50 protein-coding genes, 1 tRNA gene and 1 riboswitch are annotated in these 55,029 nt (G+C 69.5%); of the genes, 12 read left to right on the forward strand and 39 right to left on the reverse strand.

What is annotated here, in order from left to right:
* Positions 1-63: 63 nt before the first annotated feature.
* Positions 64-984 carry a PorA family protein gene (locus VIR15_RS04435; RefSeq protein ID WP_331926265.1) on the reverse strand — a complete coding sequence of 307 codons (921 nt, stop codon included), beginning with the start codon at positions 982-984 and terminating at the stop codon, positions 64-66.
* A 175-nt stretch (positions 985-1,159) separates the two neighbouring features.
* Here VIR15_RS04435 and VIR15_RS04440 point away from each other — a divergent pair, with 175 nt between their 5' ends.
* On the forward strand, positions 1,160-2,371 hold the full coding sequence (locus VIR15_RS04440; RefSeq protein WP_331926266.1) for an acyltransferase family protein: 1,212 nt from the start codon (positions 1,160-1,162) through the stop codon (positions 2,369-2,371).
* Between the two features lie 62 nt (positions 2,372-2,433).
* On the opposite strand, the gene VIR15_RS04445 is transcribed toward VIR15_RS04440, so the two are convergent.
* A complete protein-coding gene (locus VIR15_RS04445) occupies positions 2,434-3,279 on the reverse strand; it encodes a 2OG-Fe(II) oxygenase (protein WP_331926267.1) in 846 nt (281 codons plus the stop codon).
* Between the two features lie 114 nt (positions 3,280-3,393).
* Between VIR15_RS04445 and VIR15_RS04450 the strand changes: the two genes are divergently transcribed.
* The 3 genes from VIR15_RS04450 to VIR15_RS04460 are packed head-to-tail and all read left to right on the forward strand — an operon-like array spanning position 3,394 to position 8,013.
* The gene (locus VIR15_RS04450) at positions 3,394-4,857 is read left to right on the forward strand and encodes a glycosyltransferase (protein WP_331926268.1); all 1,464 of its coding nucleotides are present in this window, start codon (positions 3,394-3,396) and stop codon (positions 4,855-4,857) included.
* Positions 4,854-6,881: a hypothetical protein gene (locus tag VIR15_RS04455; protein ID WP_331926269.1), complete on the forward strand. Its 2,028-nt coding sequence runs from the start codon at positions 4,854-4,856 to the stop codon at positions 6,879-6,881. Before VIR15_RS04450 ends, VIR15_RS04455 begins: the two co-directional genes overlap by 4 nt.
* A 1-nt stretch (position 6,882) precedes the next feature.
* Positions 6,883-8,013, forward strand: a complete 1,131-nt coding sequence (locus tag VIR15_RS04460; RefSeq protein ID WP_331926270.1) for a glycosyltransferase family 4 protein — start codon at positions 6,883-6,885, stop codon at positions 8,011-8,013.
* On the opposite strand, the gene VIR15_RS04465 is transcribed toward VIR15_RS04460, so the two are convergent.
* Complete coding sequence (locus tag VIR15_RS04465; protein ID WP_331926271.1) at positions 7,981-8,121, reverse strand: hypothetical protein; 141 nt, start codon at positions 8,119-8,121, stop codon at positions 7,981-7,983. The two genes, VIR15_RS04460 and VIR15_RS04465, sit on opposite strands and share 33 nt — an antisense overlap.
* Before the next feature lie 2 nt (positions 8,122-8,123).
* Positions 8,124-9,902, reverse strand: a complete 1,779-nt coding sequence (locus VIR15_RS04470) for an MmpA family trehalose lipid delivery protein (protein WP_331926272.1) — start codon at positions 9,900-9,902, stop codon at positions 8,124-8,126.
* A 50-nt stretch (positions 9,903-9,952) separates the two neighbouring features.
* Between VIR15_RS04470 and VIR15_RS04475 the strand changes: the two genes are divergently transcribed.
* Positions 9,953-10,726 (forward strand): class I SAM-dependent methyltransferase, encoded by a 774-nt coding sequence (locus tag VIR15_RS04475; protein WP_331926273.1) that lies wholly within the window; start codon positions 9,953-9,955, stop codon positions 10,724-10,726.
* A gap of 86 nt (positions 10,727-10,812) precedes the next feature.
* A complete protein-coding gene (locus tag VIR15_RS04480; protein ID WP_331926274.1) occupies positions 10,813-12,087 on the forward strand; it encodes a lipopolysaccharide biosynthesis protein in 1,275 nt (424 codons plus the stop codon).
* Positions 12,088-12,114: 27 nt separating this feature from the next.
* Here VIR15_RS04480 and polA read toward each other — a convergent pair whose 3' ends face one another.
* The gene (gene polA / locus VIR15_RS04485; RefSeq protein ID WP_331926275.1) at positions 12,115-14,790 is read right to left on the reverse strand and encodes a DNA polymerase I; all 2,676 of its coding nucleotides are present in this window, start codon (positions 14,788-14,790) and stop codon (positions 12,115-12,117) included.
* 78 nt (positions 14,791-14,868) lie between these two features.
* Here polA and VIR15_RS04490 point away from each other — a divergent pair, with 78 nt between their 5' ends.
* On the forward strand, positions 14,869-15,288 hold the full coding sequence (locus VIR15_RS04490; RefSeq protein ID WP_331926276.1) for a PaaI family thioesterase: 420 nt from the start codon (positions 14,869-14,871) through the stop codon (positions 15,286-15,288).
* 17 nt (positions 15,289-15,305) lie between these two features.
* Here VIR15_RS04490 and VIR15_RS04495 read toward each other — a convergent pair whose 3' ends face one another.
* The 23 genes from VIR15_RS04495 to VIR15_RS04605 all read right to left on the reverse strand — a co-directional run bounded on the left by VIR15_RS04495 (position 15,306) and on the right by VIR15_RS04605 (position 42,765).
* On the reverse strand, positions 15,306-15,893 hold the full coding sequence (locus tag VIR15_RS04495) for a GNAT family N-acetyltransferase (protein ID WP_331926277.1): 588 nt from the start codon (positions 15,891-15,893) through the stop codon (positions 15,306-15,308).
* Positions 15,894-16,068: 175 nt separating this feature from the next.
* Positions 16,069-17,175 (reverse strand): hypothetical protein, encoded by a 1,107-nt coding sequence (locus VIR15_RS04500; protein WP_331926278.1) that lies wholly within the window; start codon positions 17,173-17,175, stop codon positions 16,069-16,071.
* Between the two features lie 124 nt (positions 17,176-17,299).
* Positions 17,300-18,004, reverse strand: a complete 705-nt coding sequence (locus VIR15_RS04505) for an ABC transporter ATP-binding protein (RefSeq protein WP_524538089.1) — start codon at positions 18,002-18,004, stop codon at positions 17,300-17,302.
* Between the two features lie 5 nt (positions 18,005-18,009).
* On the reverse strand, positions 18,010-18,837 hold the full coding sequence (locus VIR15_RS04510; RefSeq protein ID WP_331926280.1) for an ABC transporter ATP-binding protein: 828 nt from the start codon (positions 18,835-18,837) through the stop codon (positions 18,010-18,012).
* On the reverse strand, positions 18,834-20,576 hold the full coding sequence (locus VIR15_RS04515; RefSeq protein WP_331926281.1) for a branched-chain amino acid ABC transporter permease: 1,743 nt from the start codon (positions 20,574-20,576) through the stop codon (positions 18,834-18,836). The genes VIR15_RS04510 and VIR15_RS04515 overlap by 4 nt, the downstream gene beginning before the upstream one ends.
* On the reverse strand, positions 20,573-21,496 hold the full coding sequence (locus VIR15_RS04520; protein ID WP_331926282.1) for a branched-chain amino acid ABC transporter permease: 924 nt from the start codon (positions 21,494-21,496) through the stop codon (positions 20,573-20,575). Before VIR15_RS04520 ends, VIR15_RS04515 begins: the two co-directional genes overlap by 4 nt.
* 90 nt (positions 21,497-21,586) lie before the next feature.
* The gene (locus tag VIR15_RS04525) at positions 21,587-22,780 is read right to left on the reverse strand and encodes a branched-chain amino acid ABC transporter substrate-binding protein (protein WP_331926283.1); all 1,194 of its coding nucleotides are present in this window, start codon (positions 22,778-22,780) and stop codon (positions 21,587-21,589) included.
* Between the two features lie 171 nt (positions 22,781-22,951).
* On the reverse strand, positions 22,952-23,575 hold the full coding sequence (locus VIR15_RS04530) for an ANTAR domain-containing response regulator (protein WP_331926284.1): 624 nt from the start codon (positions 23,573-23,575) through the stop codon (positions 22,952-22,954).
* Between the two features lie 19 nt (positions 23,576-23,594).
* Positions 23,595-23,677: transfer RNA gene (locus tag VIR15_RS04535), tRNA-Leu, on the reverse strand.
* Positions 23,678-23,840: 163 nt separating this feature from the next.
* Entirely contained in the window at positions 23,841-25,298 is a 1,458-nt protein-coding gene (gene pyk / locus VIR15_RS04540) for a pyruvate kinase (protein ID WP_331926285.1), read from the reverse strand.
* Positions 25,299-25,449: 151 nt separating this feature from the next.
* On the reverse strand, positions 25,450-26,907 hold the full coding sequence (gltD, locus tag VIR15_RS04545) for a glutamate synthase subunit beta (protein ID WP_331926286.1): 1,458 nt from the start codon (positions 26,905-26,907) through the stop codon (positions 25,450-25,452).
* On the reverse strand, positions 26,900-31,465 hold the full coding sequence (gene gltB / locus VIR15_RS04550) for a glutamate synthase large subunit (RefSeq protein ID WP_331926287.1): 4,566 nt from the start codon (positions 31,463-31,465) through the stop codon (positions 26,900-26,902). The genes gltD and gltB overlap by 8 nt, the downstream gene beginning before the upstream one ends.
* 104 nt (positions 31,466-31,569) lie before the next feature.
* A complete protein-coding gene (gene lgt, locus VIR15_RS04555) occupies positions 31,570-32,577 on the reverse strand; it encodes a prolipoprotein diacylglyceryl transferase (protein WP_331926288.1) in 1,008 nt (335 codons plus the stop codon).
* Positions 32,574-33,374, reverse strand: a complete 801-nt coding sequence (gene trpA, locus VIR15_RS04560) for a tryptophan synthase subunit alpha (RefSeq protein ID WP_331926289.1) — start codon at positions 33,372-33,374, stop codon at positions 32,574-32,576. Before trpA ends, lgt begins: the two co-directional genes overlap by 4 nt.
* Positions 33,371-34,618, reverse strand: a complete 1,248-nt coding sequence (trpB, locus tag VIR15_RS04565; protein WP_331926290.1) for a tryptophan synthase subunit beta — start codon at positions 34,616-34,618, stop codon at positions 33,371-33,373. Before trpB ends, trpA begins: the two co-directional genes overlap by 4 nt.
* A 2-nt stretch (positions 34,619-34,620) precedes the next feature.
* The gene (gene trpC / locus VIR15_RS04570) at positions 34,621-35,427 is read right to left on the reverse strand and encodes an indole-3-glycerol phosphate synthase TrpC (RefSeq protein ID WP_331926291.1); all 807 of its coding nucleotides are present in this window, start codon (positions 35,425-35,427) and stop codon (positions 34,621-34,623) included.
* 5 nt (positions 35,428-35,432) lie between these two features.
* Positions 35,433-35,705, reverse strand: a complete 273-nt coding sequence (locus VIR15_RS04575; protein WP_331926292.1) for an HGxxPAAW family protein — start codon at positions 35,703-35,705, stop codon at positions 35,433-35,435.
* A gap of 85 nt (positions 35,706-35,790) precedes the next feature.
* A complete protein-coding gene (locus VIR15_RS04580) occupies positions 35,791-36,372 on the reverse strand; it encodes a Trp biosynthesis-associated membrane protein (protein ID WP_331926293.1) in 582 nt (193 codons plus the stop codon).
* Complete coding sequence (locus VIR15_RS04585; RefSeq protein WP_331926313.1) at positions 36,369-37,931, reverse strand: anthranilate synthase component I; 1,563 nt, start codon at positions 37,929-37,931, stop codon at positions 36,369-36,371. Before VIR15_RS04585 ends, VIR15_RS04580 begins: the two co-directional genes overlap by 4 nt.
* A 110-nt stretch (positions 37,932-38,041) precedes the next feature.
* Positions 38,042-38,449 (reverse strand): phosphoribosyl-AMP cyclohydrolase, encoded by a 408-nt coding sequence (gene hisI / locus VIR15_RS04590; RefSeq protein ID WP_331926314.1) that lies wholly within the window; start codon positions 38,447-38,449, stop codon positions 38,042-38,044.
* Positions 38,450-38,552: 103 nt separating this feature from the next.
* Entirely contained in the window at positions 38,553-40,361 is a 1,809-nt protein-coding gene (locus tag VIR15_RS04595) for an ABC transporter ATP-binding protein (RefSeq protein WP_331926294.1), read from the reverse strand.
* Positions 40,358-42,205, reverse strand: a complete 1,848-nt coding sequence (locus VIR15_RS04600) for an ABC transporter ATP-binding protein (protein WP_331926295.1) — start codon at positions 42,203-42,205, stop codon at positions 40,358-40,360. The genes VIR15_RS04595 and VIR15_RS04600 overlap by 4 nt, the downstream gene beginning before the upstream one ends.
* Positions 42,202-42,765, reverse strand: coding sequence for a GNAT family N-acetyltransferase (locus VIR15_RS04605; RefSeq protein WP_331926296.1), 564 nt, complete (start codon positions 42,763-42,765; stop codon positions 42,202-42,204). The genes VIR15_RS04600 and VIR15_RS04605 overlap by 4 nt, the downstream gene beginning before the upstream one ends.
* A gap of 80 nt (positions 42,766-42,845) precedes the next feature.
* Between VIR15_RS04605 and VIR15_RS04610 the strand changes: the two genes are divergently transcribed.
* Entirely contained in the window at positions 42,846-43,487 is a 642-nt protein-coding gene (locus VIR15_RS04610; RefSeq protein WP_331926297.1) for a TIGR03085 family metal-binding protein, read from the forward strand.
* A 176-nt stretch (positions 43,488-43,663) separates the two neighbouring features.
* On the opposite strand, the gene hisF is transcribed toward VIR15_RS04610, so the two are convergent.
* Entirely contained in the window at positions 43,664-44,449 is a 786-nt protein-coding gene (gene hisF, locus VIR15_RS04615; protein WP_331926298.1) for an imidazole glycerol phosphate synthase subunit HisF, read from the reverse strand.
* 34 nt (positions 44,450-44,483) lie between these two features.
* Here hisF and VIR15_RS04620 point away from each other — a divergent pair, with 34 nt between their 5' ends.
* Both VIR15_RS04620 and VIR15_RS04625 read left to right on the forward strand, forming a co-directional pair.
* Positions 44,484-45,104, forward strand: a complete 621-nt coding sequence (locus VIR15_RS04620; RefSeq protein WP_331926299.1) for a nucleoside/nucleotide kinase family protein — start codon at positions 44,484-44,486, stop codon at positions 45,102-45,104.
* The gene (locus VIR15_RS04625; protein ID WP_331926300.1) at positions 45,086-46,306 is read left to right on the forward strand and encodes an MFS transporter; all 1,221 of its coding nucleotides are present in this window, start codon (positions 45,086-45,088) and stop codon (positions 46,304-46,306) included. Before VIR15_RS04620 ends, VIR15_RS04625 begins: the two co-directional genes overlap by 19 nt.
* A gap of 30 nt (positions 46,307-46,336) precedes the next feature.
* Here the strand turns inward: VIR15_RS04625 and VIR15_RS04630 are convergent, their stop codons facing one another.
* From VIR15_RS04630 to rpe, 10 genes are all read right to left on the reverse strand, one after another.
* Positions 46,337-46,873 carry a flavin reductase family protein gene (locus tag VIR15_RS04630; RefSeq protein WP_331926301.1) on the reverse strand — a complete coding sequence of 179 codons (537 nt, stop codon included), beginning with the start codon at positions 46,871-46,873 and terminating at the stop codon, positions 46,337-46,339.
* Positions 46,870-47,346 (reverse strand): PH domain-containing protein, encoded by a 477-nt coding sequence (locus VIR15_RS04635; RefSeq protein WP_331926302.1) that lies wholly within the window; start codon positions 47,344-47,346, stop codon positions 46,870-46,872. Before VIR15_RS04635 ends, VIR15_RS04630 begins: the two co-directional genes overlap by 4 nt.
* Positions 47,343-48,188: an ATP phosphoribosyltransferase gene (gene hisG / locus VIR15_RS04640; RefSeq protein WP_331926303.1), complete on the reverse strand. Its 846-nt coding sequence runs from the start codon at positions 48,186-48,188 to the stop codon at positions 47,343-47,345. The genes VIR15_RS04635 and hisG overlap by 4 nt, the downstream gene beginning before the upstream one ends.
* Before the next feature lie 10 nt (positions 48,189-48,198).
* A complete protein-coding gene (locus tag VIR15_RS04645; protein WP_331926304.1) occupies positions 48,199-48,462 on the reverse strand; it encodes a phosphoribosyl-ATP diphosphatase in 264 nt (87 codons plus the stop codon).
* Positions 48,463-48,613: 151 nt separating this feature from the next.
* Positions 48,614-49,072, reverse strand: coding sequence for a 6,7-dimethyl-8-ribityllumazine synthase (gene ribH / locus VIR15_RS04650; protein ID WP_331926305.1), 459 nt, complete (start codon positions 49,070-49,072; stop codon positions 48,614-48,616).
* 10 nt (positions 49,073-49,082) lie between these two features.
* Complete coding sequence (gene ribB, locus VIR15_RS04655; protein ID WP_414654914.1) at positions 49,083-50,321, reverse strand: 3,4-dihydroxy-2-butanone-4-phosphate synthase; 1,239 nt, start codon at positions 50,319-50,321, stop codon at positions 49,083-49,085.
* Positions 50,322-50,326: 5 nt separating this feature from the next.
* The gene (locus VIR15_RS04660; protein WP_331926307.1) at positions 50,327-50,956 is read right to left on the reverse strand and encodes a riboflavin synthase; all 630 of its coding nucleotides are present in this window, start codon (positions 50,954-50,956) and stop codon (positions 50,327-50,329) included.
* Positions 50,957-50,962: 6 nt separating this feature from the next.
* The gene (gene ribD / locus VIR15_RS04665; protein ID WP_331926308.1) at positions 50,963-52,087 is read right to left on the reverse strand and encodes a bifunctional diaminohydroxyphosphoribosylaminopyrimidine deaminase/5-amino-6-(5-phosphoribosylamino)uracil reductase RibD; all 1,125 of its coding nucleotides are present in this window, start codon (positions 52,085-52,087) and stop codon (positions 50,963-50,965) included.
* Between the two features lie 3 nt (positions 52,088-52,090).
* Positions 52,091-52,852 carry a nicotinamide riboside transporter PnuC gene (pnuC, locus tag VIR15_RS04670; protein ID WP_331926309.1) on the reverse strand — a complete coding sequence of 254 codons (762 nt, stop codon included), beginning with the start codon at positions 52,850-52,852 and terminating at the stop codon, positions 52,091-52,093.
* A gap of 121 nt (positions 52,853-52,973) precedes the next feature.
* A riboswitch (FMN riboswitch) is annotated at positions 52,974-53,115 on the reverse strand.
* A gap of 140 nt (positions 53,116-53,255) precedes the next feature.
* Positions 53,256-53,912: a ribulose-phosphate 3-epimerase gene (gene rpe, locus VIR15_RS04675; protein WP_331926310.1), complete on the reverse strand. Its 657-nt coding sequence runs from the start codon at positions 53,910-53,912 to the stop codon at positions 53,256-53,258.
* Between the two features lie 40 nt (positions 53,913-53,952).
* Between rpe and VIR15_RS04680 the strand changes: the two genes are divergently transcribed.
* Together VIR15_RS04680 and VIR15_RS04685 are read left to right on the forward strand one after the other, a co-directional pair.
* Complete coding sequence (locus VIR15_RS04680; RefSeq protein ID WP_331926311.1) at positions 53,953-54,699, forward strand: dienelactone hydrolase family protein; 747 nt, start codon at positions 53,953-53,955, stop codon at positions 54,697-54,699.
* Between the two features lie 24 nt (positions 54,700-54,723).
* Positions 54,724-55,029 (forward strand): enoyl-CoA hydratase-related protein (locus VIR15_RS04685; RefSeq protein ID WP_331926312.1); only part of this gene is annotated, 306 nt, incomplete at its 3' end.

Here is a 55,029-nt window from a genome sequence, read left to right on the forward strand (position 1 = left end):
GCGAGCCGGCGCGCCGGCGCGCCGGTATCGACTGGGAGGACCGCGAGCGCTCGCGCCTCCCGGTCAGGCGGAGGTGCCGACCCGTCGCCGCTCCCCCACTGGCCTTTCGGGAATGTCGCGCGGGAACAGGAGGAAGCCGACGACGAGCAGGAGTACGCCGCCGATGATGCCGACGAGCGGAACCGTCTGCGTCAAGAGGGTGAGGCGTGACCCGTTGTCCTTGGCGTCCGCGACGTTGTTCGCCACGGTCTCCGGCGTGAAGCCGAAGTCGAGGTCGAGGACCGTCTGGCCGGTCGCGGCCATCTTGCGGATCTGGTGCTCCGTCTGCTTGAGGATCGACCCGGTCGTGGCATCGACCCACATCGTCTTCTCGGTCGTGTACTTCCCGGGATCGGAACCGATGGTGATGTCGCCATCGACGACGTTGACCACGAACCGGTAGACGTGGACGCCGTCCAGATCCTCCTCGCCCGAGAACACCGCAGGCACGGCCTGCCCCGTCAGACCGTCCCAGAACGGGTAGTCCTTCTGCTCGACGTCGAACGGGAACTTGTTCACCAGGCCCTCAACGGCCGTGGCGTCGGCGGGCAGGTACCGCGCGTCGTTGACGGCCAGGGCGGTGACACGATCCGTCGCGAAGTGAGTCGTGCTGGCGCTGATCAGCCGTTCCTGGGGGTCGTCCGCGGAGACACAGTCGGGCGCGTTGCCGTCCGGGTTCTTGACGAGGCAGCTGGAGTTCTGGAACACGACGACGTCGTCGTCGGACTTGGCAGAGTCGGCATGCGTGACGCTCGAGGCACGGACCGGGGTGCTGACGAGGGCGGTGCCGTCGAAGAGCAGCGCCTCGCCGGTGAGGCGCATGACCGAGTTGACGTCGAGCGGTGTCTTCTTCACCTCGCCGGGAGCCCAGAACCTCGCGAGCAGACCAACGACGAGCAGGAAGGACCCGAGAAAGAGCAGGACCATGCTCAACGCTTTGCGCACCGTGACCCCTTTGTCGAAGGCCGGCGCCCCAGAGGGGCCTTCCCGGCATGAATTGCGCGAACTGTACCAGTCAGTAGGGGCTCCGGCAGCGATGTCACGACCGGGGAATCGTCGGTTGAATCCGACTTGTTACCAGCGTTCAGCTGGCCCGCGCCGTCAACTACAGTTCGCCGTTATGACGACCGACGTGGCTGCTGGCCGACGCCGCCTCCTCGCGCTGGACGGCCTGCGCGGCGTCGCGATCGCGCTCGTCGTGTTGTCCCACGGTTGGGCTCTCTGGCCGCTCGATTCGATCAAGGGCATGCCCTTCATCGGGCTCTTCCGCGCCGGCAATATCGCTGTCACCGTGTTCTTCGTCATCGGCGGCTACCTGCTCACCCGAAGCCTGCTGGCCGAGGTCGAGCGGACCGGGAGACTCACTGCCGGCCAGGCCGCGCTGCGCCGCCTCCTGCGGATCAGCGCCCACGTCTACGCCCTGCTCATCGCCCTCGCCATCGTGCATGCGGTCGACGAGACCGATGTCTACCCCGGCACCAGCCTGCGGCAGTCGATCGTCCGGGTGGCGAGCTACACCTGGAACTGGTTCCTGCTCGACAACGCCCTCGTCGCACGCCCGGACCTCGGTCACCTCTGGTACATCAGCGTGTACGTCCACGTGACGCTCCTGCTCATCCTGGTCGTGTGGGTGCTGCGCAAGTACCGCCTCGCCCTCGTGGCGGTCCTCGCCGTGCTGTCCGTCTCCCTCTTCGCCTGGCGCCTGTGGGTCGTGGAGAACGAGGACCTATTCAGCGCCCTGCTCCGAACGACGACCCGGATGGACGCCATGGTCCTGGGTGCGCTGGTCGCCGCGGCGCTGCCGTGGATCCGGCGATGGTCCGTCGCCGCAGCACCCGTTCTCCTGCCAGTCTCAATGGCTGCCCTCGCCGTCCTCATCATGACAACTGGTCATGACGAGTCCTACTTCCGCTGGCCAGGACTCGTGATCAACCTCGCCGCCGTGGCGTTCGTCGTCGGGGTGCTGCACGCGCGGGGCAATCCGGCTTTCCTGAGACCGCTCGAGTGGCGTCCACTGGTCGCCCTCGGCAGTGCCTCGATGGCCATCTACATCTGGCACTTTCCCGTCTTCTGGGCCGTCGCCCGCCACTCGAGCGACTGGTCGTGGCAGCTTCGGACCGGGGTGGGCTTCGCCATCACCGCCGTCGCCGTCCTGGTGGCCCAGCGTGTCGTCGAGACACCCCTCCAGAAGTGGCTGATGGGCCGCTTCGCACAGTCCGCTCCAGCCGAGCGGCAACCACGGCGGGAACCCCACGAGGTGCCCGGGGCCGAGGCATCGGAGGAACCTGCCGACGCAGCCACGTCCTCAACTCCCCGTCTCGCCCAGGACTGAGCCCAGCGGCATACGGCCGTATGCCACTCGGCTCGGTCCAGACGTCAGCCGACCAGCAGGCGTCACTTCCTGCGACGGACTCCGTCGATGCGGGCCAGGATCCGTTGCGCGGTGTCGTCGTCGAGGCCCAGCCGCCGCTTGGCGCGGTCGTAGAGATCGACGACGTTCTTGTCGGCCCAGATGGCAACCCGCTTGACTCCGTCCTGGGGACGTGCGCGATAGTCCGTCGACCGTCGGACGGCCCGCTCCTCCTCGGTGAAGTAGTACAGCGCCATCGATCGGCGGGCGACGTCCTCGGGGCAGACGAGTGGGTCCGGGTGCCCGTGGTAGCTGTCCTCTGACGTCGTGAAGACGAGCATCCGGTTGCCCTTGGGAGAGACCCGTCCCTGGACAGAGCTCATGTCCTTGTCCCAGAGCTCCAGGTGCCCGCCCCATTCGTCCCGCCACTCGTCGTTGAGGTAGAGCAGGATGTTCACGCGTCGAGCCCAGTTCTCGTGCACATGGTGGGTGGAGAAGTCGGCATGGATGTTGAGGTGCCCGCCTCGCAGGGTCTGGTGGAGGCCACCCCCGTCCATCGTCCAGTCCGGTAGCAGCGCCGGGATGCCGGTGAGCTGCTCGAGCCAGGCGACGAACCTCGGTGACACGAATTCCTTTGCCACGGCTGTGAGCGAGTCACCCCAGGTGTCCGGCTGGGTGTTGGCGTACTTCGTCTCGTTGACGTGCAGGTACCCCTTCCAGAACGGATCCCGCGTCGGGGGAAACTCGCGCACGCATCCCGCGAAGGCGTCCCCTGTCAGGACGTCGTCGATGACGATGTGCGGGAACGGCGCCGCCGTCGCGTACTGCGCCGCCTTGGACTCGATCTCCGCAGTGAGGCGATCGAAGTCCACGAGGGGTTCGGAGGTCATGCGCGGAACTATCCCATAGTTGGTTTCCCGCGGGTAACTTGGTGGCCTACACTCTCCCGAGTCGCACGGCGGAAGCCCGGCGGGACGTGGCCGCCGACGTCAGGGAGGTCAACGGTGCTCACCCCTCAGCACGGTCAGCGGTCCCCGTCCCCCAAGCGGGTCGGTGTCCTCGTCGTCGCGTACAACGCCGCGACGACCCTCGCCCAGACGCTCGATCGGCTGCCCGAGTCGTTCATCGCCGGAGTCGACCACATCCTCATCGGCGACGACGCGAGTGAGGACGACACGCACGCCGTCGCGACCGCCTACCAGCGCGGCTCCGAGCTGCCCCTCACGGTCGTGCGCCATCCGGAGAACCTTGGCTACGGCGGGAACCAGAAGGCCGGCTACGAATGGGCGATCTCCCATGGCCTCGACGTCATCGTGCTCCTTCACGGCGACGGCCAGTACGCGCCGGAGGTCATTGAGTCGGTGGTCGACCCGTTGCTCGGTGGAGACGCTGATGCGGTCTTCGGCTCGCGAATGATGACGAAGGGCGCGGCGCGTGCGGGCGGGATGCCCGCGTACAAGTACGTCGGCAACCGCATCCTCACGACGATGCAGAACTCCCTCACCGGGCTGGCCCTCAGCGAGTGGCACTCGGGATACCGGGCCTACCGAGTCGACGCGCTGCACGACATCGACTTCACCTCGTACTCCGACGACTTCGACTTCGACACCGAGATCATCCTCGGCCTGCATGCAGCGGGGAAGCGAATCGTCGAGGTGCCCATCCCGACGTACTACGGTGACGAGATCTGCTACGTCAACGGCATGAAGTACGCCAAGGACGTCACCAAGGACGTCGTCAGCCACCGCCTGCGCCGCATGGGCTTCGGCAGCACGGCGAGCTCCGGAGCGACGGTGGACGCCTACGAGCTCAAGCCGTCGCCCCACTCATCCCACGGACGGCTCCTGGCGTGGCTCGCAGCTCGCGAACCCTCGCGAGTCCTCGACGTCGGGTGCTCCGACGGCAGCTTCGGCGCGCTCGCTCGCGCACGGGGGCACACCGTGGTCGGGGTGGACATCGTCAAACACGATGGCGTCGCGGAACGCCTCGACGGATTCGTCGAGGCAGACCTCAATGCTCCGATGCCGGACACGGGCGAGCGCTTCGACGTCGTCGTGGCGGCCGACGTCCTGGAGCACGTCATCGACCCTGCCCGACTGCTGGGCGAGATCACCGAGAGGCTCCGGCCCGGCGGCACGATCCTGGTGTCCGTCCCGAACTTCGGTCATTGGTACCCGCGCGGCCGGGTGGCAATCGGTCGGTTCGACTATGACCAGCGCGGCCCGCTGGACGAAGGGCACGTGCGCTTCTTCACGCGACGAAGCTTCGAGAAGGTCGTCGCTTCCTGTTCGCTGCGCATCGTGGCCCGTGACACGGTCGGGTCGCCCGTGGACGTGCTCCAACGGGGCCGCGAGGGCACCGCGATAGGGTCGATGGCCAACACCCTCGGCGCGGTTGACCGGGCGGCCACGATGGCGTGGCCGACCCTGTTCGGCTATCAGTTCCTGTACCAGCTGGAGCCCATTTGAGATCAGTCGCACGACAGCGGCGCGAGCTGGTGGCGACCGCCGTCGGGCTGGTCGTGGGCGGCGTCGCGTACTTCCTCGCGCTCTTCGACTACCGCTTCGACCCGACTCGCACCGCCGTGCGGCTCGGGTACGGCTCCAACTTCTTCGACCTCCAGGCCGAGGCCTTCCTCAACGGGAGGATTGACGTCCCCACGGACAGCCTCGGTATCGAGGGCTTCGTCGTCGACGGGAAGACGTACATGTACTTCCCGCCGTTCCCCGCCCTGATCCGGATCCCGGTCCTGCTCGTCACCCGCGCGTTCGACGGGCGGCTGTCCCTCCTCTCGATGGCGGTGGCCTGGGTTCTTTTCGCGGTCATGACCGCCAAGCTGCTGTGGCTGGTGCGCCGCGTCGTGACCCACGGCCGGCCCGTGACCCGCTTCGAGGCGCTCGCTGCGGCGGTGTTCCTCGTCGCCGCAACGGGTGGCACGGTGGTCATCTTCGATGCGAGCCTCCCGTGGGTCTACCACGAGGTCTACGTGTGGGCTGTAGCGCTGGTCGTGGGAGCCCTCTACTGGCTCCTGCGCACCGCAATCGAGCCGAGCCGCGCCAACGCGCTGTGGCTGGCGGGTTTCGCGCTCGCGGCCGGCCTGACCCGGACGCCGGGTGGCTGGGCCATCGCGATCGGTGCCATGACCGTGGGCTTGGCGCTGCGACTGGGGAGGCTCGGCCCCGAGGGACGACGACGCTGGCGCCTCCCGTTCGTCGCCGGGCTCGCACCCCTGGCGGTGGCCATGGGCTACAACCTGGTCAAGTTCGGCCACCCCTACCTCTTCCCGCTCGAGAGGCAGGTCTGGACCAGCGTCAACGCACACCGCCGTGAAGCCCTTGAGGCCAACGGGGGGACGATCACCGGGCTGCAGTTCTTCCCCACGTCGTTCGTCAACTACTTCCGGCCCGACGGCATCCGGTTCGTCGACTACTTCCCGTTCATCACCTTGCCCGGGCAACCGGCCCAAGCGCACGCGGGCGCCTTCCTGGACCAGTCGTACCGGACCGGCAGCGTCACGGCTTTCATGCCGTTGCTCCTGATCCTCAGCCTCGTCGCCCTGCCGTACCTGGCCCGCCGGACCAGGGATCGGCAGCGACGGGCCCTGCGTCCGGTCGTCTTCGCCGGCGTGCTCGTGAGTGGGGGCGTCATGGCCTACGGCTATCTCGCCTACCGCTACACGAGCGAGTTCGTGCCGGGCCTGCTGGTCGCGGGCGCCGTCGGGCTGTGGGCCGCCTGCGAGTTCCTGCTGCGAAGGGGTGGACGGCTGCGCCGGGTGGCCCTGGCAGGCGCGGCGTCGCTCGCGGCCTTCTCGGTCGCTGCCAACATGCTGACGGCCCACGCCTCGGCGGCCATGACGTGGCGCGGCGAGCCCCTGAGGTCCTATGTGGCGAGTCAGCTGGACCACCACGTCCCCTGGACCCAAGGAGTGCGGCGCATGGTCACCCAGTCCGACAGCCTCCCGGCCGAGGGCGTGACCGACCAGCTCCATGTCGTCGGCGACTGCGAGGGGCTCTACCTCCATACCGGTGACGCCTACGAGCCGTGGGTGCTCGTGGAGCGACGCGCCAACGTCGTCGTCGTGGACGTCCAGGAGACCATCCGTCCGGGGCGTACGCCGCTGTTCATCGTCCACGCCACCAAGGACCGTTTCGTCCAGCTCGAGACCAAGAGGGATCACTACGCACGGGTCGTCATCGCCAACGAGGACGGCGACTATGCCGGTCCGTGGTTTCCGGTCTACGGGGGCGGCAGCTTCCGCGTCGGCGTCTCGGTGGCGGGTGACCTCGGCTACGCGGAGGTGACGAGCACGCCGGGCGGGTTCGTCGGGTACGTGCCCTTCACCGAGTGGAACGAGAACTGGGAGGCCCGTCCGGGCACCATCGACTTCGCCTTCCGTTCGCCTCACCGAGCGGTCAAGCAGGGCATCACGCTCCACCGGGAAGAGGGTCTTCCGCTGACCCTGTGCCCGCGGCTGCTCAACGAGGCCGGCTGAGGTGGAGATCACCTTTCTCGCGTGGCGCGACCCGTGGCATCCGGATGGCGGCGGCTCCGAGGTCTACGTCGAGGAGGTGGCGAGGCGACTGGCGGAGCGCGGTCACACGGTCACCATCCGGAGTGCGGCGGACTCAGACCGTCCAGTCCGGGAGACCATCGATGGTGTGGCCCACGTCCGCCGTGGTGGCCGCCTCACGGTGTACCTGCACGGCTTCGCGCACCTGCTCTCCTCGAGTGGCCGACGGGCGGATGTCGTCGTGGACGTCATCAACGGCGTACCGTTCTGGTCGCCGCTCCTGAGGCATCGTGGCGTCGTCGCCCTGGTGCACCACGTCCATCGGGAGCAATGGGCCATCATCTACCCCAACTGGAAGGGGCGAGTGGGCTGGTTCATCGAGTCCCGCCTCACCCCCCTGCTCTACCAGCGGGTGAGCTTCGTGACCGTCTCGCGCCACAGTGCGGACGATCTCGTCGGGATCGGGATCAAGCCGTCGCGAATCACCATCGTCCCCAACGGCCTGGACCAGGCTGTGATCGGTCCGGCCCCGGGCGCACGCTCCGCTACCCCCCGGCTCGTCGTCCTGTCGAGGCTGGTGCCCCACAAGCAGATCGAGCATGCCCTCGGCGTGGTCGCCCGGCTGCGCGGTGAGATCCCGGGGCTCTGTCTCGACATCGTCGGTGACGGATGGTGGCGGGACGAGCTGGTCGCCGAGTCAAGGCGATTGGGGGTGGATGATCTCGTCACGTTCCATGGCCACGTGCCAGAGCCGCAGAAGCAGCTCCTTCTCGCACGGGCCTGGCTGATGTTGTTGCCTTCCGTGAAGGAGGGGTGGGGCATCGCCGTCACGGAGGCGGCGCTGCAAGGCACGCCGACCGTCGGTTACGCATCCAGTGGCGGGCTGGCGGAGTCCATCGAGCACGGCCGGACCGGGCTGCTCGTCGAAGGGCGGGCCGAGCTCGTCTCGGCCACGCGGTCACTGCTGGCCGACCCCGTCACGCGCGATCAGTTGTCTGTCGCAGCCCGGCGTCGGGCACTCCAACTGGACTGGGACGCCACCGCCGATCGGTTCGAGCAGGCGCTGGGAGTCGCGTCGCGCTCAGCGGTCGCCGTAGGTGATGATCTCGTGTGAGGCCGGGTTGACGTCAGGAGGGGCCGTCTGGCTCGACACGAGCCCAAAGATCGCAACGCCGGCGAGCACGGCACCGGCCACGATCGGGCCGACAACCTTGATGAGCATCTTCAACTCCCTCTCTGGGTCCGGGGAAGCATACCAGCGGGTAGCCCACGGAACCGGTTAAGCCTCGACGTGATGCGGTCGGTCACGACCGTGCCTACGGCTGCCGCTGAGACCAGTAGGAGCAGGATGTCGACAGCGGCCACGAGCGCCGTCGTCCACGGTGGCGGCGCGGGCGAGCGTGACCACGGCCCAGGCGTTTCCATCAACACGAACTCTGGTCCGGCAAAGCGGGTGACCACTCCTTCGACGTCGCCGGGGCCCGGCCCCGATCCGACACGGTCACGCTGGATGAGGATCCAGCGCACACCCATATCGGCGAGACGCCGCCCGGTGAGGTGACCTGAGGCAAGGGCGCCGCCCACGGCCGCGGCCCGCGCACTCTCCCCCTCGAGTGTGACGGTCCCGATCCGCAGACGGTCGGACACCATGACGTCGACGTCGAGCCACCGTGATGCGGGGTCGAACACGGGCACCGGCCGCCCCCAGCGATAGATGCGGTACGGCTCCCACGGGAGGGAGACCAGGGCCTCCGGTGTCCCGTCGACGATCCCTGCGATGGCTTCGAGGTCGGCCGGGTACGAGATCGGCCGCACTGTCCGCCACGTCGAGGTCGTGGCATCCGGCAGCGCCACGATCGGCACCGCGATGAGCGCCACAGCAAGGGTCGGGACCAGCGCTGCCGCCCTGACGGAGGCGAACCGCAGGAGCCGGTCGGTCGTCGCCCCCAGTGCCAGTACGGCCAGCAGGACGAATGGCATCAGCAGCTTCTGCCCGTCTCGGATCAGGCCTGCTCCTGGCACCGACTCGACGAGGAGTCGCCCCACCGCCTGGCCCGCCGAGGAGGTCGTCAGCGCGGCCGCAACGAAGGACAGGCCACCGAGGACGGCCAGGCGCAGGCGGGTGCTTTGTCCGAGCAGCCGGCCCAGGCCTGGCCAGCCCAGCGCCAAGCCCAGGACCACCAGGACAGACGAGGCGTGACCGAAGGCACCCACTCGACTGGATGGTGCGCTCGAGGCATCCCAGATCCCGCCCAGGCCGAGCAGGCTCCAGACCGCTCCGCCGGGGCGCTCGGCCCGAGCCGCGAAGGCTGCTACTCCGCGGGGGTCGCTGAGCAGGCCGGCGTCTCCCAGGAGGGTGGGCAGGACCCACGGCAGCTGCATCCCGACGCACACCAGCAGGAGTGGAACCGCCTTGTGGCGGCGGCGATCGAGGCCGATCGCCAGCGCAACGGCCGCGCCGAGCAGGGCTCCTGTCGGCGTGATTGCGGCCAGGGCGAGCGCAGCGATGACTGGTGCGATCGGGCGCCAACCCCCAGCACTCAGGCGATAGTGTGCCGCCGCGCCTGCGAGGGCGAAAGTCGCCGCATAGGCCCAGAGCAGGGCCCACTGGCCGAGGGCCAGGCGCTCGACGACGAAGGGATTCCAGACGGCAAAGCCCGCCGCGGCCATTCTGGCCAGCGGATGGGCGAGGCCCAGCACTCGGTGCGCCGCGGCTCCAGCGAGGACGAGGAGACCGAGCACCGCAATCCGGCTCAGGACGGCTCCACCCACGAGCGCGTCGGCCAGGGACACGACAGCATCGAGCGGAACCGCACGCGCGGGAGCGTCACCCAGACCGAGCCACTCGACTCGCATCGGCTGACGTGGGGTGAAGACGAGGTCCTTCGCCAGTGGGTAACCGGACGAGGTGACCAGTGGCCAGACGAGGACGACCGACAGCGCAAGGACCCACAGGTCGAGCGCGATGCGGACCCGGCGCGAGCTCAGGGCCGGTGAGGTCATCGGCCTCCTTCGGGTGGCTCTACGCTGTGGGCCGACCCACCCTAGTTGACGTGAGGACCACCGTGTCCGGTGAAGACCAGTACCCCAAGTCAGGGACCCCTGCAGGGGCCGCGGCGGGCGGCACCTTCGAGGAGGCGTGGTCGAGGGCGGCGGAGGTGCCGGGATGGCTCACCGAGGCTCAGGCGCGGCGTCTCTGGGACGAGACCTTCAGCCTGGGACAGGGCTCCCATGTCGTCGAGATCGGCTCCCACCAGGGTCGGAGCACGTTGGTGCTCGCCGCTGCCCTGTGCAGCCACGGACAGGGTGGTCGACTGACTGCGGTGGACGCCTTCATGACAGGCCCTCGCTACGGCGGACACCTGGCCCGAGTGGCGCTGGAGCGCAACCTCAGGGTCGCCGGGCTGGAGGGCCCCGTCAGCATCGTTGCGAATCGGAGCAGCGAGGTGCGGGGGACGTGGCAACAGCCGGTTGATCTCGTCTGGGTGGATGGCAAGCACGACTTCTGGACGTGTAGCGACGACCTGAAATGGTCGCGGCACCTCCCGTCCGGCGGCCACATGCTGGTTCATGACGCGTTCTCGAGCATCGGGGTGACGACCGCTCTCCTCGTCCACGTCTTCCCGTCGCGCCGACTGCGTCTCATCGATCGAGTCGACTCCCTGGCCACGCTGGAGGTCGGCCCTCCGGACTGGGGCGATCGGCTCCGATTCCTCAGGCAGCTGCCGTGGTGGTTCCGCAACATCGTCGTCAAGGTCCTACTCAGGCTGCGGATGCGATCACTGACCCGCTTGCTGGGACACCGCGGTCCGGACGACCCCTACTGATCCAACTGATCCGGCTGAGCCATCAGCATGGAGGTTCGCAACCCCCATCACTACTCACCGGTAGGGCGCGCCCCTATTCTCTTCGTGTGGTGGAGCGAGCCGGGCGCAGCCAGACGGTCAAGAGCGGGGTCGTCGTCGCTGTCGCAACGGGCGTCATGAACGCAGCGACCTACGCCTTCACGCTCCTGTGTGCACATGTGCTGGGCCCGGCCGACTACGGCGCCTTCGCGGCGATGCTGGGCCTGGTCATCGTCGTCAACGTCGTCTCGCTCGGGCTGCAGGCAACGGGGGCCCGACGGGTTGCCGCGACCCCGGGCGACCGGCACCTGATCGAGAGCAAGGTGATAGCCACGTCGGTGCGAGCAGGCATCGCCCTTGCGATCGTCTGTCTCGCCTTGTCCCCCGTCATCGCCGCGGTGCTGCAGCTCGATTCCTGGGTCACCGCAGCCCTCTTGGCGGTGCCTGCCTTGTCTTTTGCCATCATGGGCGGACAAGCGGGCATCTTGCAGGGCGAGGGCCGCTGGTTCCCGCTCGCGGTCGTGTTCAGCTCGCTTGGGCTGGCCCGGCTCGGCATTGGTGCCGTCTTCCTCGCGTTCCGACCGGACGCCCTCGGGGCCGTGCTGGGCGGAGTCGCCGTGGCCGCCGTGGTCCCGGTTCTCGTCGGGGCAGCCGCACTGCGACGCGCGAGTGCCCAGGCGGCAGCAGAGTCGCTGCCTCCCGCGTCAGGGCGGTCGCATTCGCGCATCGTTCGAGAGGCAATGATGAGCTCACACGCGCTCCTGGCGTTCTTCGCACTTGCCACGATCGACATCGTCGTGGCAAGGACCGCGCTCGATGCACATCCAGCGGGCATCTACGCGGCGGGGCTCATTCTGGTCAAGGCCGTGCAGTTCCTCCCCCAGTTCGTCACCGTGGTCGCCTTTCCAGCCATGGCCCGGCAGGGCGGGGGCCACCGCGTGCACCTTGGCGGATTGGGGCTCATCCTGCTCATTGGCGGCACCGCGACGATGGTCGTCGGGATCTGGGGCGACCTGGCGCTGCCCTTTGTAGGCGGTGATGCGTACGCCGAAGTCGTGCCGCGCCTGTGGGTCTTCGCCACCATCGGCACCCTTCTCGCGGCCGTGCAGCTTCTCGTCTACAGCGCGCTTGCCCGGGCGCACCACCGAGCCGTGCTCTTCCTCTGGGGCGCGGTGGCGGCCATCCTCGTCTCCACCCCGTGGGTCGACTCGGTCGGACGGCTGCTGATGGTGACCGTGTCGGTTGACCTCGCCCTCCTGCTCGTGCTCCTGTTCGTCACCAGGCTCGGCAGCAGGCGGGCCGCGCCGGACGATCGGCCCGTACGCGCGGCGGCAACGGCCTGAGAGTTTTCACATCGGGCGAGAGCGCGATCAGTGCGCGGCGTCGTGCCAGGAGCGACCGACGCCGACGTTGATGTCGAGCGGGATGTCCATCTCGACGGCATGGCCCATCTCGTGACGGACCAGCTTCTCGACGTCCTCCCGCTCACCCGGCGCGATCTCGAGGACGAGCTCGTCATGGACCTGCAGGAGGATGCGTGACTCCGCCCCGGCCTTGGACAGAGCCCGGTCCACGCCGATCATCGCGACCTTCATGATGTCCGCGGCCGACCCCTGGATCGGCGCGTTGAGGGCCATCCGCTCGGCCGCCTCACGACGCTGACGGTTGCTCGACGTGAGGTCAGGCAGGTAGCGGCGACGCCCCAGCATCGTTGCGGTGTAACCAGTGCCGCGAGCCACCGCCACGACGTCCCGCAGGTAGTCGCTCACCCCGCCGAACCGCTCGAAGTAGCCGTCCATGAGGCCCCGCGCCTCCTCGGTGCTGATCGTCAGCTGCTTCGACAACCCGAACGCCGACAGACCGTAGGCCAACCCGTACGACATGGCCTTCACCTTCGAGCGCATCTGGGCCGTGACGTCCTCAGGCGCCACGCCGAAGACCTTCGACCCGACGTAGCGGTGCAGGTCCTCCCCCGACCGGAACGCCTCGATGAGCCCCTCGTCGCCCGACAGGTGCGCCATGACGCGCATCTCAATCTGCGAGTAGTCGGCCGACATCAGCGCCTCATAGCCGTCGCCGACGACGAACAGCTCACGGATGCGGCGTCCCTCCTCGGTGCGGATCGGGACGTTCTGCAGGTTGGGATCGGTCGACGACAGGCGGCCCGTGGCGGCGATCGTCTGCAGGTAGGTCGTGTGGACCCGGCCGTCGTCCGCGACTGACTTCTGCAGCCCCTCGACCGTGACCCGAAGGCGTGCCGAGTCCCGGTGCCGCAGGAGCGCCTCGAGGAAGGGGTGCTCAGTCTTGACGTACAGGTCGTTGAGCGCGTCCGCGTCCGTGGTGTAGCCAGTCTTGGTCTTCTTCGTCTTTGGCATGTTGAGCTGCCCGAAGAGCACCTCCTGCAACTGCTTTGGCGAGCCGAGGTTGATCTGGTTGCCGCCGATCGCGTCATAGGCGTCCTGCTGGGCCTGCGCGACCTTCGCAGCGAAGTCCTTCTCGAGGGCGTCCAGGCCGGGCGCGTCGACGGCGATCCCGATCTGCTCCATCCGGGCCAGCACATGGATGAGCGGCAGCTCGACGTCCGCGAGTAGCTCGGCGCCGCCCGTCGCCTCCACCTGCTCGTCGAGCACGGCGGCCAGGTCGCGCACCGCGGTCGCGCGGACCATCTCCTGCTGCGCCGCCTTCGCCTCGGCGTCCCCGTCGAAGTCGAGAATCCCTTGTCCCTCAGTCGTTGTCGTCCCGCTGAGCTCCCGCCGCAAGTGGCGAAGCACCAGGTCGTCGAGGTGGTAGGTGCGCTGGTCCGGCTTGACGAGGTAGGCCGCCAGCTGGGTGTCGCTGGTGAGGCCCTCCAGGGTCCAGCCCCTCGCGGCGAGCGCCTCGATCGGGCCCTTGGCATCGTGCATCGCCTTGGGTCGGCCGGCGTCCTCGAGCCACGCCCCGATCGCGGCCTCATCCTCGGGAGTTAGCGCCGTGAGGTCGATCCAGGCAGCCGCGTCGTCCGCGGCCGCGATAGCGATCCCGGTCGGGTCTCCCGTCCCACGGGCCCACGTCCCAGCGACCGAAAGAGCCGCGCGGTCGCCAGGGGCCAGGTGTTCGGCGACCCAGTCGGCAACCGCACCCGGCTCGAGGACCGCCCCGTTGACGTCGAAGCCCTCCTCGGCCTCTGGGGCGCTGGCCTCGACCTCGCTGAAGAGTCGGTCCCGCAGCACGCGGAACTCGAGGCGGTCGAAGACCTCGTGGACCTCCTCGCGGGCCCACTGGGCTCGCTCGAGGTCGTCCACGCCGCACCCGACGGCCACGTCCCTGACGAGCTGGTTGAGCCGCCGGTTGCGCAGGACCTGGTCGAGGTGCTCGCGAAGCGCGTCCCCGGCCTTTCCCTTGATCTGGTCGATCCCGGCGACGATCCCGTCGAGGTCGCCGAACTGGGCGATCCACTTCGCGGCCGTCTTGGGACCGACGCCCGGCACGCCGGGCAGGTTGTCGGACGTCTCCCCCACCATCGCCGCGAGGTCGCTGTAGCGCGCCGGGGTCACACCGTACTTCTCCTCGACCTGCGCCGGCCCCATCCGCCACACCTCGGAGACGCCGCGCACGGGGTAGAGGATCGTGACGTTGTCGCTGACGAGCTGGAAGGTGTCGCGGTCGCCGGAGCAGATGAGGACCTCGAGGCCCTTGGCGTCGGCCTCGGTCGCGATCGTGGCGATGATGTCGTCGGCCTCGTAGCCGTCGAGCTCACACCACCGGATCCGCAGCGCGTCGAGCACCTCCTTGACGAGTGGGAGCTGCCCGGCGAACTCGTCGGGGGTGCGCGCCCGGCCTGCCTTGTAGTCGGTGTACTCCTCCGTGCGGAAGGTCTGGCGCGACTTGTCGAAGGCGACGACCACGTGCGTCGGCTGCTCGTCGCGCAGCATGTTGATGAGCATCGAGGTGAAGCCGTAGACGGCGTTCGTGTGCTGCCCGGTGGCCGTCGAGAAGTTCTCGGCCGGTAGTGCGAAGAACGCGCGGTAGGCAAGCGAATGTCCGTCGAGGAGGAGAAGTCGGCTCACCCCGCAGAGCCTAGTGTCCGGTGCCGACAGGGGCGCAGCCCGTTCGGACGCCCCTCGCGTCAGCATTACGATCCCCCTATGTCTGATACCACGCACCTCGAGTCGATCCGGGCGGTGGGCGCGGGCGCCCTGGGCGAGCGGATGGGGATCGAGATCACCGAAGCGACCCCTGAGCGCCTTGTCGGAACCATGCCGGTCGAAGGCAACACCCAGCCCTACGGCCTGCTCCACGGCGGCGCCAGCGTCGTGCTCGCCGAGACTCTCGGGTCGTTCGGCGCGGCCCTGGTGGCAGGCGAGGACCGCGTGGCCGTCGGGCTCGACATCAACGCGACGCACCACCGGGCGGCGCGTTCGGGGGTCGTGACCGGCACGGCGACCTTGTTGAGCGGAGGCCGTTCGGTGGCAAGCTACGACGTCGTCATCACCGACGAGGACGGCCGGCGCGTCTGCACCGCCCGCATCAGCTGTCTGCTGCGCGATCGGGCTCCCGGGGCCTGAGCCCAAACCCGACCCGATCAGCCAACGACACCGGGTGGCTGCGCCGAGGTCGTGCGGGCCCGAACGTCACGACGTCGCTGCAACACCTTCTCGAGCGAATACCGTTGGCTCCGAGGCTCGCCGGCAAGCTTGCGTTGCAGGACCGCCGAGGAGGTGACGCGACGCACCGTCTCGGGGGCGAAGCCGAGCCGAGCAAAGAACCGGTTCAGCTCGCGATCCTGTGCTGGCACCGCGCTGACCAGGTGGTCGCACCCGTTCCGGTCGGCGTAGCGGGAGGCCGCGGCCAGCAGGGCCTTGCCCACCCCTTGTCGCCGGAAGTCCGCATGGACGTAGAGCATGTCGATCGAGACGCTGGGGGCGGCGACGAGGAGACTGCGCGTGGTGTCCGCGATGACAACGTAGCCGGCAGGTCGGCCATCGAGGAACGCGATGTACGCCGTCACATCCTTGCGTGCCAAAGCTTTTCGAAGGGTTCCGTCGGCCGCCAGCCGACACGCCGCCTCGGGCGTCGTCCCCGCCTCGACACGATGCGCTGTCCAGAGCTCGATGAACGGAGTCTGTAGACCCACGTCCACCCGCTGGACAGTCACTGGCGAACGACCCATACGTCCCTCCAAGTTGTGTTCCCGGAAGCCACGCGCCTGACCCTACGACCATGACGTTCGGAGCGAAAGAGGGGGGGTGCCACATCGCGTGTCCCCTTGTGAGTGTGCGGAACACATTCCCGTATGCCGCTGGGCTTGCTTGCGTCGTCTCGTGCCCGTCGGCGGGGGCGTGGGGTCATGGTCGGGCCGACCAGAGTCGACCCCTGCCGCCGCCGTCGGTCGTTGCGACGTAGAGCGTGTCGCCCACCGCGGCCGACGCGATCGGCACACCGGGCGGCCCCGATCGTTGACGCCAGCCCGACGAGCCACGTTGCAGTATCGTCCCGGGCATCGCGATGAGATCGGTGCCGTGGATCCGGGTCGGCGGCGGCACGGTGTGTTTCTCGGCCACCGTGAACGCAGGCGTGGCGACCCGCGCCACAGTGGAGCCCCGAACGTCCCAGACAGCGAGGGTCCCGCCATCGGCGCCGACCGCGAGGCAGGTGTCGCCCTCGCAGCGCGCCGCATGGGCCTCAGCGATCGGCTGCGAGGCCGGCAGTCGGACTAGCGTCCACGGGCCGTGTGCGCCGGGGGCCATCCAGAGGGCGGGTACTGACGCGATGGAGCCGGTGCCGAGGTCGGTGACGGAGCCTGCGAGAGCTAGGCCGTCGCCCGTGGACGTGATGAAGCGGGCACCGTTCAGGGCACGTGGGGTGCTTCCGAGGGGCGAACCGGTCGAGTCCTGTCGCTTCCACCGATCTCCTGATCGGAACCAGAGGGAGACATCGTTGCCGGTCCGACTGCTCTGCCAGGCCCCGGCCACAACGGGATCCGTCCCGGCGAACGCGATGCCGGTCAGGTCACCCGCGCCCCACCCCCCGAAGACCCCGAAGGGCTGGGGCTGCTCCACGAGGCGCGGTGGGTGGCCGCCCAGGTCTCCTGCCCAGACCGTCCACCGGACGTTGGCATGGGCTCCGCCCCTGGCCCCGCCGACGGCGACGATCTGCCCGTCACGGGAGGCGACGGACAGCCAGCGGGCGACAGCCGCGTAGGGGGTCTTCCCGACGACGTCCACCTCGGCGAGGTCGCGGTCGCGGAGGACGAGCAGGTGCGGGTTCGGACGGTCCGGAGCCCACGCGCCGATGACCAGCGCATCGCCGGCAGAGGTGAGCGTCACCGCGTCCATCCCGGCGGGCAGCGGCTGCTCGGTCCAGGCCAAGGCCCCCTCGTTCGCTCCGCCCGAGGCCGTCGGCGACACGAGCTCGGTCCCTCCGCCGTGGCAGGCCGTCAGGACGACAGCCACGAGGAAGGCCAGGAGAGCCGCAGCCAGCGGCTGACGCCCCCGTGGCGGACGGCGACCGCCATCGGAGCGCACCCCCTGGTGAGCCCCGATCCGTCGCCCTCCGCGCACGGTGGTGATCTGCCTGTCAGTCCTCGCCGAGATAGGCCTTCCGCACCTCGTCGCTTGCGAGGAGCTCCTTGCCCGAGCCCTTGAGCACGATCTTGCCGACCTCGAGAACGTAGCCGTGGTTGGCCCGTTGGAGCGCGGCCTGGGCATTCTGCTCGACGAGCAGGATCGTCGTGCCCTGCTGCTGCAGCGTGGTCACGGTGGACATGATGCGCTTCATCATGATCGGCGAAAGCCCCATGGATGGCTCGTCGAGCATGAGCAGCTTCGGGCGGCTCATCATGGCCCGACCCATCGCCAGCATCTGCTGCTCACCGCCGGAGAAGGTGCCTGCCGGTTGCTGATGTCGCTCGCCCAGGATCGGGAAGAGCTCGTATGCCGCTTGGAGGTCCTTGTCGATCTCGCGGTCCCGGCGCGCGAACGCCCCGAGTCGCAGGTTCTGCTCGACGGAGAGGCGCGGAAAGATGCGGCGGCCCTCCGGCGAGTGGGCGATGCCGAGACTCACGATGTCGTGCGCCGCGACGTTGTCGATCCGCTTGCCCTGGAAGCGAATCGAGCCTGCACTCGGTCGCATGAGGCCAGAGATGGTCCGCAAGGTCGTCGTCTTCCCGGCACCGTTGGTGCCGATGAGGGTGACCACCTCACCCTCGTCGACCGTGAAGCTGATCCCCTTGACCGCCTTGATCTTGCCGTACGAGATGACGAGGTCCTTGACCTCGAGCATGGCGCTCACTCCTGCTCATCCTCCTCGTCGTCGGCGGCGCCGCCGATATAGGCCTCGATGACCCTGGGGTCGGACTGCACCTCGTGCGGGGTCCCCTCGACGAGGACCTCGCCGCGAACGAGACAGAGCACCCGGTCGCAGAGGTTGAAGATGAAGCGCATGTCGTGCTCGATGACCACGACCGCCAGCCCGCTGTCACGGATCCGGAAGATCAGGTCGCTCGCCTGCTGCGTCTCCCTGGGGTTCATGCCGGCGGTCGGCTCGTCCAGCAGGAGGAGCTTCGGGTCGGTGGCCAGGGCACGGGCGATCTCGAGGCGTCGCTGGTCCCCGTAGGGCATGTTGCGCGCCAGGTGTTCAGTCGACCTGCCGAGCCCGACGAAGTCGAGCAGCTCCTGGCCGCGCTCGCGCGACTCCCGCTCCTCGCGCCGGAACTTCGGACCACGGAGGATCGAGGTCAGCGCCATGGAGCTCGTCCGGCAATACCGCCCCACCATGACGTTCTCGAGAGCGGTCATGTTGCCAAAGAGGCGGATGTTCTGGAACGTCCTCGCCATCCCTGCGTTGACGACGGCACGCGGCTTGGGCGGCAGATCCGTGCCGAGCAGGCGGACGCGTCCCTCGGTGGGCTTGTACATGCCGGTGAGACAGTTGAAGAAGGTCGTCTTACCGGCGCCGTTTGGCCCGATCAGCCCGACGATCTCGCCTTCCTGGACACTCATCGCGACGTCGTTGACGGCGGTGAGGCCGCCGAAACGCATGGTGACCCCGGTCGCCTCGAGTACGGGCGTGCCCGCCGTGCGGTCGCTGGGCGTGATCTCGTCGACGGCGGTCATGCCTTGGCCTCCTGTTCCTCGACGAGGTGGACTTCCTCGATGCGGGTGGCGAGCTCCTCATCCGCCTCGTGGAACTCGAGCTGACGCCGCTTGCTCGCGATGATGCCCTCCGGCCGGAAGCGCATCATGAGGACGAGCAGCAGACCGAAGATGAGCAGCCGGTAGTCAGCGACGAAGCGCAGCTTCTCGGGGAGCAGCTTGAGGATCGTGGCGCCGATGAGCACTCCGGCGACCGTGCCCATGCCACCGAGGACGACCGCCGCGAGCAGGAAGGCCGACTCGAGGAAGATGAACTGGTCCGGTGTGACCGACACGTCGTGGTGGGCCTTGATCGTGCCCGCCAGGCCAGCAAGGAAGGCACCTCCGGCGAAGGCGAAGAGCTTGAGGGCGAAGGTGTTGACCCCCATGGCCTCGGCTGCCTTCTCATCCTCACGGATCGCGATCCAGCCTCGACCGATGCGGCTGTTGTTGAGCCGCGTGAAGACGGTGATGACGAACGCGAGCAACACGAGGAGCGCGAAGTAGTAGTTGGCGAAGCGGCCCAGCGTGATGCCCAGGACATCGTGCGTCTCTCCGAAGTTGAACGAACCGATCTCGAGGTCGGGGATGGCGGGGATGCCGTTCGGCCCATTCGTCAGCTTCGGGCCGTCCTGACCGTCGAGGTTGCCCATCGAGAGTCGGAAGATCTCACCGAAGGCCAGCGTGACGATGGCGAGGTAGTCACCCGAGACTCGCAAGGTCGGTGAGCCGATGATCAGGCCGAGAGTCGCCGACACGCAACCACCGATGAGCATCACGACGAGGAACGGCGGCTTCCATCCGATCGTGGCGAAGGTTGAGTAGGACATCGTCGCGCCGACGTAGGCTCCGGCGCCCAGGAAGGCGATGTAGCCGAGGTCGAGCAGGCCAGCGAGCCCGACGACGATGTTGAGGCCAAGGGCCGTGGCCGCGAAGATCAGCACCTGGGTGGCGATCGACATGTTCGCATCCGAGCCGCCCTGAGTGAACGGGAACAGGAGCGCCACGGCGACAGCGCCGAGCATGAGGACGCGCCGGTGCGTCTGCGCGATGACGCCGACCCAGGTGAAGAACCCGGCTCTGGCGAGGGCCAGGCAGACGATGCCGACGAACAGGACGACGAGCGAGAAGACCGTCCCGTCGTCGATGCCCAGGACGTAGGCAACCCCGAAGAGGACGATGGCCAGCAGCACGACGATGGTGAGGATCTCTACCCACGACGGCAGGCTCGCGTGTAGCGGGTCGCGGTGGGCCCGGGGCGTCAGGCCGGCCGAGCCGATGAGAAGGATGACGGCCCCGGCGAAGGAGACCCAGGCACCCGGCATGACGTTGACCAGCCCACCTGACTGGATCGCGATGAGCGCGATGACGAGCGCCATGAAGATGGTGCTCCCGAGTCCGAGGGTCCGCAGGGCAGTTGCCGAACTGAGCCACTCGCCGAGGTGGCTCAACGGGCCTCGGTACATCAGGGCGAAGAGCACCGCCAGCACGGCGGTGATGATCATCAGGATCTGGACGGCGCCGGGATAGAAGTCGATCGACAGGTCGCCCAGGACGTCGCTGGTGTAGCTCCACGAGAGGAAGCAACCTGCGCCGAGGACGACCGCACCCGCCAGCGTGAGGGGCCACGCGAAGGGGGCGACCGGTCGACCGACGCGGTCCCAGAGACTGACCCGCTCCGTGTCGTCGTGCGCTTCTTCGATGTCGGTGTCGATGCTCATGCGCGGTCCACCACCCTTGCGCCGAGAATGCCCTGGGGCCGGAAGACGAGGACGACGATGAGCAGCACGAAGGCCCAGACGTCCTTCCACGCCGACCCGCCGAACTGGCCCGGGATGAAGCCCACGGCCAGGGCCTCGGCGACACCGAGGACGAGACCGCCCACGACCGCGCCCATGATGTTGCCGATTCCACCGAGCACGGCAGCGGTGAAGGCCTTGAGGCCGGCGAGGAAGCCCATCCGGAAGTCGATGTTCGCGTTGAGCAGGCCCTGCGCGAGGCCCGCGATCGCGGCGAGGAGCGCGCCGATGGCGAACGCGATCACGATGATCCGGTCGACGTTGACACCCATGAGTCGCGCGGTGTCGGGGTCCTCCGAGACCGCCTGCATTCCGTGTCCCGACCTGGTCCTGTTGATGAACCACCAGAGGAACGCCGCGGACATCAGGAGCGCGCCGACCGTGAACACGGCGGCACGCTGCACGGTGACGCCACCGAAGGTGAGCGCGGGACCCGTCACCACGTCGATCTGCGGGAACGGGATCTTGCTCTTCGCGCCGGGGTAGAAGAGGCGGATCGCCTCCTGGAGGGCCACGGAGATGCCGATTGCGGTGATGAGCGGGGCCAGCCGTGGCGCTCCGCGCAGGGGACGGTAGGCGAAACGCTCCATCAACACGGCCGTCGTCACCGAGGCGATGACGGCACCGAGGAGCATGATGGGAAGCACCCAGAGGGCGGTCGTGCCCTCGAAGAGCAAGGTCCACGTGGCCAGGGCGCCGAAGGCCCCGATCATGAAGATCTCACCGTGGGCGAAGTTGATGAGCTGGATGATGCCGTAGACCACGGTGTAGCCGACCGCAATCAACGCGTAGAGGGAACCGAGGGTCAGGCCGTTGACCAGCTGTTGTAGCAATTCGGTCATGTGTGCCGGAACCACCTTTCGATGTCGACGCGTTCGGCCAGGGACGGTAGTGCCCGCCCCTGGCCGAACTCTGTCATTTGATGATCCGGATCAGGCGAGGTTCTCCGACTTGACGAAGGCCCACTTGCCGTCCTCCACCTTGTAGCCCGAGATGACCTTGACCTTGGTGTCGCCGAACTCGTCGAAGGCAACCTGGCCCGTCACACCGGCGAAGGAGACCTTGCCGACCGCGTCGATGATCGCCTGACGCTGGTTCTTGACGTCGGACGCGTCCTTGAGGGCGACCTTGAGGCCCTCGATGATCGCCTTGGCGGCGTCGTACGAGTAGCCACCGTAGGCAGCGGCCGGTTCGGCGAACTTGGCGGCCTCGTAGTCGGCGAGGAACTTCTTGCCCGCGTCGGACTTGTCGGTCGGCTCACCGACCGAGGTAGCGAGGTCGCCGTTGGACGTGGCGCCCGCCAGCTGGATGAACGTCGGGTCGAAGATGCCGTCGCCACCCATGAGGGGGACGTTCAGACCGGCGGCCTTCATCTGCTGCGAGAGCGGCCCGGCCTGCGGGTACTCACCGCCGTAGTAGACCGCGGCGGGCTTGGCCGGAGCGACCTTGGAGACGACCGGGCCGTAGTTGGACTCGTCCGGGTTGATCGTCTCCGCGGCGACGATGGTGCCGCCGCCGGCCTTGAAGGCCTCGGTGAAGTACTGGACGAGGCCCTGGCCGTACGTCTTCTTGTCGTGGATCGTCGCAACCGACTTGATGCCCTGGTCCAGCAGGAACTTCGCAGCGAACGCGCCCTGCGTGATGTCCGTGGTGCAGGTGCGGAAGAAGGTCTTGTAGGGACGGGTGTTGCCGTCCGCGCCACGTGTGAGCGACGGGCCGGTGTTCGCCGGCGAGATCTGCACGATGTTGGCGGCCGCGAAGACCGGCTGGGTCTGCTGCGACACGCTGGAGTTGAGGTTGCCCACGACGCCGGCGACCTGGTCGTCCGCGGCGAGCTTGGTGGCGCCGTTCTTGCCGACGTCGGCCTTGCCCTCGTCGTCCACGGGCTCGACCTTGATCTCCCAGCCAGGGATCGCATTCTCCTGGTTGGCTTGCATCACTGCGAGTTCGACCGAGTGCTGGATGCCCTTGCCGAGCGCGGAGAGGTCACCGGACAGCGGCGCGATGACGCCGATCTTGACGGTCTTCTTGGCGCCGCCGGTCGACCCGGCGTTGGAATCCTCGCCGCGAGTGCCACAGGCGCTCAGGGCCAGAGCGGCGACCACGATGGGCACCGCAAACTTCATGTGGGAACGCACTGCTTGTCCTCCTGATGTCACACATCCCTCGGTCGAGGGGCTGAGGAGGACATTAGAGCCATCGCGGCGCCACGTCACCCCTCTTGGCCGGATCGGTGACCGTGTCGTGACCTGAGGACCTCAACCCGGTGGCGTATCCGCTCACCGGACGCCTCTCGCTCAGTTCGTCGGGAAGCCGTTGATGACCGCCTCCGCAACCTCCTTCATCCCGAGGCGGCGGTCCATGGCGGTCTTCTGGATCCAGCGGAACGCGTCGGCCTCCGACAGTTTCAGCTGCGTCATGAGCACGCCCTTGGCACGGTCGACGAGCTTGCGCGTCTCGAGCCGCTCCCCCAGATCGGCGACCTCCGCCTCCAGAGCCGTCAGCTCGAGCCACCTCGAGTGGGCGATGTCGATGGCCGGACGCAGGTCGTCGGCCGTGAACGGCTTGACGATGTAGGCCATCACCCCCGCGTCCCGGGCGCGCTCGACGAGCTCGGTCTGGCTGAATGCCGTCAACATGATGACCGGGCACACCTTGGCCTCGTGGAGCTGCTCGGCAGCGGAGAGCCCGTCGAGGACCGGCATCTTGACGTCCATGATGACGACGTCCGGCCGGAGCTCCTTGGCAAGCTCGACCGCCTGCTCGCCGTTGCTCGCCTGGCCGACGACCTCGTAGCCCTGCTCGCCGAGCATCTCGACGAGGTCGAGGCGAATCAGGGCCTCGTCCTCCGCGACGAGGATGCGGGTGGCCCCGCGGTCGCCAGCGTGGTTGTCCCGGGTGGTGCTCTGCTCTGTGCTCACGGGTCAAACCCTATCTGTGTGCCGGGAGCGGGACTTGAACCCGCACGACCTTGCGGCCAAAGCATTTTGAGTGCTCCGTGTCTGCCATTCCACCACCCCGGCAGAGGTGCCGGGCCAGCATACCGGGGTGGCTCCCTCCCGAACGAAACCGCGGGGACCCAGCGACACCAATCGAGTGAACAGCTTTCGGGGTGCGCGGCTCCGCCGGGCGGCCCGAAAGCTGTTCACTCGATCGGTGAGGGGCTGGCCGTCCACATCGCCTCGCTCAGGCGGTGACCTCGTCGGGGTTGTACGCCGGCGCGGCCCGGCTCACCGCGTCCCCGATCCGATGGACTCGAAGGGCGTTCGTCGAGCCGGGGATGCCGGGCGGCGACCCAGCGACGATGAGGACGCGGTCGCCGACTGCGACTCGACCCTCGGGGATGAGGTTGAGGTCCACCTGCATCGCGAACTGGTCCGTGTGCGACATCCGTGACACGAGGTAGGTCTCGATGCCCCACACCAGGGCGAGCTGCGACCGCGTGCGTTGCTGCGACGTGAAGGCCAGCATCGGCCGCTTGGGGCGCAGCCGCGCCTGGCGGCGCGCCGAGCCCCCCGTCTCCGTGAAGGTGATGAGGAACTTGGCGTCGATGACGTCGCCGATCTCCACGGCCGCCTTGGTGACCGCGCCCGCCGCCGTCGTGATCGAGGCACGTACCGGCGAGATCTTGTCGAAGCCGTGCTCCTCGGTCGACTCGATGATGCGAGCCAGCGTCGTGACCGCCTCCATCGGCCAGGCTCCCACGGAGGTCTCGCCGGAGAGCATGATGGCGTCAGCACCGTCGAGCACCGCGTTGGCGGCGTCCGACGCCTCGGCCCGCGTCGGCCTCGGGTTCTCGATCATCGACTCGAGCACCTGGGTCGCGACGATGACCGGCTTGGCCTCCCGCCGCGCGAGCTCGCAAGCACGCTTCTGCACGATGGGCACGTCCTCGAGGGGCATCTCGACGCCGAGGTCTCCTCTCGCAACCATGATGCCGTCGAAGGCCTGGACGATCTCCTCGAGGTTGGCGACCGCCTGGGGCTTCTCGATCTTGGCGATGACGGGGACCCGGTAGCCGAACTCGTCCATGACCTCGTGGACGTCCGTGATGTCGCTCGCGGAGCGCACGAAGGACAGGGCGATCATGTCGGCGCCCAGGTTCATGGCGAAGCGGAGGTCGTCGCGGTCCTTCTCCGACAGCGCGGGCACGCTCACCGCAACCCCGGGCAGGTTGATGCCCTTGTTGTCCGAGACCGGGCCGCCGATGACTGTCTCGGTGATGATGTCGGTCTCGGTGACGTCCACCGCCCGCAGGCACACCTTGCCGTCGTCGATGAGCAGGACATCCCCGGGCCGGACGTCCGTGGGCAGGCCGGCGTAGGTCGTGCCGACCTCCGTGTCGTCACCTTCGACGTCACGGGTCGTGATGGTGAATCGCTGGCCCGGCGAGAGGGTGATCGGGCCGTCCGAGAACCGCCCGGTCCGGATCTTGGGACCCTGGAGGTCGACGAGGATGCCGACGGCGCGGCCCGACTCGTCACTCGCGGCCCGCACGTCCCGGTACACCTGCGCGTGGAGGGACTGCTCCCCGTGCGACAGGTTGAGGCGGGCGACATCCATGCCCGCGTCGACGAGGGCTCGGATTTGCTGGGGGGACGAGGTCTTGGGTCCGATCGTGCAGACGATCTTGGCGCGACGCATGACTCAACCTTATGGCTCGTGTGACCTGGGTCACGTGGCGGGGTTCACCCTTGGACGAAGTGCGGGAGTGCTGGGACCGCGGGTACCCGCGGACGGAGCTCAGCGGCATACGAACAGGTCGTATGCCGCTGAGCTCGCTCACGCTCGACCCTCAGACCGCGAGGGGCCGCTCCGTGGGGGCGATCGGGCGCGGTAGGGAGCTCGAGCCGGTGAGCCAGGCGTCGACTCCGGCGGCAGCCGCCCGACCCTCGGCGATGGCCCACACGATGAGGCTCTGCCCACGCCCCGCGTCACCTGCGACGAAGATGCCCGGCACGGAGGACATGTAGTTCTTGTCCCGCCGGACGTTGGACCGCTCGTCGAGATCGACGCCGAGCTGTTCGACGACGCCGGGACCCTGGGGACCGAGGAAACCCATGGCGAAAAGGACCAGCTGAGCCGGGATCTCGCGCTCGCTTCCGGCCTTGGGCTGGGGGCGACCGTCCTGGAACTCGACCTCGACGAGCCGCAGGGCGGCGACGTTGCCCTCGTCGTCCCCGATGAACTCTGTGGTGCTCACCGAGTAGATGCGGTCCCCACCCTCCTCGTGCGCGCTGGCGACGCGGAAGATCATCGGGTAGGTCGGCCACGGCTGGTTCGCAGGGCGGTCGTCACCGGGCTGCGGCATGATCTCCAGGCTGGTGACCGACCGGGCGCCCTGCCGGTGTGCGGTGCCGATGCAGTCGGCTCCGGTGTCGCCGCCACCGATGACGATGACGTCCTTGCCCGTGGCCAGGATCTGGTCCTCGACCACCTCGCCCAGCGCGGCGCGGTTGCCCTGCGGGAGGTACTCCATCGCCTGGTGGACACCGCGCAGCTCGCGGCCGGGTGCGTTCAGGTCGCGCGGCACCGTAGCCCCGATGGCGAGGACGACGGCGTCGTAGCGATCGCGGAGCTGCTGTCCCGTGAGGTCGACGCCGACGTCGACCCCGCTCCGGAACCGGGTCCCCTCGGCCTTCATCTGGCTGAGGCGCCGGTCGAGCACCGACTTCTCCATCTTGAACTCCGGAATGCCGTAGCGGAGGAGTCCACCCGGCTTGTCGGCGCGCTCGAAGACCGCGACCGTGTGTCCGGCGCGGGTCAGCTGCTGGGCGGCCGCGAGACCGGCGGGGCCGGAGCCGACGACGGCCACCGTCTTGCCGGACAGTCGCTCGGGCGGCATGGGCCGGACCAGTCCGCGGTCGAACGCCTGCTCGATCGTCGACACCTCGACCTGCTTGATGGTGACGGCCGGCTGGTTGATGCCGAGCACGCAGGCCGTCTCGCACGGGGCGGGACAGAGTCGGCCGGTGAACTCCGGGAAGTTGTTCGTCGCGTGCAGCCGCTCGATGGCGGCCGCCCAGTCACCGCGCCAGGCGTGCGTGTTCCACTCCGGGATGAGGTTGCCGAGCGGGCAGCCCTGATGACAGAACGGGATGCCGCAGTCCATGCACCGACCGGCCTGTCGCTGGAGCTGGCCGAGCTCCTGCTCCTCATAGACCTCCTTCCAGTCCCGGATGCGCACCGGGACCGGACGGCGGGCGGGGAGCTCGCGCTGCCTCGTGGTGAGGAAGCCTTGCGGGTCAGCCATGGGAAGCCTCCATGATCCGGTTCCACACGTCCGGGCCGTCGACGTCGAGGCCCTCCGCGACCGCCTCGGCCCGGACGTCGAGAACTCGCTGGTAGTCACGCGGGAGGACGAGGGTGAACCGCCCGCGGGCGCGGTCCCACTCATCGAGCAGGGTCTCTGCGACCGGCGAGTCGGTCCAGGCGACGTGGTCCGTCAGGAGCCGCCGGACGGTCGTCTCGTCATCCGGCCGCAGAGGCGAGAGGCGGACCAGCTCGGTGTTGACGAGCTCGGGTCGCAGGTCGAGGACATAGGCAACGCCGCCGGACATGCCCGCCGCGAGGTTGCGGCCGGTCGGGCCGAGGATGAGGACGGTGCCCCCGGTCATGTATTCGCACCCGTGGTCGCCGACACCCTCGACGACGGCAGTCACTCCGGAGTTCCGGACGCAGAACCGCTCCCCGACGACCCCCCGGAGGAAGAGCTCGCCCGCAGTGCCGCCATAGCCGATGACGTTGCCGGCGATGACATTCTCCTCGGCGATGAGCTTGGCCGCGTGATGCGGGCGGACGACGATCCGACCACCCGAGAGGCCCTTCCCGACGTAGTCGTTGGCATCGCCGAGGAGGCGCAACGTCACCCCGGCGGGGAGGAACGCACCGAAGGACTGGCCACCGGACCCGGCCATGGTCAGCTCGATCGTGTTGTCCGGGAGGCCGTCGGGATGTGCCCTGGTGACGTGGTGGCCGAGCATCGTGCCGACGGTTCGGTTGACGTTGCGGACCGCGATCTCGCTCCGGACCTGCTCGCCGCTCTCGATCGCCGGCAGCGCGCGGGTGATCAGCTCGTTGTCGAGTGCCTTGTCGAGGGCGTGGTCCTGTGCGGTCGTCTGGTGCAACGTCCCGCCCGTGGGGTTGTCGGCGACCGCCAGGATCGGCGCCAGGTCGAGCCCGGACGCCTTCCAGTGCGCAATCGCCTTGTCGAGGTCCAGGCTGCCGACCTGGCCCACGGCCTCCTCGATCGAACGGAACCCGAGGGCGGCGAGGTGCTCTCGGACCTCCTCGGCGACGTACTCGAAGAACGTCTCCACGAACTCCGGCTTGCCCGTGAAGCGCGCGCGCAACTCCGGGTTCTGCGTCGCGATCCCGACCGGACACGTGTCGAGGTGGCAGACCCGCATCATGATGCAGCCCGAGACGACGAGCGGCGCCGTGGCGAACCCGAACTCCTCTGCCCCGAGCAGGGCCGCGACGACGACGTCCCGCCCCGTCTTGAGCTGGCCGTCGACCTGCACCACGATGCGGTCGCGCAGACCGTTGAGCACGAGCGTCTGCTGCGCCTCGGCGAGCCCGAGCTCCCACGGCGCTCCCGCATGCTTGAGCGACGTGAGCGGCGATGCGCCCGTGCCGCCGTCATGACCCGAGATGAGCACGACGTCTGCGTGGGCCTTCGACACCCCAGCGGCTACCGTCCCGACCCCGACCTCCGCGACCAGCTTGACGTGGATCCGTGCGGACGGGTTGGCGTTCTTGAGGTCGTGGATCAGCTGGGCGAGGTCCTCGATCGAGTAGATGTCGTGGTGGGGCGGCGGCGAGATGAGGCCCACGCCGGGGGTGGAGTGCCGGGTCCTGGCCACCCAGGGGTAGACCTTGTGGCCGGGCAGCTGGCCGCCCTCCCCGGGTTTGGCGCCCTGGGCCATCTTGATCTGGATGTCGTCCGAGTGGGTCAGGTAGAGGCTGGTCACACCGAACCGCCCGGACGCCACCTGCTTGACGGCCGATCGCCGCTCCGGGTCGAGGAGGCGGTCGATGTCCTCGCCGCCCTCGCCGGTGTTGGAGCGTCCGCCCAGCCGGTTCATCGCCACCGCCAGGGTCTCGTGCGCCTCCTGGGAGATCGAGCCGTAGCTCATCGCACCCGTGTTGAACCGTTTGACGATCTGGCTGACCGGCTCTACCTCGTCGATCGGCACGGGCAGGCGGCCGGTGACGCCCGCCGACTTGAACGCCATGAGACCACGCAAGGTCATCAGCCGCGCCGTCTGGTCGTCGATGCGTCCGGTGTACTGCTTGAAGATGTCGTAGCGGCGCTGCCGGGTCGAGTGCTGCAGGCGGAACACCGTCTCGGGATCGAACAGGTGCGGCTCCCCCTCGCGCCGCCACTGGTACTCCCCGCCGACCTCGAGCACGCGGTGGGCCTGGTACACCCCGTCGGGCGGGTAGGCCGTCGCGTGGCGCTCGGCCGTCTCCCTGGCGATGACGTCGAGCCCGACGCCCCCGAGCTGCGACACGGTGCCCGTGAAGTAGCGGTCCACCAGGTCCTGGGCCAGGCCGATCGCCTCGAAGACCTGGGCTCCCCGGTAGGAAGCGACGGTGGAGATGCCCATCTTGGACATCACCTTGAGCACACCCTTTCCGAGCGCCTTGATGAGGTTCTTGACGGCCTGCTCCGGCGTCACGCCCTCGAGCTGGCCCGACCGGACGAGATCCTCGACGGACTCCATCGCGAGATACGGGTTGACGGCGGCTGCCCCATAGCCGATGAGCAGCGCCACGTGGTGGACCTCGCGCACGTCGCCGGCTTCGACGAGCAGGCCGACCTGGGTCCGTGTCTTCTCCCGGATGAGGTGGTGGTGGACGGCCGCAGTGAGCAGCAGCGACGGGATGGGCGCGAGATCGCGACCCGAGTCGCGGTCGGAGAGCACGACGAAGCGGGCCCCTCGCGAGATCGCCTGGGAGACCTCGGCGAAGATCTCCTCGAGCCGCTCGCGCATCGCGGCCGCTCCACCGGTCACGTCGTAGAGCCCGCGGATGACGTGGGTCGCGTAGCCGGGCAGGTCGCCGTCGGCGTTGACGTGGACGATCTTGGCCAGCTCGTCGTTGTCGATGACCGGGAACGTGAGGACGATCTGGCGGGCGTGCGCCGGGGATGCCGACAGAGCGTTGCCCTCGGGGCCCATGGTCGTGGAGAGCGAGGTGACGAGCTCCTCACGGATTGCGTCGAGCGGAGGGTTCGTCACCTGCGCGAAGAGCTGGGTGAAGTAGTCGAAGAGGAGCCGGGGGCGCGACGAGAGGACGGCGATCGGCGTGTCCGTGCCCATCGACCCGAGGGCCTCGGCCCCCGACCTCGCCATCGGCGTGAGGAGGATGCGCAGGTCCTCGGTCGTATAGCCGAAGGTCTGCTGGCGGCGCGCGACCGAGGCCGCGGTGTGGACGATGTGCTCCCGCTCCGGCAGGTCCTCGAGGCGGATCAGGCCGGCGTGGAGCCACTCGCCGTAGGGCTTGCCCGCCGCGAGCTGGCCCTTGATCTCGTCGTCGCCGACGATCCGGCCGTGCTCGGTGTCGACGAGGAACATCTTCCCCGGCTGGAGGCGTCCCCGCTGGACGATCGTCGCAGGGTCGAGCTCGAGGACGCCGGACTCGGACGCGAGGACGACGAGGCCGTCGTCGGTGACGGTGTAGCGCCCGGGACGCAGACCGTTGCGATCGAGCACCGCCCCGACGAGGGTGCCGTCGGTGAAACAGACGTTGGCCGGACCGTCCCATGGCTCGAAGAACGTCGAGTGGAACTCGTAGAACGCACGCCGAGCCGGGTCCATCAGCTCATGGTTCTCCCAGGCCTCCGGGATCATCATGAGGACCGCGTGGGGCAGCGACCGCCCGCCCAGGTGCAGCAGCTCGAGGACCTCGTCGAAGCTGGCCGAGTCGGACGCTCCCGGTGTGCAGATCGGGTAGAGCCGCTCCAGGTCACCCGGGATGATGTCCGACGTGAGCAGGCTCTCCCGGGCGCGCATCCAGTTGCGGTTGCCCTTGACCGTATTGATCTCGCCGTTGTGTGCGATGAGGCGGTAGGGATGCGCGAGCGGCCAGGACGGGAAGGTGTTGGTCGAGAACCGGGAGTGCACGAGTGCGAGCTCGGTGGCAAAGCGCGGATCGGACAGGTCCGGGAAGAACGGCTCGAGCTGGCCCGTGGTCAGCATGCCCTTGTAGACGATGGTCCGGGCCGAGAGAGAGGCGAAGTAGACGTCGACCTCGTGCTCGGCACGCTTGCGCAGGCAGAAGGCGAGCCGGTCGAGCCCGAGCGCAACCTGGCGCCCCATGGCCGAGCTGACGAAGAGCTGCTCAAAGTGCGGCATGCAGGCGCGCGCGGCAGCGCCGACCAGGTCGGCCTCCACAGGCACCTCGCGCCAACCGAGCACCTTGAGGTGCTCCTCGGCCGCAAGCGCCTCGATTCTCGCCTTGGCGGCGGCCCGAGCGGCCGGGTCCGTGGGCAGGAAAGCCAGCCCAGCGGCATACGCCCCGGAGTTGGGCAGCGTGAAGGGGACGGTCCCGCGGAAGAACGCGTCCGGCAGCTGCGTCAGGATCCCCGCCCCGTCACCGACGAGGGGGTCGGCGCCGGTGGCACCACGGTGGTCGAGGTTGCGCAGGGCGGTGAGCGCGTGCTCGACGATGTCGTGGCCCGCCGATCCCCTCATCGTCGCGATGAGGGCCACCCCACACGCGTCGTGCTCGAACTCGCGACGGTACAGCCCCGAATCGTCGGGATGGGTACTGAACAGTCCACGCGTGCGGGTGTGCGGCGACATCTTCACCGTCCTTACCAGTTGTCGATCCCCTGACATGGGTGAGGGCGTGTGGACGGCCTTGGCCACAAGCTGTGCAGAGAAAATACTGCCCGCTCCGGCGTGTCCTACTCTTTGATACGAGTCGTTTCGGATGGTGAGACGCTGTGGGCCACCTGATCGGTGTCGTCGGGCTGGTCGGTCTCCTCCGCCGTGTCCGCCGTGTCCGCCGTGTCCGCCTCGTCGAGCGGTGAACCCGGTGCGCCTACCGCCGGGACGGCTCGCGCGTCGGCCCGACGGCCGAACCAGCGCCAGAGCCAGAGGCCGAGGAGGAACACCAGGATCGAGGTCCAGGTGTTGACCCGCTGACCGAGGATGTGGGTGGCCGGGTCGGTGCGCATGTTCTCCACGATGATCCGGCCGATGGGGTAGCCCATGACGTAGGCGGCGAACACCTGTCCTCGCGCCAGGTCGAAGCGCCGGCCGAGCCAGATCAGGAAGGCGGCGAGGGCGAGCACCCACAACGCCTCGTAGAGGAACGTGGGGTGGAAGTAACCGAGCACGACGGGGTTGCCGTCGGGTCCGACCACCGCTCGTCCCGCGGACTGGTCGAACTCGTAGACCTTGAGCCGCCACGGCAGGTCGGTCGGCGCGCCGTGCAGCTCGTTGTTGAACCAGTTGCCGAAGCGGCCCATCGCCTGGGCGATCGCCACGCCCGGAGCCGCCGCATCGATGAAGTCGCGGAAATCGACGCCCGATCTGCGGCAGCCGATCCAGGCACCGACGGCGCCGAGGGCGATGGCACCCCAGATGCCGAGTCCGCCCTCGTAGATCTTGAGCGCGTCCGCCGGGTTCTTGCCGGGCCCGAAGTAGAGGTGGTTGTCGGTGATGACGTGGTAGATCCGCCCGCCGATGATGCCGAAGGGCACGGCCCACGCGGCGATGTCGACGGCCGCACCGGCCGGAACGCCCCTGGCGGCAAGCCGGCGCTGCGTGAGCCAGACCGCGACGATGATGCCGGCGAGGATGCACATGGCGTAGGCGCGGATCGGCACCGGCCCGACGTTCCACACCGACTGTGTCGGCGACGGGATCTCGGACGCAAGAGATGGGAGTATGCCGCTGAGTTGGATCACGCGCGTCCCCTCCGTACGCCGTCGGCGAGTTCACGAGCGAGGGCGCCGAGGGCCTCGAGCCCGTCCTGCGGCGTGGCAGCCTCGGTGAGGCAGCGCACGAGCGCCGAGCCCACGATGACACCATCGGCGAATCGGCCGACCTGGCTGGCCTGGTCCCCGGTGGAGACACCCAACCCGACGCAGACCGGTAGGTCGGTGACCGCCCTGGTCCGTGACACGAGGTCCTCCGCGGCCTCGTCGACGCTCGTCCGTGCCCCCGTGACGCCCATCACGGCGGTCGCGTAGACGAAGCCACGGCAGTTCGAGGTGACCTCCGCAAGGCGCTCCGCGGTCGAGCTCGGCGCGACGAGGAACACCTTGTCCAGCCCATGCCGGTCGGCCGCGCCGATCCAGTCGGCCGCCTCGTCGGGGATGAGGTCGGGGGTGATGAGCCCGGCGCCACCGGCGGCTGCGAGGTCGGCGGCGAACCGGTCGACCCCGTACCGGAGGACCGGGTTCCAGTACGTCATGACGAGCGCTCCCGCGCCGGCTGCGGTGACGCCGCGCACCGCCTCGAAGGTGTCCTTGAGCCGCACGCCGCCCTCGAGGGCCCGGACGGCGGCATCCTGGATGACCGGCCCATCCATGACGGGGTCGCTGTAGGGCACGCCGATCTCGATGATGTCGACGCCCGATCGGACGAGAACCTCCATCGCCTCGATCGAGTCGGAGACTGTCGGGAAGCCGACGGGAAGGTAGCAGATGAGCGCGGCGCGTCCCTCACGACGGCACGCCTCGATGATGGGACCCACGCTCACAGCTGCTCCCCCATCCCCTTGGCGCCGGGCTGGTCGAACGGCTCGATGGGGTGGTCGTCGATCAGCCCGAACCACTGCGCGGCTGTGTGGACGTCCTTGTCGCCGCGGCCCGAGAGGTTGACGAGGATGACCGCATCCGGGCCCAGCTCCCGACCGAGCTGCATCGCGCCGGCCAGGGCGTGGCTGCTCTCGATGGCCGGGAGGATCCCCTCCGTGCGGCTGAGCAGGCGGAAGGCCTCCATGGCCTCGACGTCGGTGATGGGACGGTACTCCGCACGCCCCGACTCCCGGAGATACGCGTGCTCGGGTCCGACGCTCGGGTAGTCGAGGCCGGCCGAGACGCTGTGCGACTCGATGGTCTGTCCGTCCTCGTCCTGGAGGACGTACGTGAAGGCGCCGTGCAGCACGCCCGGGATGCCGGTGGAGAACCGGGCCGCATGCTTGCCGGAGTCGATGCCCGACCCCCCTGCCTCGAGCCCGACGAGGCGCACCGATGCGTCGTCGATGAACCGGTGGAAGATGCCCATCGCGTTGGACCCCCCACCGACGCAGGCGCACACGACGTCCGGAAGTCTCCCCACGAGGTCCAGCACCTGTTGCCGGGCCTCGATCCCGATGACGCGGTGGAACTCGCGGACCATCTCCGGGAACGGATGCGGACCTGTGACCGTGCCGAGCACGTAGTGCGTCGTCGCAACGTTGGCGACCCAGTCCCGGAACGCCTCGTTGACGGCGTCCTTGAGGGTCTGGCTGCCATGCTCGACGGGCACGACCTCGGCGCCGAGCAGGCGCATCCGCGCGACGTTGAGGGCCTGGCGCTGGGTGTCCTTCTTGCCCATGTAGACGACGCACTCGAGCCCCAACAGCGCCGCCGCCGTCGCCGTGGCCACGCCGTGCTGCCCCGCTCCCGTCTCTGCGATGACCCGCGTCTTGCCCATGCGCTTGGTGAGCAGCGCCTGACCCAGCACGTTGTTGATCTTGTGCGAGCCCGTGTGGTTGAGGTCCTCGCGCTTGAGCAGGACCCGCGCGCCCCCACAGTGCTCGGCAAACCGGGGCACCTCGGTGATGATGCTCGGCCGTCCGGTGTAGGTCCGGTGCAGCCGCTCGAGCTCGCCGACGAATGCCGGGTCGACGGCAGCCTTGCGCCAGACCTCCTCGAGCTGCTCGAGTGCAGGGATGAGCGCCTCTGGGACATAGCGGCCCCCGAACGCGCCGAAGCGCCCCACGGACAGGGTCTGGGACATCGTCACTCCTCGTGAGACACCGCGCGAGCGGCCTCGATGAACCGCCGCACAGCGTCGGACGGTGCGCCGCCGGTCACGAGGGCCTCTCCGACGAGCACGGCCCGTGCACCGGTTCGAACGTAGTCGGCCACATCGGAGGGTCCGGCGACTCCCGACTCTGCGACGCTGACGACGTCGTCCGGAAGCTGTGGCAGGAGGCGGGCCACGACCTGCCGGTCCACCTCGAGGGTCTTGAGATTGCGAGCGTTGACCCCGACGAGCGCCGCGCCGAGCGCCAGCGCCCGCTCGAGCTCGTCGGCGTCGTGGACCTCGACGAGCGAGGTCATGCCGAGGTCGGTGGCCTGGTCGTGCAGGTCACGCAGCAGGGTGTCATCAAGAGCGGAGGCCATGAGCAGGATCAGGTCCGCGCCATGGGCGCGCGCCTCGACCACCTGGTACGGGTCGACGATGAAGTCCTTGCGGAGCACGGGAATCCGCACGGCGGAGCGGACGGCGTCCAGATCGGCCAGGCTTCCACCGAACCGGCGCGGCTCGGTCAGAACGCTGACGGCGCTGGCCCCACCGGCCTCGTAGGCCGAGGCGAGCCGCCCGGGCTCCGGGATCGCGGCCAGCGAGCCCTTGCTCGGGCTGCGGCGCTTCACCTCTGCGATGACGGCAACCCCCGGGGCTGTCCGGAAGGACGGCAGCGGGTCGATCGGCGGCACGGCATCCACGGCTCGGGCCTCGACCTCACGAAGGGGCGTGGCGGCACGACGACCCGCGAGATCCTCGCGAACGCCGTCGATGATCCCGTCGAGAACCGTCGGCACAGCTCTCAGCTCTTGCCGACGGTCGAGGTGCCGCGCTCGTCCGGAGCATCCGCGACGAGGCCCTCGCCCTCGCTGTCGTGCGGCTTGCTGCCGTAACCAGCCATAGCGAGGACCTTGCCGACGATGGCACCGCCGACGATGACCACCGCGGCGATGATGCCGAGCAGCATGCTCGGGATGACGACGGCGATGCTGCCGATGGCTGCGCCGACCAGCATGATGCCCACCGCTGCCCACGCCGCAACGCTGTGTCCGTGGTCCTCGTGCTGCTCTTCCATGACGTTCTCCCATCCGGTCGGCGTCTCGTGCCGGTCGCCGCTGCGTCGTCCGGCGGCTGCTCCTGGCCGCCTTCGGGTCATTCTGTCAGGTCCGGTCCGGGCCGTCGCGAAGGGTGGGGTCGTGGCCCTCACTGAGCTCGTCCCACGTGGTGCGGATCTCTCCCCGGGGCCCGCTGGCCGGCTTCGTGCGGTCGTAGCGGGCAGAGAGACCGAACCAGGTCCGGCTCGACGCCGCGGCGACAACGGTCCCGCAGACGAGGACCACGGCAGCGACGACCGCAGCCCAGCCCCATCCGGTCGTGACGCCGGTCGCGTCCGGCGCCGTTGTCCTCGCGAGCTGCCGGGACAGGGCGTCACCGACGACCACGCTTGGCCGTAGCGCCACGAACGCCGTCACGGCCAACGCGCCCAAGGCGGACCCGACCATGACCACCGCCGAGGCATTCCGGATCACCCGCCCCCCGGTCATGAGGGCGAGGAGCGCGACCACGCAGATGACGGCCAGTCCGACGGCACCCGGAGCGGCCGCGGCTCCGGTGACGTCCACCGCGCCCCCACTCAGCACGTCACCGGTCGTGCCGCGCACCCAGACCTGGGTGGAGAGGGCGAGGAGGACGACCGCGGGCAAGGCCACGGCCAGGGCCGCGCGGCGCTTGTCGAGCCTCATCGGACCACCGGCCTCAGGCCTTCGGCCGCGGCCACGGCACGCAGCGCGGCAGCCGCCTTGTTGACGGTCTCCTCGAACTCGAGGTGCGGAACGGAGTCCGCGACGATCCCCGCCCCTGCCTGGACGTGCGCCTCCCGATCCTTGATGAGGGCGGTCCGGATGGCGATGGCCATGTCGAGGTCGCCCGCGAAGTCGAGATACCCCACCACCCCGCCGTAGAGCCCGCGTCGAACCCCTTCGTAGCGGTCGATGAGCGCCATGGCGCGTGGTTTCGGCGCTCCGGAGAGAGTCCCGGCCGGAAAGGTCGCGACCAGGGCGTCGTACGCCGTGCACTCAGGGCGGAGCTCGCCGACGACGGTCGACTCGATGTGCATGATGTGGCTGTAGCGGCGCACCGACATGAAGTCGACGGTGTCGACGGTTCCGGCCCGGCAGATCCGTTGGAGGTCGTTGCGCGCGAGGTCGACGAGCATGAGGTGCTCGGCGCGCTCCTTGGCGTCCCCGAGCAGGTCCTCGGCGAGATGGGCGTCGTGCTCCGGGCTCTTGCCGCGCGGACGGGATCCGGCAATGGGATGGGTGATGGCCTGGCGCTCCGTGACCTTGATGAGCGCCTCCGGGCTGGAGCCGACGACGTCGTAGGACGATCCGTCGGGATGCGGCAGCCGAAGCAGGTACATGTACGGGCTCGGGTTGCTCACCCGTAGGGCGCGATACACGTCGAGCGCGTCGGCGCTGCACGGCACGGTGAAGCGCTGGGAGACGACGACCTGGAAGGCCTCCCCCGCCCGGATGGCCTCCTTGGCCTGCTCGACCATCGCCTCGAACTCCTCCTGCGTGTGACTGCTACGAGGCTGCGCGGCCAGGGGTTCGATCGTGGCGACGGTGCTCGGCGCCGGCGCGGCGAGCTCCTCGGTCATGCGGTCGAGCCGGCGGACGGCGTCGGCCCAGGCCTGCTCGATCCGCTCGTCCGTGGCGTCGTGGTTGACGGCGTTCGCGACGAGCAGGAGCGAGCCGTCGCTGTGGTCGAACACGGCGAGGTCGGTCGCGAGCATCATGGCCAGCTCCGGCAGCTGCAGCTCGTCCCGTCCGGTGTCCGGAACCCGCTCCCACCTGCGCACGGCGTCGTAGCTGATCGCCCCGACGAGGCCGCCTGTCAGCGGTGGCAGGCCGGGGGTGCGCGGGGTGGCGAGCGCCGCGACGGTGTCACGGACGGCTGCCGTCGGGTCGCCGGATCGGGGCAGGCCGACCGGCACGTCGCCGATCCAGTACGCCTCGCCGTCGCGCTCGGTCAGGGTGGCGGCGCTCCGGGCGCCCACGATGGAGTACCGGGACCAGACGCCGCCGTGCTCGGCCGACTCGAGCAGGAACGTGCCGGGTGAGTCCTTGGCGAGTTTTCGGTACACGCCGACGGGGGTCTCGGCGTCCGCGAGCACGCGCCTGACGACCGGGATGACCCGACGGTGCTGCAGCGCCAGCTCGGTGAAGACGTCGAGGCTCGGCCACGTCGTCCCCCACGTCAGGTCAGCGTGCGGGACCGGCGAGGGGGTCGCGGCACTCACAGTCGTCGGCTCGCTGGTCGGCTCCGTGGTCGTGTTGGACACGTGCGCCATTCTCGCGCACCCGGTGCCGGCGTCCTGCCCCGCCCGGGATCCGGGATGCGGGACCGGCCTCAGCCCGCGGACTGTCCAGCCGGGCCCTGCCCGACCACCGCGGGCAGGACGCGGGCATCGAAGCAGGTTCGGTCGCCCGTGTGGCAGGCCGCCCCGACCTGGTCAACCTGGACGAGCAGCGCATCCCCGTCGCAGTCGAGCCGGACGCCCCGGACCCACTGGACGTGACCGCTCGTGTCGCCTTTGCGCCAGTAGGCCTGACGGCTCCTGGACCAGAACGTGACGCGCCCGTCAGCGAGGGTGCGCCGCAGCGCCTCCTCATCCATCCAGCCGAGCATGAGGACCTCGCCCGTGTCATGTTGCTGCACGACGGCCGCGACGAGCCCGTGCTCGTCGCGCTTCAGCAATGCCGCGATGGCGGGATCGAGCGCGGGCGTTTCGGTGCTGGTCGACTCGGTCACCGGCACATTCTGCCCCGACGCCCTGAACCCAGGCCAAACCATGAGTCGTATGCCGCTGGGCTGGCTGGGCCGTGCCTGCGCCGTCGGCGCTGCGGCCGGGTCCACCGGGTCACAGGGCCCGTTGCTGCGCGGACCACGACTGGTGGAGGCTGGTGTACACACCACCGAGGCCGACAAGTTCCGTGTGGTGCCCGCGCTCGACGATGCGTCCAGCGTCGACGACGACGACCTCGTCGGCCGCCTCCGCCGTGGAGAGGCGGTGCGCGATGGCGATCGAGGTGCGACCTCGCGTCAGCGAGTCGAGGGCGCGCTGGAGCCGCACCTCGGTGCTCGGGTCGACCGCCGAAGTCGCTTCGTCGAGCACGAGCAGGTCCGGGTCGGCGAGGTAGGCGCGCGCGAGGGCGACGAGCTGGCGTTCACCGGCGGAGAGCGACTCGCCGCGCTGGCCGACGTCCGTGGCCAGGCCGAGCGGAAGCGTGGCGACCCATCCGTCGAGGCCGAGCTCGCTGAGGGCCAGGCGGACGTCATCTGCGCTGGCGTCCGGCCTCCCGAAGCGGATGTTGTCGAGCAGGTTGGCGTCGAAGAGGAAGCCCTCCTGCGGCACGAGGACGACCCGTTGTCGCAGCGACGCGAAGCTGATGGTGCGCAGGTCGGCCTCGTCGATGAGGACGCGCCCCGTGGTCGGGTCCATCAGCCGGGTGAGCAGCTTGGCGAGCGTCGACTTGCCCGAGCCGGTCTCGCCCACGATGGCCACCCTCGTGCGTGGGGCAATGGCGAGGTCGATGTCGTGGAGCACCGGCTCCCCGCCCGGGTAGGCGAAGCCGACCCCGTCGAAGCGCACGGAGATCGGCCCGCGGGGCAGCGTCACCCCGTCGGTCGGATCGGCGACATCGGCCGGGGAGTCGATGATGCCGATGACGCGACGCCAGCCGGCGACGGCGTTCTGCATCTCGTTGAGGATCTCGGTGGCCTGCTGGACCGGCATCGTGAAGAGGTTGACGAGGAAGAGGAAGGCGAGCAGCTCCCCCAGGGTCAGCCGCCCGTTGGCTGCGAGCACGGTCCCCACGACGAGGACGACGGCAGTGGTCAGCCCGGAGACGAGCTGGCCCGACGTGAAGGCCATGACGGCACGGGCCTGGGCGCCGATCGCCGCCTTGCGGTGGCTCTCGATGGCCTTGTCGATGCGCTGTGCCGTGCGGTCCTCGACGCCATAGGCGCGGATCGCCTGGGCGCCGACGACGGCCTCGGAGATGGCACCGAGCATGTCGCCGACCCGCTCGCGCACCGTGGTGTAGCTGCGGCCGACGATTCCCTGGAACCTGCGGATGATGAGGAAGAGCGGCACGAAACAGACCCACACGACCAGACCGAGAACCGGGCTGTAGACGAGCATGAGGACCGTCGCGAGCGTGATCTGGGCGACGTTGATCATGAGCATCAATCCGCCGAACTGGACGAACATCGAGATCGTGTCGACGTCGGACGTCACCCGCGAAACGAGCGAGCCTCGGCGCTCCGTGTTCTGCGTCAGCATCGACAGGTCGTGGATGTGCCGGAACGCCTTGAGCCGCAACGTTGCCAGCCCGCTCTCAGAGGAGCGGAAGAGCCGCACGTTGACGAAGTAGGCCGAGAAGACGGTCACGACGACCCCGCCGAGCGCGAGCGCGATGTAGGCGAGGACGACATCGACGTCCGGACCGCCTGTCGCCAGGATGCCCTGGTCCGTCACCCGCTGGACGACGAACGGCACGAGGACCCGTCCCAGGGTCGCGAGGACGGCGAGCAGCACGGTCACGCCGATGCCCCTGCCCAGCTCGGGCGACAGCTGGACGCCGCGCCGGAGGGTGCCCCACGTCGTCAGGTCCCGCCCCGACGCGATGCCGTGGTGCTCGACAGGTGGTGCGAACCGCATGCTCATCGGGCCACCTCCTCGGCGGCGATCGCGGCCCGCTCTGCGGCTTCGCGAGCATAGGCCGTGACGAGCCGTTCGTAGCCGGGGCACCGTCCCAGGAGCTCGGCATGCGTCCCGTGGTCCATGACGCGTCCCTCCTCGACGTAGACGACCTCGTCCGCCAGCAGGATCGTTGCCATCCGGTAGGCGACGACGAGGACCGTGGTGCCGGAGCTCGCCTCGCGCAGTCTCGAGAGGATCGCCTGCTCGACGGATGGGTCCACCGCAGACGTGGCGTCATCGAGGATGAGCAGCTGCGGGTTGCGGACCACCGCTCTGGCCAGGGCGATCCGCTGGCGCTGCCCTCCGGAGAGGCTGGCGCCTCGCTCTCCGACGCGGGTGTCCAGCCGCTCCGCCAGACCGCCGACGAAGGCCGCTCCCTGGGCGACCTCGAGGGCGCGCCACACCGCGCTGTCGTCGTGGTCGGCGCCGAGCGTGATGTTGCCCCGAACGGTGTCGTCGAACATGAAGGTCTGCTGCGCGACGAGGGCCGCGACCTCGGAGACGCCGCCGCGTCGCACCTGACGGAGATCGATGTCGTCGATGAGCACGGCCCCTGAGTCGGGGTCGACGAGCCGCATGAGCAGGCTCGTCAAGGTGGACTTGCCGCTGCCCGTGGGACCGACGAGAGCGACGGTCGACCCAGCCGGTAGGTCGAGGGTCATCCCGACGACGGCCGGGTTGACGCCCGACCCCCCGTCCTCGGTCTCGATCTGGTAGGCGTAGGACACGTCGTCGGTCGTGACCGCGCTGGGCCGGCCGATGGGCAGCGTTCGGTCGCCGTACCGCAGGCCGCCGCTGGCATCCAGCACTGCCGAGACCCGGTGCCACCCCACGACGGCCCGGGGCAGCTCGGCGAGCACCCACCCGAGGGCCCGGACGGGGAAGGCGGTGATCGAGAACAGGTAGGCGATCTGGGTCACCTGCGCGGCCGAGAGTTCCCCGGCCCGCACACGCAGTGTGCCGATCAGCAGGACGGCAAGGGTCCCGAGCGTGGGGATCGCCTCGACCGCCGGGTCGAAGCGGCCCCGGGTCCGCCCCACCTCGATGTTGGCGTCACGCAGCTCGTGCGTCACGGTACGGAACCGGTCGGTCTCGTGGTCCTCCCGACCGAGCGACTTGACGATGAGAGCGGCCTCGAAGCTCTCATGCGCCACCTCGGACACGTCGGCGCGCAGCTGTTGGGCTCGAGTCACCCGCGGGGACACCGCCCGTTGGAAGGCGACGTTGGCGACGAAGAGCATCGGGTACACGGTCAGCCCGACGACGGCGAGGATCGGGTCGACGACGAGCATCTGGACGATGCCGAAGAGGAGCATCACGAGGACCCCGATCGCCATCGGCAGCGGGGCGAAGACGTTCCACGTCGCCTCGACGTCGGCGTTGGCGTTCGACAGCAGCTGCCCCGAGGGGTGACGGTGGTGCCAGCTGAGGGGCAGCCGGAGGTACTGCCGCGTGACATCACGCCGGTACCTCGCACCGAGGTTGTACATGGCGATGCCGCCGGCGAGGCGGCGTCCGACCACGCCGATGACGGTGACGAGGACGACTGCGGTCAGGACACCACCGATGAACCACAGCTGGCTCGTCGTGACGTGGCGAGCCTCGATCGCGGGCGCCACGGCCTTGTCGACGACCCAGCCGATGGCCCAGGCCATCAGGCCCGTCATGACGCCGTAGACGGTGGCCCCGAGGACAGCGAGGGCGAACCAGCGCGGCTCCCCCGCGATGCCGCGCCGAACGACGGCCAGGCCCTCACGCAGCGTCGACGGGGCAGGCTGCTTCGGCGCCGCTGGAGCCGAGCTGCTCACCTGTGGCGCTCCCGATCAACAGCACCGACAGCACCGACAGCACCGCCCGTGGGCACCCAGTACCGGCGGCTCGTGCCACGAACGTCCTCGAGCACACCGGCGTTCGCCTCGATCGTGCGAGCGGAGGCGACGTTGTCGTCCTCGCACGTGACGAGGGCGGGGTCGATGCCGAGGCGCCCCGCCATGCCCAGCGCGAGACGCAGGGCGGTCGTGGCTACCCCTCGCCGACGGGCACTCGGCCGAACGGCGTAGCCGACGTGCCCGCCGACGACGAGGAGCAATTCGTTGAGCCGGTGCCGCACCGTGATGGTCCCCACGAGCCGTTCGTCGTCGAGGATCCAGCGATATGACGCCGGGACCCACCCCTCCGGCAGCGGTGTCCCGGGCACCTCGTACGAGGCGAGCAGGTCCACCCACGCCTCGAGCCCGCCGGGCCGCTCGAGCTCGGCCCGCTCGTCGGAGCGGTACGCCGAGCCGTGGATCGGCGCGGCACCGAACTCGTCCACCATCTCCCACCACGCCTCGGCGAGGAGGCTGGTGGGGCGAACGAGCTCGATCATCCCTCGACCCTAGGTCGGGGCAGGCCGTGCCTGCCACCGGGTTTGGTCCCGCTGATCCGGGGACTGAGAGGATGAGGCTCATGACGCGCCATGCCTGGTCCGAACGCCAGCAGCTGTGTGACGAGCTGGAGCGGCTCGGTCCGGACGCCCCGACCCTGTGCGAGGGGTGGGCGACGCGAGATCTCGCGGCCCATCTCTTCGTCCGCGACGCTCGCCCCGACCTCAGCATCGGCGCCTACGTAGCCCTCCTCGGCGGACGCCTGCAGCGGGAGCGAGACAAGCTGGCCCACGGCGACTACCACACGCTGGTGGACCGGGTCCGCGCCGGCGCGCCCGCCTGGAATCCCATGTCGCGTCCCCGGGTCGACGAGCTGGCCAATCTCGTCGAGTTCTTCGTCCACCACGAGGACGTCCGTCGGGCCCAGCCGTCCTGGGCACCTCGGGACCTCCCCGACCACGAGCAACGCGCCCTGTGGGGAGCCCTGCGCAGAATCGCTCGGCTCATGTTCCGCAGGTCACAGGCAGGAGTCGTCCTCGTCGCCCCCGGCATCGGTCGCCACTCGGCGAAGCTGCCCGACGAGCACGGCACCGTCGTGCTCCGGGGCGCGCCCGCCGAGCTGGTCCTCTTCGCCTACGGGCGCGGCGACCACGCTGACGTGCAGTTCGAGGGCAAGGCGGACGACGTGGTAGCGCTCCGCGAGTCCAAGCTGGGCCTGGGCTGAGACGAGCACGATCATCCTTTTCGTCGAGTGTGCTTCGTGCCGCTCGGGATGGGAGCAATGACGGGACCAGACCTGGTCGGGCAGCCTGCCCACGCACGAGCCGCACCACCCCGTCCCGTCACTCATCCCGCACGGGCGGCGTTTGCTGCACATTCGACTGGCGCGGGCCGAGCCGACTAGCGGACGACGACTCCCGCATCGCGCAGGGCCTGCTTGACCTGGCCGACGGTCAGCTCGCCGAAGTGGAACACACTCGCCGCCAGGACGGCGTCCGCCCCCGCCTCGACCGCCGGAGCGAAGTGCTCGACCCGGCCGGCACCACCGCTGGCGACGACCGGCACGGCCACGGCCGCGCGCACTCGCCGGATCAGCTCGAGGTCGTAGCCGTCCTTGGTCCCGTCCGCATCCATCGAGTTGAGCAGGATCTCACCGGCGCCGAGCTCCGCGGCCCTGGCGCACCACTCGACGGCGTCGAGGTCGACGGGCGTGCGGCCGCCGTGGGTCGTCATGACGAAGTCCTCCGTCCGGCGACCGGACTCGTCCACCCTCCGGCGGACGTCGGCCGAGAGGACGAGCACCTGGGCGCCGAACCGATCCGCGATCTCCGAGATGAGCCCGGGACGCGCGATCGCGGCGGTGTTGACACCGACCTTGTCGGCTCCGGCCCGCAGCAACCGGTCCACGTCGTCGACGGTGCGCACTCCCCCGCCGACCGTGAGGGGGATGAAGACCTGCTCCGCGGTTCGCCGGACCACCTCATAGGTCGTCTCGCGATTCCCGGAGCTCGCCGTGACGTCGAGGAAGGTGAGCTCGTCGACGCCCTGCGAGTCGTACAGCTGGGCAAGCTCGACCGGATCCCCGGCATCGCGGAGGTTCGCGAAGTTGACGCCCTTGACGACCCGGCCCGCATCGACGTCGAGGCAGGCGATCACGCGGGTGGCGACGGTGCTGCGGCTGGTCACGGGGTCAGCGTAGATCGCGGGTAGGGTCGCGCTCATGTGGGACCAGATCACGGAACCCGCCGACCCGGTGCACGTCGAGGCGGTGGTCGAGCTGGCCCTGGACGCCCAGCCACGCTGCGGCGACACGACGGTCGTCGCCATCGACGGCCGGAGCGGCGCGGGCAAGACGACGCTCGCGCTCGGCGTCGCCGCCGACCTGAGGTCCTACGGCACCACGGCCATCGTCCACATGGATCACCTCTACCCGGGCTGGGACGGGCTCGGTGAGTCGTCCGAGATCCTCGCCACCCGCGTCCTCGAGGCGATCTCGCGAGCGAGCTCAGCGGCATACGCCCAATGGGACTGGGAGGCGGGCGGCTGGGACGGCACGGTCGTCCTCGAGCCGACCGACTTCCTCGTGATCGACGGGAGCGGCTCCAGCGTCGGGCCGGCCCGCGCGTACGCGGCGGTGGGGGTGTTCGTGGACGCCGACCCGATGCTCCGGATGTCGCGCGGCCTCGCGCGCGACGGCGACACGTACCGGCCGCACTGGCAGCGCTGGGCGGCGCAGGAGGACGCCATCTTTGCCGCGGACGACACGAGGGCCCGCGCGGACCTCGTCATCGACACGACGAGACGTGGTCTACGGTCAGCCGGGTGGAACCAGCCGACGTGACCGAGGGCGCCGGGGTCGGCGTCCGGGTGAGGCCGCTGCCGCCAGTCTGGATCACCGCGGTCGCACTCCTCGCCGTGGCAGGCAACCTGCGGACCGCGATCACGAGCGTGCCGCCCTTGATCGACGCCATCTCGCGCGACCTGGGGCTGAGCCACGCCGCCGCCGGCGCCCTGACCACGCTGCCCGTTCTCTGCATGGGCGTGTTCGCGCCCATCGCGTCCGCGATCGCGCACCGCCTCGGCGCTGTCGCGGCCGTCCTCGCCGCCGTGGCCTGCGTCGTCGTCGGCACCGGGAGCCGGTGGTTCGGCGACGACGTCGCAACGCTCTACCTCGGGACGTTCGTGGCCGGCATCGGGATCGCCGTGGCTGGCTCGCTCCTGCCCCGCCTCGTCAAGGCGTTCTTCCCACCGGAGCGGGTCGGGCTGGTCACGGGGCTCTACATGTTCGCCATGATGGGCGGAGCGGCTCTCGCGTCCGCCGTCTCGGCTCCGTTGGCCGACCGCCTCGGGTCCTGGCAGGCGTCCCTCGCGACGTGGGGGCTGCTGGCCCTTGTTGGCCTGGTCGTGTGGGCCCCGTTCACGCTGCGCGCGAACCCGCACCACATGCAGGGCGAGGGGGGTCGCGGCCGGCTGCCGTGGCGACACTCCACGGCATGGCTCGTCGCCGGATACCTCGCCCTGCAGTCCTGGTGCTTCTACTCCGCGGTCACGTGGCTGCCGCCGACCTATGTCGAGCTCGGCTGGGACCGGTCCGCGGCCGGCTACCTCGGCGCGGTGTTCAGCGGGGCACAGGTCATCTCGGGGCTGCTCGGGCCGGTGCTCAGCGACCGGGCCACCGACCTGCGGCGGCTGCTCCTCGTCTCGGCCGCACTTGGTGTCCTCGGCTGCCTCGCCATCTTCACGGCACCCGAGGCGGCGCCGTGGCTGTGGGCCGTGGTGCTGGGTCTCGGCCAGGGCGCAGCGTTCTCACTGGCCCTCGTCCTGCTCGTCCGCTACGCGCTGACGCCGGAGGCGAGCGGGCGGCTCACCGGCATGGCCTTCCTGTTCTCCTACAGCGTGGCCTCGGTTGGCCCCTTCGCCATGGGCCTGGTCCGCGACGTCACCGGCGGGCTGTCACTCGTCTGGATCGTGCTCGCTGCCATCGGCGTGGTGCAGGGCCTCGTCGTCGTGCGGATGCGTCCGGACCTGCGCCGCGTCACCTGAACCTGAGCGTTGTGGCGGCGCCGGCGCCGCTCAGCCCCAGTAGTCCTCGACGGCCTCGGCGTCGGGCCCCTCGGCCTCAGCGGTCTTCTCCGTGACGGTGAACTGGCCGCGGTAGAACAGCATCGGGCGGCCAGCACCCGTGTCGTCGAGGCTGAGTGCCCGTCCAATGACGACGTCGTGGTCACCGGCGACATGCACCTGTTCCACCGAGCAGTGGATCCGCATCAGGGCGTCGGTCAGGCTGGGGCCGCCGTCCGCGGAGGGATACCAGTCCAGCCCGTCGAACCGGCTGCCGGACGGCGACCCGAAGCGCTCCACGATGTCGTGCTGCTCGTGGTGGAGGACGTTGACGGTGAACAGCCCGGCGTCGCGCATGCGCGGCCAGGAACGACCGCGGTGATCGGCGCAGAAGAGCACGAGCGGCGGGTCCAGCGACACCGAGGCGAACGACTGGCACGCGAAGCCCACCGGGTCCCCGTCCAGGGTCGTTCCGGTGACGACGGTGACGCCCGTCGCGAAGTGGCCGAGCGCATGGCGCATCTCCTCGGCGCTCGGCTGGGGACTCATGACGAGGACCCCTTGCGGAACTCACCGAATGCCTGGACCAGCGCGGCCAGCCGGGACGCCTCGCGGCCGGAGATCTCACCGTCGGCCTTCTGGATGGCCATGACGGCGAGGGTGTCGCCGTCGACGAGATCGAGGCTGACCCATGGCTCACCCCCGCCGAACTGGATCCCGACGATCTCGGGCCACTCCAGGGTCCTCGTCAGGACGAGATTGCGGACCATGAGCCCTTCACGGCTCGGAATGGCGATGATCGAGGCATACCGCCAGGCCAGGGCAGCGATGACGACGCCGAGCCCGAAGAGCATGATCCGGTCCGCCACGCCCCATCGGCCATCCTGCTCGGGCATGATCACCGCGATGAGGCCGAACAGCAGCAACGACGCCCACACGACGCCCAGGGCGACGACGCGGCCGCGCCTCGGCCGGAACGGCGCCAGGGCGTCCGCGGGGGTGCTGGTCGGGGTGTCGCTCACAGTCGGCAGGCGGCGATGTCGGTGACGAGGATGGCCCGCGCGCCGAGGTCGTAGAGCTCGTCCATGAGGCGGTTGCGCCCCATGCGCGGAACCATGGCACGGACGGCGACCCAGGCCTCGTCCTGGAGGGGCGAGACGGTCGGGGACTCGAGCCCGGGCGTCAGCTCGGTCGCCTTGGCGACGAGGTCCTTCGGGCAGTCGTAGTCGAGCATGACGTATGTCCGGGCTGTGATGACGCCCGCAAGCCGGCGCTGGAGCACAGACGTCGCCTGGTGCTCCCCCGGTCGGTCGCCCCGGATGAGGACGGCCTCGGAGCGCAGGATCGGCTCGCCGAAGACTTCCAGGCCTTGCTGGCGAAGCGTGGTGCCGGTCTCGACAACATCCGCGATGACGTCGGCCACGCCAAGGGTGATCGCCGTCTCGACCGCGCCGTCGAGCCGCACGACCTCGGCGTCGATGCCGCGCTTGGCGAGGTCGGTGCGCACGAGTCCCGGGTAGGAGGTGGCGACGCGGTTCCCGGCGATCTGCTCGACCGACGTGACCTTGCCGGGCCGCGCCGCATAGCGGAAGGTCGAGGCGGCGAAGCCGAGGGTCATCACCTCGAGGGCGGTCGCCCCCGAGTCGAGCAGCAGGTCACGGCCGGTGACACCGGCGTCGACGGTCCCCGACCCGACATAGACCGCGATGTCCCGGGGACGCAGGTAGAAGAACTCGACGTCGTTGTCCGGGTCGGCGACGACGAGCTCCTTCGCGTCCCGACGGGTGCGATAGCCCGCCTCGCGGAGCATCTCGACGGTCGCATCGGAGAGGGAGCCCTTGTTGGGCACGGCGATTCGCAGCATTGGGATGTCCTCAGAGGTGAGCGTAGACGTCGTCGAGCGTGATGCCCTTGGCGAGCATGAGGACCTGCAGATGGTAGAGCAGCTGGCTGATCTCCTCGGCGGTCTCGCCGTTCGACTGGTACTCGGCAGCCATCCACACCTCGGCCGCCTCCTCGACGATCTTCTTGCCGATCGCGTGGACGCCCGCGTCGAGTGCGGCGACCGTCCCCGAGCCCTCAGGGCGCGTCGCGGCCTTCTCGGCCAGCTCGGCGTGCAGCTGCTCAAAGCTCTTCACGGTCTAGAGAGTACTTTCCGTATGCCGCTGGGCTCGGGGCCGCCCGATCCGTGGCCACCCAGCCGCCTTCCGTTCGAGGGCCCGTTCGAGGTATCGCTCCGGTTGGAGGTATTCGTTCGTTCTCGAGAGCGACCCGATACCTCGAGCCGCGTTAGGCCCGGAGGGCGACGACCGTGGCGACTGCCGCGGTGGCGGCCTCGTGACCCTTGTCCTCCGTCGAGCCGGGCAGGCCGGCGCGCTCGATCGCCTGTTGCTCCGTGTCACACGTCAGCACGCCGAAGCCGATCGGGGTGGCCGTGCGCACCGTGACCTCCGTGATGCCGACCGTCGCTGCCTGACAGACGTACTCGAAGTGCGGGGTGCCGCCGCGGATGACGACGCCCAGTGCGACGAGGGCGTCGTAGCGAGGGGCGAGCGCGGAGCAGGCCACGGAGAGCTCGAACGTGCCCGGGACGCGGACCTCGGTGACGTCCGTGACTCCCGCGTCGGCCAGTCCCCGGCGTGCTCCGTCGAGCAGACCTCCCATGACCTGGTCGTGCCAGCTGGCAGCGACGACGGCGACCTTGAGGCCACGGCCGTCGACGGTCAGGGCCGGTGCTCCGTCCTTCATGGGTCTCCTCTCAGGCTGACTCTGGCTTGGCGCGGACGATGGCCGGCAGGTCGTGGCCGAGCCGATCGCGCTTGGTCATGAGGTAGCGCTCGTTCTGGGGCGCAACCTCGGTGTGCAGCCGCTCGACGGCAACGACGTCGATCTCGAAGTGGCGCAGGGCTGCGACCTTGTCCGGGTTGTTCGTCAACAGGATGATGCGGGTCGCACCGAGGTCATGGAGCACCGCGGCTCCAGCGGCGTACTCGCGCGCGTCGACCGGCAGGCCCAGGGCCGTCTGCGCGTCGACGGTGTCCGCGCCACGATCCTGCTCGGCATAGGCCCGCAGCTTGTCGACGAGGCCGACGCCGCGACCCTCATGGCCGCCCAGATAGACCACGACCCCGCCCTCGCGGCCGACCCGGGCCAGCGAGGCCTGCAGCTGGGGTCCGCAGTCGCACCGGAGCGACCCGAAGGCGTCGCCCGTCAGGCACTCCGAGTGCAGCCGGACCGGGGCTGGGGCCCCTGGCCTGGTGCCGTGCAGCCCCCGAGCGCTCACCAGAGCGACGTGTTCGTCGCCGGTCAGCGTGTCCCGGTAGCCGTGGGCCGTGAAGGTGCCGTGGCGCGTCGGGATCATCGTCGTCGCGAGCCGCTCCACCCGGTCGTGCTGCTGGCGCCAGGCGATGAGCTGCTCGATCGTCACGACGGGTAGCCCCGTCTCATGGCCGAGGGCGACCACCGCCTCGTAGCGCATCATCCGGCCGTCGTCATGGACCAGCTCGCCGATGACCCCGACGGGTGGCAGGCCGGCGAGGCGGGTCAGGTCGACCGCCGCCTCCGTGTGCCCGGGCCGGGTCAGGACGCCTCCCGGCCGGGCCCGCAACGGCAGCACGTGACCGGGGCGGATGAGGTCGGAGGGCTCCGACGCGGGGTCGGCGAGGACCTGGACGGTGCGGGTCCGGTCCGCGGCGCTGATGCCCGTCGTCACCCCCGCGGTCGCATCGACGGAGATCGTGTAGGCGGTCCGCAGGGGGTCGCGGTTGTCCGAGACCATGAGCGGCAGCTCGAGCCGGTCGGCCACGTCGTTCGGCATCGGGGCGCAGAGGTAGCCGGACGTGTGCCGGATCGTCCAGGCCATCCACTCCTCCGAGGCGGTCTGGGCGGCGAGGACGAGGTCGCCCTCGTTCTCGCGGTCCTCGGAGTCGAGCACGAGCACCGGGCGTCCGGCCCTCATCGCCTCGAGGGCCTCCTCGATCGTCGACAGGGTCGACAGCGCGGTCATGACTCCTCCTTGGTGTCAGCGGCGCCGGCTGTGCCCGGCCCGTGCACGAGCAGGCGCTCGACGTACTTGGCCAGGACGTCCACCTCGAGGTTGACCTCGTCGCCGACCCCCTTGCGGCCCAGCGTGGTCTGCTCGAGGGTGGTCGGGATGAGGGAAACGGAGAAGGACGCCGGTCCGACCGCGGACACGGTCAGCGACACGCCGTCCACGGTGATCGAGCCCTTCTCGACGACATAACGGGCCAGCGCGTCCGGGAGGGTGAACGACACCACCTCCCACCGGTCGCCGGGAACACGCTCGGTCACGGTGGCCGTCCCGTCGACGTGCCCCTGCACGATGTGCCCACCGAACCGGCTCGACGCCGCCATCGCCCGCTCGAGATTGACGCGGTCACCAGTTCGCAGGGAGCCGAGGCTGGACCGGCTCAACGTCTCGGCCATGACGTCGACGCTGAACCCGTCCGCATCGTGGGAGGTGACGGTGAGGCACACTCCGTTGACCGCGATGGACGCACCATGGACCGTGTCGCTGGCGACGAGCGGGCCCTCGATCCGCAGTACGGCGGACTCGGTCCCGTGCTCGATGGACCCGACGGTCCCGAGCTCCTCGACGATTCCGGTGAACATCTCCTGCTACGCCCTCTCGTCCAGAGCCACCAACACCCGCCGGTTCGACCGGTGAACGACGCCCATGCCGCTCGCGGGGACATCGACCGGGTGTGGGATGGTCCCGTGGATCCGGAGGTCCGCGCCGACGCGCTGGACGTCCCCGATGTCGAGTCGCCTGATCCCATCCATCGACGTGATGCCAAGATCCCCCACCGCCGGACGACCGGCGCCGAGCAGAGCCGGCGCGAGGTAGGCATAGACCTCATCGACGAGCCCGGCCCTGAGGAACGCGCTCGCGAGCGTCGGGCCGCCCTCGAGCCAGACGTCACGAATTCCCGCGTCCCACAACACCGCGAGCACGTCATGCGGATCGCGGCTGCGGATGTGAAGCACCTCTCCCGGTCCCTCGCGGACGCGAGCCGACGCGGGCACGTCCCGCAACCCGACCACGACGCGAGACGGCTGTCGTCCCGCGAGCGAGCCCAGCGGCATACGGCCCGGTCCCGTGCGCACGGTGAGGCGCGGATCGTCGACGAGGACGGTCCCCGTGCCCGCGACGATGGCGTCGCGTGACGCCCGCAGGGCGTGCACGTCGGCCCGCGCCTCCTCGCTGGTGATCCACTGGCTCGTGCCGTCGGCCGCGGCGCTGCGCCCGTCGAGGGTGGCGGCGAACTTCCACGTGACCAGCGGTCGGCCCAGGGCGATCGTGCGTGCCCAGCGCTCGTTGAGTGCGGCGGCCTCGTCGGCCAGGACGCCGGCCACCACGTCCACCCCGGCCGCGCGCAGCACGTCAGATCCTCCGGCCGCATCACCGTTGGGGTCGTCCTGCCCGTAGACGACCCGGGAGACCCCGGCCGCGACGAGCGCGTCGGCGCACGGGCCGGTCCGACCGGTGTGGGCACACGGCTCGAGCGAGACGTAGGCCGTTGCACCGCGGGCCCGGTCACCGGCGACGCCCAGCGCTGCCGCCTCGCCGTGGGGCGTGCCGGCACCGCGGTGCCAACCCTCCCCGACCAGCTCGCCACTCGCGTCGACGACGACGCACCCGACGCGGGGGTTCGGGTCGGGCCAGGATCCCCTCGCGGCCAGTTCCAGGGCGCGCCGCATGAAGGCTGCGTCCCTGGCATCGGAGGTGTAGGCGGCAGCCATCGGTCAGGTCCCGTGGGCCGCGACGAGCACGGGCTCGACGTCGCGGTGCTCGGTCCTGGACGCCTTGACCCACTGGGTGAAGCCGTAGACCACGAAGAGCCCGTAGAAGATGTAGAGGACGGCCGTCGGCACGTAGCCGGTCGCGAAGCCGAACGGCACCCCGACGAGGTCGACGCCGATCCACGCGAGCCAGAACTCGTTCCAGCCGCGGGCCATGGCGTACGTGGCCACGATCGATCCGACGAAGATCCACGCGTCGCACCAGAAGAACCACCACTGCGGCGTCCAGAACGGGTTCGGGGCGAGGCTCCACAGTGACGCGAAGACCTGGTGCACGACCACGGTGCCGACGAGCCAGAAGCCGACCACGGCGGCGCGCTCCCGCCCGGTCGCCCAACGCGGCGTGATCGCGGCGCCGGTGGCGTCCTGGGCGTGGTTCAGTCGGCGCACCTGCGTCCACCGCCACCAGCCGTAGATGCTGGTGAGGATGAAGAAGACCTGCCTGCCGGCCTGGCCGAAGAGCGGGATCCGCTCGTCGGCGCCGAAGAGCGCGCCGAGGTACACGAAGAAGAGCATGATGTTGGCGAGGATGCCGACGGGCCAGGCCCAGACTCGGCGCTTCATGCCGAACCAGGCCGAGGCGACGCCGATGAGCACGGCGATGAGCTCGATCCAGTGCAGCTGGTAGGGGCCGACGGGGATCGCGGCGTCGATGACCTGCTGGAAGACGTTCTTCGTCTCGTCTGCGAGAGCTAGCGACTGCATGTGGTGTTCGTCCTTGGAGTTCGTGGTGCTGGTCGGACGAACTCCGGGGAACCTCCACAGCTGCCGCTGCCGTGCTCCGCGCCCCGATCAGGGTGCGCGAACCACCACAGACGCCAGTCTGTTTCGTGCTGCCTCCCATCCGGACTTTCACCGTCGGTCCTGGAGTTCCACCAGGTCAACCGGCCACTCGTGAAGCACAGTGAGTGGTCGGGTCGCGGACTGTCACCGCCGGCTCGGAATTACACCGACCCCGGAGCACGTAATCATCAGTATGCACCGCGGTCTCGGGAACTCCCACCCCGCGTCCACGTGACGGCGGCCACGCTGGAAGGTGCCGTATGCCGCTGAGCCGGCTCAGCGGCATACCGTCGCCTGGCCTTGGGGCTGGGACCCGGCCCGCTGCTCAGTGGGCGTGCGACGTGGCCAGGGCGCGCAGCTCCTCGACGGCGGCAGCGGCGTCCTCGGCTCCGTAGACCGCCGAGCCGGCGACGAAGACGTCGGCGCCCGCCTCGGCACACTGCTCGATCGTCTCGGCGCTGACGCCGCCGTCGACCTGGATCCAGATCTCCCCGCCGTGACGCTTGACGGCCTCGCGGACCTGGCGGACCTTCGGCATCTGATCAGCCATGAAGGACTGCCCGCCGAACCCCGGCTCGACCGTCATGACGAGCACCATGTCGAGCTCGGGCAGCAGCTCCGCATAGGGCGCGAAGTCCGTCTTCGGCTTGACTGCCATGGCCGCCCTCGCACCGGCTGCACGGAGCGCTCGGGAGAGGGCTCGGGGATCGTGCGCAGCCTCGATGTGGAAGGTCACCGACTGACACCCCGCCTCGGCATACATCGGCGCCCACCGGTCCGGGTCCTCGATCATCAGGTGAGCGTCGACCGGGATCGGGCTGACCTTGATGAGCGCCTCGACGACGGGCAGACCGATGGTGAGGTTCGGCACGAAGTGCCCGTCCATGACGTCGACATGGGCCCAGTCGGCGTTGGCGACCCGCTTCAGCTCACTCTCGAGGTTGGCGAAGTCGGCCGACAGGATGCTCGGGGAGATCTGCACGGGCCCAGCCTAGGGGCCGGGTCTGCGGGACGATGTCGGCATGAGCGACCTGGTCGGATGGACCCGCGGCAGCCACACGGCACGCGGAGAGACCCATGACACCTACCGCAAGGGCAGCGGGCCGGGCGTGGTGCTCGTGCACGAGATCCCGGGAATCACACCCGAGGTCATCAGGTTCGCGGACGACGTCGTGACCCGCGGCTACACCGTGGTCATGCCGCGCCTCTTCGGCCGGCCGGGCGCGCGGGCCACGACCGGACAGCTCGTGCGATCGATCGGCCAGATCTGCATCAACCGGGAGTTCGTCAAGCTGCGAGCCGGCGTCACGTCCCCCGTGACGGACTGGCTGAGGTCCCTCGCCCGCAGTCTGCACGTCGAGCTCGGCGGACCGGGCGTGGGAGCACTCGGGATGTGCCTAACGGGCGGGTTCGCGCTCGCGATGATGGTCGACGAGTCGGTTGCCGCCCCCGTCGTGGCCCAGCCGGCCCTCCCCGCGGCGATCGGAGCGGTCCGCAAGGCCGACCTCGGCCTGAGCCCGACCGATCTCGCGACCGTCCGTCGCAGGGTTGCCGAGGGCTGCCCGGTCCTCGGGGTGCGCTACCGCGACGACCCCGCCACCGGGACGCGGTTCGAGACGCTGGCGACGGAGCTGGGTGATGGCTTCATCCGGGTCGAGCTCGAGGGCAAGGGCCACGCCACCCTGACCGCCCACCGGCAGCAGGTCGCGGTCGACCGGGTCCTCGCCTTCTTCGACGAGCGACTGCGGCCGGGCGGCTCCTCCGCCTAGCGGGCGACACGGCAGGATCGGTCCATGAGCAACGATCCGAGCAGCGATCCGGGCAGCGACCCCGTCATCCAGGCGTTCGACGGGGAGGTCCTCGTCATGACCCTGAACCGCCCGGAGAAGCGCAACGCGCTCAGCCTGGGTCTCTGCCGAGCGCTCGAGTCGGCCGTCCGAGATGGGGCGGCGCGGGCACGGGCCATCGTCCTCACCGGCGCCGGATCGACGTTCTGCGCCGGAGCCGACCTGGACGGCGTCTACGGCGAGGAGTTCCTCGAGGCCCACTACGGCATGCTGGGCGCGATCACCGGGTCGGCCATCCCGGTGATCGCAGCC

The sequence above is a fragment of the Intrasporangium sp. genome (assembly GCF_036566125.1).
GTDB lineage: Bacteria > Actinomycetota > Actinomycetes > Actinomycetales > Dermatophilaceae > Intrasporangium.

What these genes read in the sequence shown, in the direction of transcription:
- VIR15_RS04440 (WP_331926266.1), top strand. Translation starts at nt 1,160, where the DNA reads ATGACGACCGACGTGGCTGCTGGCCGACGCCGCCTCCTCGCGCTGGAC.
- VIR15_RS04445 (WP_331926267.1), bottom strand. Translation starts at nt 3,279, where the DNA reads ATGACCTCCGAACCCCTCGTGGACTTCGATCGCCTCACTGCGGAGATC.
- VIR15_RS04465 (WP_331926271.1), bottom strand. Translation starts at nt 8,121, where the DNA reads ATGCTCATCAAGGTTGTCGGCCCGATCGTGGCCGGTGCCGTGCTCGCC.
- VIR15_RS04470 (WP_331926272.1), bottom strand. Translation starts at nt 9,902, where the DNA reads ATGACCTCACCGGCCCTGAGCTCGCGCCGGGTCCGCATCGCGCTCGAC.
- VIR15_RS04490 (WP_331926276.1), top strand. Translation starts at nt 14,869, where the DNA reads ATGTCTGATACCACGCACCTCGAGTCGATCCGGGCGGTGGGCGCGGGC.
- VIR15_RS04495 (WP_331926277.1), bottom strand. Translation starts at nt 15,893, where the DNA reads ATGGGTCGTTCGCCAGTGACTGTCCAGCGGGTGGACGTGGGTCTACAG.
- VIR15_RS04505 (WP_524538089.1), bottom strand. Translation starts at nt 18,004, where the DNA reads ATGCTCGAGGTCAAGGACCTCGTCATCTCGTACGGCAAGATCAAGGCG.
- VIR15_RS04510 (WP_331926280.1), bottom strand. Translation starts at nt 18,837, where the DNA reads ATGACCGCCGTCGACGAGATCACGCCCAGCGACCGCACGGCGGGCACG.
- VIR15_RS04515 (WP_331926281.1), bottom strand. Translation starts at nt 20,576, where the DNA reads ATGAGCATCGACACCGACATCGAAGAAGCGCACGACGACACGGAGCGG.
- VIR15_RS04520 (WP_331926282.1), bottom strand. Translation starts at nt 21,496, where the DNA reads ATGACCGAATTGCTACAACAGCTGGTCAACGGCCTGACCCTCGGTTCC.
- VIR15_RS04525 (WP_331926283.1), bottom strand. Translation starts at nt 22,780, where the DNA reads ATGAAGTTTGCGGTGCCCATCGTGGTCGCCGCTCTGGCCCTGAGCGCC.
- pyk (WP_331926285.1), bottom strand. Translation starts at nt 25,298, where the DNA reads ATGCGTCGCGCCAAGATCGTCTGCACGATCGGACCCAAGACCTCGTCC.
- gltD (WP_331926286.1), bottom strand. Translation starts at nt 26,907, where the DNA reads ATGGCTGACCCGCAAGGCTTCCTCACCACGAGGCAGCGCGAGCTCCCC.
- gltB (WP_331926287.1), bottom strand. Translation starts at nt 31,465, where the DNA reads ATGTCGCCGCACACCCGCACGCGTGGACTGTTCAGTACCCATCCCGAC.
- trpB (WP_331926290.1), bottom strand. Translation starts at nt 34,618, where the DNA reads ATGTCCCAGACCCTGTCCGTGGGGCGCTTCGGCGCGTTCGGGGGCCGC.
- VIR15_RS04575 (WP_331926292.1), bottom strand. Translation starts at nt 35,705, where the DNA reads ATGGAAGAGCAGCACGAGGACCACGGACACAGCGTTGCGGCGTGGGCA.
- VIR15_RS04580 (WP_331926293.1), bottom strand. Translation starts at nt 36,372, where the DNA reads ATGAGGCTCGACAAGCGCCGCGCGGCCCTGGCCGTGGCCTTGCCCGCG.
- VIR15_RS04595 (WP_331926294.1), bottom strand. Translation starts at nt 40,361, where the DNA reads ATGAGCATGCGGTTCGCACCACCTGTCGAGCACCACGGCATCGCGTCG.
- VIR15_RS04605 (WP_331926296.1), bottom strand. Translation starts at nt 42,765, where the DNA reads ATGATCGAGCTCGTTCGCCCCACCAGCCTCCTCGCCGAGGCGTGGTGG.
- VIR15_RS04610 (WP_331926297.1), top strand. Translation starts at nt 42,846, where the DNA reads ATGACGCGCCATGCCTGGTCCGAACGCCAGCAGCTGTGTGACGAGCTG.
- VIR15_RS04620 (WP_331926299.1), top strand. Translation starts at nt 44,484, where the DNA reads ATGTGGGACCAGATCACGGAACCCGCCGACCCGGTGCACGTCGAGGCG.
- VIR15_RS04630 (WP_331926301.1), bottom strand. Translation starts at nt 46,873, where the DNA reads ATGAGTCCCCAGCCGAGCGCCGAGGAGATGCGCCATGCGCTCGGCCAC.
- hisG (WP_331926303.1), bottom strand. Translation starts at nt 48,188, where the DNA reads ATGCTGCGAATCGCCGTGCCCAACAAGGGCTCCCTCTCCGATGCGACC.
- ribH (WP_331926305.1), bottom strand. Translation starts at nt 49,072, where the DNA reads ATGAAGGACGGAGCACCGGCCCTGACCGTCGACGGCCGTGGCCTCAAG.
- VIR15_RS04660 (WP_331926307.1), bottom strand. Translation starts at nt 50,956, where the DNA reads ATGTTCACCGGAATCGTCGAGGAGCTCGGGACCGTCGGGTCCATCGAG.
- ribD (WP_331926308.1), bottom strand. Translation starts at nt 52,087, where the DNA reads ATGGCTGCCGCCTACACCTCCGATGCCAGGGACGCAGCCTTCATGCGG.
- pnuC (WP_331926309.1), bottom strand. Translation starts at nt 52,852, where the DNA reads ATGCAGTCGCTAGCTCTCGCAGACGAGACGAAGAACGTCTTCCAGCAG.
- VIR15_RS04680 (WP_331926311.1), top strand. Translation starts at nt 53,953, where the DNA reads ATGAGCGACCTGGTCGGATGGACCCGCGGCAGCCACACGGCACGCGGA.